This window comes from Pararobbsia alpina, assembly GCF_902859895.1.
In the GTDB taxonomy this organism is placed as follows: domain Bacteria; phylum Pseudomonadota; class Gammaproteobacteria; order Burkholderiales; family Burkholderiaceae; genus Pararobbsia; species Pararobbsia alpina.
In genome coordinates this window covers 57,672-115,342 of the sequence record NZ_CADIKM010000014.1, presented here as the reverse complement: position 1 = coordinate 115,342, position 57,671 = coordinate 57,672, and the positions used below count along the sequence as shown (strand labels likewise).

At 62.8% G+C, this 57,671-nt stretch carries 46 protein-coding genes and 1 pseudogene (1 of these 47 only partly in view); 22 read left to right on the top strand and 25 right to left on the bottom strand.

Going from position 1 to position 57,671, the window contains the following annotated elements:
• Window positions 1-227: 227 nt before the first annotated feature.
• The 4 genes from HV670_RS15930 to xylB form a co-directional block, all read right to left on the bottom strand.
• The gene (locus HV670_RS15930) at window positions 228-1,370 is read right to left on the bottom strand and encodes a sugar ABC transporter permease (protein ID WP_175105758.1); all 1,143 of its coding nucleotides are present in this window, start codon (window positions 1,368-1,370) and stop codon (window positions 228-230) included.
• A gap of 144 nt (window positions 1,371-1,514) precedes the next feature.
• Entirely contained in the window at window positions 1,515-3,044 is a 1,530-nt protein-coding gene (gene xylG, locus HV670_RS15925) for a D-xylose ABC transporter ATP-binding protein (RefSeq protein ID WP_175105757.1), read from the bottom strand.
• A gap of 121 nt (window positions 3,045-3,165) precedes the next feature.
• Complete coding sequence (gene xylF, locus HV670_RS15920) at window positions 3,166-4,182, bottom strand: D-xylose ABC transporter substrate-binding protein (RefSeq protein WP_175105756.1); 1,017 nt, start codon at window positions 4,180-4,182, stop codon at window positions 3,166-3,168.
• A gap of 270 nt (window positions 4,183-4,452) precedes the next feature.
• Window positions 4,453-5,925: a xylulokinase gene (xylB, locus tag HV670_RS15915; RefSeq protein WP_175105755.1), complete on the bottom strand. Its 1,473-nt coding sequence runs from the start codon at window positions 5,923-5,925 to the stop codon at window positions 4,453-4,455.
• 242 nt (window positions 5,926-6,167) lie between these two features.
• On the opposite strand from xylB, the pseudogene HV670_RS15910 reads away from it, so the two are divergent.
• Both HV670_RS15910 and HV670_RS15905 read left to right on the top strand, forming a co-directional pair.
• A pseudogene (locus HV670_RS15910) lies at window positions 6,168-7,334 on the top strand (XylR family transcriptional regulator); the annotation flags it as partial.
• A 222-nt stretch (window positions 7,335-7,556) separates the two neighbouring features.
• A complete protein-coding gene (locus HV670_RS15905; RefSeq protein ID WP_175105754.1) occupies window positions 7,557-8,612 on the top strand; it encodes an aldose epimerase family protein in 1,056 nt (351 codons plus the stop codon).
• Here the strand turns inward: HV670_RS15905 and HV670_RS15900 are convergent.
• The 7 genes from HV670_RS15900 to HV670_RS15870 form a co-directional block, all read right to left on the bottom strand.
• Window positions 8,545-9,864, bottom strand: a complete 1,320-nt coding sequence (locus tag HV670_RS15900) for an MFS transporter (protein WP_246257502.1) — start codon at window positions 9,862-9,864, stop codon at window positions 8,545-8,547. The two genes, HV670_RS15905 and HV670_RS15900, sit on opposite strands and share 68 nt — an antisense overlap.
• Window positions 9,861-11,453, bottom strand: a complete 1,593-nt coding sequence (locus HV670_RS15895) for a carbamoyltransferase C-terminal domain-containing protein (protein ID WP_175105753.1) — start codon at window positions 11,451-11,453, stop codon at window positions 9,861-9,863. The genes HV670_RS15900 and HV670_RS15895 overlap by 4 nt, the downstream gene beginning before the upstream one ends.
• Window position 11,454: 1 nt before the next feature.
• Window positions 11,455-12,549, bottom strand: coding sequence for a SagB family peptide dehydrogenase (locus HV670_RS15890; RefSeq protein ID WP_175105752.1), 1,095 nt, complete (start codon window positions 12,547-12,549; stop codon window positions 11,455-11,457).
• Window positions 12,550-13,054: 505 nt separating this feature from the next.
• The gene (locus HV670_RS15885) at window positions 13,055-16,540 is read right to left on the bottom strand and encodes an AAA family ATPase (protein ID WP_175105751.1); all 3,486 of its coding nucleotides are present in this window, start codon (window positions 16,538-16,540) and stop codon (window positions 13,055-13,057) included.
• The gene (sbcD, locus tag HV670_RS15880; protein ID WP_175105750.1) at window positions 16,537-17,757 is read right to left on the bottom strand and encodes an exonuclease subunit SbcD; all 1,221 of its coding nucleotides are present in this window, start codon (window positions 17,755-17,757) and stop codon (window positions 16,537-16,539) included. Before sbcD ends, HV670_RS15885 begins: the two co-directional genes overlap by 4 nt.
• 120 nt (window positions 17,758-17,877) lie before the next feature.
• A complete protein-coding gene (locus tag HV670_RS15875; protein ID WP_175105749.1) occupies window positions 17,878-18,099 on the bottom strand; it encodes a hypothetical protein in 222 nt (73 codons plus the stop codon).
• Window positions 18,100-18,194: 95 nt separating this feature from the next.
• Entirely contained in the window at window positions 18,195-19,304 is a 1,110-nt protein-coding gene (locus HV670_RS15870; protein WP_175105748.1) for a GGDEF domain-containing protein, read from the bottom strand.
• A 172-nt stretch (window positions 19,305-19,476) separates the two neighbouring features.
• On the opposite strand from HV670_RS15870, the gene HV670_RS15865 reads away from it, so the two are divergent.
• Window positions 19,477-20,466 carry a tyrosine-type recombinase/integrase gene (locus tag HV670_RS15865; RefSeq protein ID WP_175105747.1) on the top strand — a complete coding sequence of 330 codons (990 nt, stop codon included), beginning with the start codon at window positions 19,477-19,479 and terminating at the stop codon, window positions 20,464-20,466.
• Between the two features lie 17 nt (window positions 20,467-20,483).
• Window positions 20,484-21,167, top strand: coding sequence for a YceI family protein (locus HV670_RS15860; RefSeq protein ID WP_175105746.1), 684 nt, complete (start codon window positions 20,484-20,486; stop codon window positions 21,165-21,167).
• Window positions 21,168-21,184: 17 nt separating this feature from the next.
• On the opposite strand, the gene HV670_RS15855 is transcribed toward HV670_RS15860, so the two are convergent.
• Both HV670_RS15855 and HV670_RS15850 read right to left on the bottom strand, forming a co-directional pair.
• Window positions 21,185-21,442: a hypothetical protein gene (locus tag HV670_RS15855; RefSeq protein WP_175105745.1), complete on the bottom strand. Its 258-nt coding sequence runs from the start codon at window positions 21,440-21,442 to the stop codon at window positions 21,185-21,187.
• A gap of 177 nt (window positions 21,443-21,619) precedes the next feature.
• Entirely contained in the window at window positions 21,620-21,901 is a 282-nt protein-coding gene (locus HV670_RS15850; protein WP_175105744.1) for an H-NS family nucleoid-associated regulatory protein, read from the bottom strand.
• Between the two features lie 425 nt (window positions 21,902-22,326).
• On the opposite strand from HV670_RS15850, the gene HV670_RS15845 reads away from it, so the two are divergent.
• Window positions 22,327-22,884: a TIGR00645 family protein gene (locus tag HV670_RS15845; RefSeq protein WP_175105743.1), complete on the top strand. Its 558-nt coding sequence runs from the start codon at window positions 22,327-22,329 to the stop codon at window positions 22,882-22,884.
• Window positions 22,885-22,988: 104 nt separating this feature from the next.
• Here HV670_RS15845 and HV670_RS15840 read toward each other — a convergent pair whose 3' ends face one another.
• The 3 genes from HV670_RS15840 to HV670_RS15830 form a co-directional block, all read right to left on the bottom strand.
• Window positions 22,989-23,957 carry a DMT family transporter gene (locus tag HV670_RS15840; protein WP_175105742.1) on the bottom strand — a complete coding sequence of 323 codons (969 nt, stop codon included), beginning with the start codon at window positions 23,955-23,957 and terminating at the stop codon, window positions 22,989-22,991.
• Between the two features lie 57 nt (window positions 23,958-24,014).
• The gene (locus HV670_RS15835) at window positions 24,015-24,368 is read right to left on the bottom strand and encodes a hypothetical protein (RefSeq protein ID WP_175105741.1); all 354 of its coding nucleotides are present in this window, start codon (window positions 24,366-24,368) and stop codon (window positions 24,015-24,017) included.
• Between the two features lie 385 nt (window positions 24,369-24,753).
• Window positions 24,754-26,031, bottom strand: a complete 1,278-nt coding sequence (locus HV670_RS15830; protein ID WP_175105740.1) for an ROK family transcriptional regulator — start codon at window positions 26,029-26,031, stop codon at window positions 24,754-24,756.
• Between the two features lie 292 nt (window positions 26,032-26,323).
• Between HV670_RS15830 and HV670_RS15825 the strand changes: the two genes are divergently transcribed.
• The 3 genes from HV670_RS15825 (at window position 26,324) to HV670_RS15815 (ending at window position 28,583) form a co-directional block, all read left to right on the top strand.
• Window positions 26,324-27,205 (top strand): sugar phosphate isomerase/epimerase family protein, encoded by an 882-nt coding sequence (locus HV670_RS15825; RefSeq protein WP_175105739.1) that lies wholly within the window; start codon window positions 26,324-26,326, stop codon window positions 27,203-27,205.
• Window positions 27,206-27,210: 5 nt separating this feature from the next.
• Window positions 27,211-27,828 carry a nucleoside/nucleotide kinase family protein gene (locus HV670_RS15820; RefSeq protein WP_175105738.1) on the top strand — a complete coding sequence of 206 codons (618 nt, stop codon included), beginning with the start codon at window positions 27,211-27,213 and terminating at the stop codon, window positions 27,826-27,828.
• 332 nt (window positions 27,829-28,160) lie between these two features.
• A complete protein-coding gene (locus HV670_RS15815; protein WP_175105737.1) occupies window positions 28,161-28,583 on the top strand; it encodes an OsmC family protein in 423 nt (140 codons plus the stop codon).
• 57 nt (window positions 28,584-28,640) lie between these two features.
• Here the strand turns inward: HV670_RS15815 and pdxR are convergent, their stop codons facing one another.
• A complete protein-coding gene (gene pdxR / locus HV670_RS15810; protein ID WP_175105736.1) occupies window positions 28,641-30,137 on the bottom strand; it encodes a MocR-like pyridoxine biosynthesis transcription factor PdxR in 1,497 nt (498 codons plus the stop codon).
• Window positions 30,138-30,374: 237 nt separating this feature from the next.
• Between pdxR and HV670_RS15805 the strand changes: the two genes are divergently transcribed.
• From HV670_RS15805 to HV670_RS15795, 3 genes are all read left to right on the top strand, one after another.
• A complete protein-coding gene (locus tag HV670_RS15805) occupies window positions 30,375-31,658 on the top strand; it encodes a 4-aminobutyrate--2-oxoglutarate transaminase (RefSeq protein WP_175105735.1) in 1,284 nt (427 codons plus the stop codon).
• Between the two features lie 245 nt (window positions 31,659-31,903).
• The gene (locus HV670_RS15800; RefSeq protein WP_175105734.1) at window positions 31,904-32,242 is read left to right on the top strand and encodes a BON domain-containing protein; all 339 of its coding nucleotides are present in this window, start codon (window positions 31,904-31,906) and stop codon (window positions 32,240-32,242) included.
• 230 nt (window positions 32,243-32,472) lie between these two features.
• Entirely contained in the window at window positions 32,473-32,646 is a 174-nt protein-coding gene (locus tag HV670_RS15795; protein ID WP_175105733.1) for a hypothetical protein, read from the top strand.
• Window positions 32,647-32,784: 138 nt separating this feature from the next.
• On the opposite strand, the gene HV670_RS15790 is transcribed toward HV670_RS15795, so the two are convergent.
• Window positions 32,785-33,717: a dienelactone hydrolase family protein gene (locus HV670_RS15790; protein ID WP_217478436.1), complete on the bottom strand. Its 933-nt coding sequence runs from the start codon at window positions 33,715-33,717 to the stop codon at window positions 32,785-32,787.
• Window positions 33,718-33,792: 75 nt separating this feature from the next.
• Window positions 33,793-34,494: a FadR/GntR family transcriptional regulator gene (locus tag HV670_RS15785; RefSeq protein ID WP_175105732.1), complete on the bottom strand. Its 702-nt coding sequence runs from the start codon at window positions 34,492-34,494 to the stop codon at window positions 33,793-33,795.
• Window positions 34,495-34,827: 333 nt separating this feature from the next.
• Between HV670_RS15785 and HV670_RS15780 the strand changes: the two genes are divergently transcribed.
• The 5 genes from HV670_RS15780 (at window position 34,828) to HV670_RS15760 (ending at window position 40,853) form a co-directional block, all read left to right on the top strand.
• Window positions 34,828-36,387, top strand: coding sequence for a sugar ABC transporter ATP-binding protein (locus HV670_RS15780; protein ID WP_175105731.1), 1,560 nt, complete (start codon window positions 34,828-34,830; stop codon window positions 36,385-36,387).
• Complete coding sequence (locus HV670_RS15775; protein WP_175105730.1) at window positions 36,384-37,400, top strand: ABC transporter permease; 1,017 nt, start codon at window positions 36,384-36,386, stop codon at window positions 37,398-37,400. The genes HV670_RS15780 and HV670_RS15775 overlap by 4 nt, the downstream gene beginning before the upstream one ends.
• Before the next feature lie 85 nt (window positions 37,401-37,485).
• A complete protein-coding gene (locus tag HV670_RS15770; protein ID WP_175105729.1) occupies window positions 37,486-38,430 on the top strand; it encodes an ABC transporter substrate-binding protein in 945 nt (314 codons plus the stop codon).
• 228 nt (window positions 38,431-38,658) lie between these two features.
• Window positions 38,659-39,669, top strand: coding sequence for a zinc-binding alcohol dehydrogenase family protein (locus HV670_RS15765; protein WP_175105781.1), 1,011 nt, complete (start codon window positions 38,659-38,661; stop codon window positions 39,667-39,669).
• Between the two features lie 59 nt (window positions 39,670-39,728).
• The gene (locus HV670_RS15760) at window positions 39,729-40,853 is read left to right on the top strand and encodes a mannitol dehydrogenase family protein (RefSeq protein ID WP_175105780.1); all 1,125 of its coding nucleotides are present in this window, start codon (window positions 39,729-39,731) and stop codon (window positions 40,851-40,853) included.
• Here HV670_RS15760 and HV670_RS15755 read toward each other — a convergent pair.
• From HV670_RS15755 to alsB, 5 genes are all read right to left on the bottom strand, one after another.
• The gene (locus HV670_RS15755; RefSeq protein WP_175105728.1) at window positions 40,843-41,829 is read right to left on the bottom strand and encodes a hypothetical protein; all 987 of its coding nucleotides are present in this window, start codon (window positions 41,827-41,829) and stop codon (window positions 40,843-40,845) included. The two genes, HV670_RS15760 and HV670_RS15755, sit on opposite strands and share 11 nt — an antisense overlap.
• Before the next feature lie 44 nt (window positions 41,830-41,873).
• Window positions 41,874-42,914: a hydroxyacid dehydrogenase gene (locus tag HV670_RS15750; protein WP_175105727.1), complete on the bottom strand. Its 1,041-nt coding sequence runs from the start codon at window positions 42,912-42,914 to the stop codon at window positions 41,874-41,876.
• A gap of 116 nt (window positions 42,915-43,030) precedes the next feature.
• Entirely contained in the window at window positions 43,031-44,029 is a 999-nt protein-coding gene (alsC, locus tag HV670_RS15745; protein ID WP_175105726.1) for a D-allose ABC transporter permease, read from the bottom strand.
• A 22-nt stretch (window positions 44,030-44,051) separates the two neighbouring features.
• The gene (locus tag HV670_RS15740; RefSeq protein ID WP_175105725.1) at window positions 44,052-45,560 is read right to left on the bottom strand and encodes a sugar ABC transporter ATP-binding protein; all 1,509 of its coding nucleotides are present in this window, start codon (window positions 45,558-45,560) and stop codon (window positions 44,052-44,054) included.
• 102 nt (window positions 45,561-45,662) lie between these two features.
• Window positions 45,663-46,616, bottom strand: coding sequence for a D-allose transporter substrate-binding protein (gene alsB, locus HV670_RS15735; RefSeq protein ID WP_175105724.1), 954 nt, complete (start codon window positions 46,614-46,616; stop codon window positions 45,663-45,665).
• Between the two features lie 275 nt (window positions 46,617-46,891).
• On the opposite strand from alsB, the gene HV670_RS15730 reads away from it, so the two are divergent.
• Window positions 46,892-48,121 (top strand): ROK family transcriptional regulator, encoded by a 1,230-nt coding sequence (locus HV670_RS15730; protein ID WP_175105723.1) that lies wholly within the window; start codon window positions 46,892-46,894, stop codon window positions 48,119-48,121.
• A gap of 32 nt (window positions 48,122-48,153) precedes the next feature.
• Here the strand turns inward: HV670_RS15730 and HV670_RS15725 are convergent, their stop codons facing one another.
• Window positions 48,154-48,390: a hypothetical protein gene (locus tag HV670_RS15725; RefSeq protein WP_175105722.1), complete on the bottom strand. Its 237-nt coding sequence runs from the start codon at window positions 48,388-48,390 to the stop codon at window positions 48,154-48,156.
• A gap of 951 nt (window positions 48,391-49,341) precedes the next feature.
• Between HV670_RS15725 and parA the strand changes: the two genes are divergently transcribed.
• The 5 genes from parA to iaaH all read left to right on the top strand — a co-directional run.
• Window positions 49,342-50,001 carry a ParA family partition ATPase gene (parA, locus tag HV670_RS15720; protein ID WP_175105779.1) on the top strand — a complete coding sequence of 220 codons (660 nt, stop codon included), beginning with the start codon at window positions 49,342-49,344 and terminating at the stop codon, window positions 49,999-50,001.
• A gap of 9 nt (window positions 50,002-50,010) precedes the next feature.
• The gene (locus HV670_RS15715; RefSeq protein ID WP_175105721.1) at window positions 50,011-51,051 is read left to right on the top strand and encodes a ParB/RepB/Spo0J family partition protein; all 1,041 of its coding nucleotides are present in this window, start codon (window positions 50,011-50,013) and stop codon (window positions 51,049-51,051) included.
• 1,930 nt (window positions 51,052-52,981) lie between these two features.
• Window positions 52,982-54,331, top strand: a complete 1,350-nt coding sequence (locus HV670_RS15710) for a replication initiation protein (protein WP_175105720.1) — start codon at window positions 52,982-52,984, stop codon at window positions 54,329-54,331.
• Window positions 54,332-54,645: 314 nt separating this feature from the next.
• On the top strand, window positions 54,646-55,851 hold the full coding sequence (locus HV670_RS15705; RefSeq protein WP_175105719.1) for a DNA-binding protein: 1,206 nt from the start codon (window positions 54,646-54,648) through the stop codon (window positions 55,849-55,851).
• Between the two features lie 673 nt (window positions 55,852-56,524).
• Window positions 56,525-57,671, top strand: the 5' portion of a protein-coding gene (gene iaaH / locus HV670_RS15700) for an indoleacetamide hydrolase (RefSeq protein ID WP_175105718.1). It continues 470 nt past the right edge of the window; 1,147 of the gene's 1,617 nt are visible here — the first part of the coding sequence; it begins with the start codon at window positions 56,525-56,527; its stop codon lies beyond the right edge, outside the window.

Here is a 57,671-nt window from a genome sequence, read left to right as displayed (position 1 = left end):
CGCGCGCCATGGTGCGAGCGCTGCGGGCCGTGTCCAAACCCTGTTGCACGAAGTCTAACGCGAATGCGCGCAGGGAAACAGGCTGCGGGCCACTGCCCACCCACTCACCACCAGCGAACCGTCTGACGTGAACCCCTGCCGCCGATTCAGCCCGGATACGACATCGATCCAGACGGCAAGCACGAGAATCGTCCCCTTCACGTTCATCTACCGTCTGACGTGAACCCCTACCGCCGATTCGACCCGGATACCACATCGATCCAAACGGCGAGCACGAGAATCGTCCCCTTCACGATCATCTGCCAGTAGGCATCCACATCGAGCATCGACATGCCGTTATCGAGGCTCGCCATGACGAGCGCACCGATCAGCGCACCATAGACGGTGCCCGAACCGCCGCGCATCGACGTGCCGCCGATAAAGCAGGCGGCGATCGCATCGAGTTCGCCCATGCTGCCGGCCGACGGAGAGCCTGCCGCAAGCCGGGCGGTATTGACCATCCCCGCGAAGGCGGCCATCAGGCCCATCAGCGAGAAGATCGTCATCTTCACGAGGTTCACGTTGACGCCCGACAGCCGCGTCGCCTCCATATTCGAGCCGACCGCGTAAATGCGCCGGCCGAAGACGGTCTGGGTCGCCATATACGAAAACGCGCCGAGCAGCACGAGCAGCAGCAAGACCGGCACGGGAATGCCGCCGTAGTTGTCGAGCGTCGCGATGAAGGCCAGCAGGATCAGCCCCGCGGCGACGATCTTCGCGATGTCCTGCCAGAACGGCACGACTGACAACTGATACTTCTGGCGGCTGCGGCGCTGGCGGATCGTGAGGAAGGCGAGCAGCACGAACAGTACCAGGGCGAGGCCGTCGCCCACGAGACGCGGTAGATAGCCCTGGCCGATCACGACGAACGAGTCGGACACCGGCGCGATCGTGGATCCACCCGTGAGCCCGAGCAGCACGCCGCGGTAGGCAAGCATCCCGCCCAGCCCGACGATGAACGACGGGATGCGCTGGTAGGTCGACAGATAGCCGTTGAACGCGCCGAGCAACAGTCCGAGCACGAGCACCACGGCAATCGTCGGGCCGATGGACCAGCCGTGGGTCACGTTGAGAATGGCCCCGACGCCACCGAGCAAGCCGAGCAGCGAACCGACCGACAAGTCGATTTCACCCGAGATGATGATGAACACCATCCCGCAGGCGAGCATCCCCGTGATCGACATCTGCCGCAGCAGGTTCGACACATTGCGCGGCGTCAGGAAGGCGCCGTGGGTCAGCGAGGCGAAGAAGACCCAGATGATCGCGATCGCGATCAACAGCGCGAGGATCTTGTAGCGCGAGAAAAACTGTTGGAATCGTTGTGCTTGCATGGATCCGGTCCTTCGTTAGGGCTCCCGCGCCTGGCGCGGGGAGCCTACATGTCATCGGTTGCATCGAGCGCGGGGCTGCTCATCCTTCGGGCCAGAGCTTCGGGCTTGGGCTTGGGCTTCGGGCTTGCGCATCGAGCCCGAGCTTCAAGCCGCTTCGCTGCCGATCGCTGCCGCCAACACGCGCTCCTGCGTGAGCCCCTCGTTGATGAAGTCGCCGCGCAGCTTGCCTTCGCCGATCACGAGCACGCGATCGCTGATGCCGAGCACCTCGGGCAACTCGGACGACACCATCACGATGGCCATGCCGCGCTTCGCGAGATCGAACATGAGCTTGTAGATCTCGTACTTCGCGCCGACATCGACGCCGCGCGTGGGTTCGTCGAAGATCACGACCTTCGGGTGGGGCAGCAGCATCTTGGTCAGCACGGCCTTCTGCTGGTTGCCGCCCGAAAGGTCGGCAATCGACAGCATGGGGCTGGCCGCCTTGATCGACAGCCGCTTCATCTCGGTACGGATCGTGTCGAACTCGGCCGCCGAATCGATGCGCCCGATGCTCGAAAACCTGTCGAGCACGGCGAGTGTGATGTTGTGGCCGACCGAGAGCGCCGGCACGATGCCGTGGCGCTTGCGATCTTCAGGCACCATCGCGATGCCCGCAGCGAGCGCATGGAGCGGCGAGCGGATCTTCACCGGCTTGCCGTGCAGCAGCACCTCGGCTTCATAATTGCCTGGATAGGCGCCGAACACTGCCTGCATGAGCTCGGTGCGCCCCGCGCCGACCAGGCCGGCGACGCCGAGTATCTCGCCCGCGCGTACCTCGAACGACACGTCGTCGACGCGCTTACGCAAGGGGTTCGTCATGTCCTGGCAGGTCACATGCCGGACCTCCATGACGACGTCGCCGATCGTATGCGGCTCCTTCGGGAACAGATGCGTGATCTCGCGCCCGACCATCAGCGAGATGATCTTGCCGCGATCGAGCTCGGCCATCGGCGCAGTCGCCACATGCTTGCCATCGCGAATCACGCTGACGGTGTCGCAGACGGCCTCGACCTCGTCGAGCTTGTGCGAGATATAGACGCAGGCCACCCCTTTCTTCTTGAGGTCACGCACGATGCGCAACAGCGTCTCGGTCTCGGTCGAGGTCAGCGACGACGACGGCTCGTCGAGAATCAGGAGTTTGGTTTTCTTGTTGAGCGCCTTGGCGATTTCGATCAGTTGCTGATGACCGCCGCCATAGTTCATGACCGGCTGCGCAACGTTGATGCCGGCAAGGTTCAGCCCGGCAAGCAGCGCTTCGGCGCCCTGGTACATCGCCCCGTAGTTCATGCGGCCGCCCGGCAGCGTGATTTCGTTGCCAAGGTAGATGTTCTCGGCCACGCTGAGCTGCGGCACCAGCATCAATTCCTGATGGATGATCACGATGCCCGCGTGTTCGGTATCACGAACATTCGCGGCCTTGAGTTCCTGGCCTTCCCATAGGATCCGGCCTTCCCAGGTGCCGTACGGGTAGACCGCCGACAGCACCTTCATCAGCGTAGACTTGCCCGCGCCGTTTTCCCCGCACAGGCCGACACATTCGCCAGCCGAAACCTTGAGGTCGATCCCATCGAGCGCCTTCACGCCGCCGAACGACTTGGCGATCCCGTGCATTTCCAGCAGAGGCGTACTCACTTGATCCATCTCCTTCATCGCATGAGGTCGAACAAGAACGCGGCGTGCCGATTGCTCGGGCACGCCGCGCTCACGCGCTTGAACGTCCGGGCGTCAGATCCCGGACTTCAATCGTGCGACCTCAATTGCCCGACACCTGCGCCTGGGTATAGAAGCCGTCCTTGACGACCGTATCGGCGTTCGCCTTGGTCAACAGCGTCGGGGTCAGCAGGATCGTGTCGATCGGCTTCTTGCCATTGTCGATCTTGGTCGTGAAGGTCGGCGTTTCACCCTTCGCGAGCTGCACGGAGAGCTTCGCGGCTTCGCTGGCGATCAGCTTGAGCGGCTTGTAGACCGTCATCGTCTGGGTGCCGGCCATCACGCGCTTCACGGCCGCGAGGTCGGCATCCTGGCCCGAGACCGGCACCGTGCCAGCCAGTTTCTGCGCGGCGAGTGCCTGGATCGCACCGCCGGCCGTGCCGTCGTTCGAAGCGACGATCGCGTCGATCTTGTTGCTGTTTGCAGTCAGCGCATCTTCCGTGATACGCAGCGCCGTTGCAGCGCTCCATTCCGGCACCCATTGCTGACCGACGATCTTGATGTCGCCCTTGTCGATGGCCGGCTTGAGGATCTTCAACTGGCCTTCACGCAGGATCTTCGCGTTGTTGTCGGTCGGTGCGCCGCCGAGCAGAAAGTAGTTGCCCTTCGGTTGCGCATCGTAGACACCCTGGGCCTGCATCTCGCCGACCTTCTCGTTGTCGAACGAGATATACGCGTCGACGTCCGAATCGAGGATCAGGCGGTCGTAGGAGACGACCTTGATGCCGGCCTGGTGCGCCTCGTTGATGACATTGCCCAGCGCCTTCGAATTGAACGGCACGATCACGATCACGTCGACCTTGCGCGAGATCAGGTTCTCGATCTGCGAGATCTGACGTTCCTCGCTCGCATCGGCCGATTGCACCGACACCTTCGCACCGAGCTTTTCCGCAGCGGCAATGAAGTAGTCGCGATCGCGCGCCCAGCGTTCGACACGCAAATCGTCGATCGAGAAGCCGATCTCGGGCTTGTCCTTGCTCGCATGAGCGACGGGCGCCGCAAGCGTCAGACCGGCCAGGACAGCGCCACAAACGAGGCTATGCAATTTGTTCAGTTTCATTGTCTCCACTCCAGACGATAGGTGATGGTTGTACTTGTTGGTACGTACTGGCTGTGTGGCGGTGCCCGGCGCCCTTGCCGGCGCTCAATCACGTTGGCTCCTTGCGCCTGTCGGCGCCTATCAACGTCCCGCTCTTGTCGTGTTTGCTCTTGTTGCATGTTCCCTGCACTTGACTCCCTGCCTGCGGCTCTTGCCTGGCTTCTCCTCCATGCGGGTCCTGCCTGCTACTGCACTGCTACGCTCGATAAACTTGCTGCGGTCCCACGCCCCTCAAAAAATCGGCTCGAGTGCCTTGTACAGCGCCGCGAAGGTCGGACGGCGCTCATCGCGGTAGTACGCGTGGCGCTTGAGGTCCGGTTCGCGCACCGCCAGCACCGGCGGCTGCGGGCACACGGCCTCGAGCGACGCGGCAGGCTCGACCGCCAGATGCGCAAGCCGCGCCGCGCCGAGCGCGGGGCCCACTTCGCCACCCGTGCGTAATGTCAACGGCATGCCCGAAACGTCGGCGAGCATCTGCGTCCAGTACGCGCTGCGCGAACCGCCGCCGATCACGGCAATCTCAGTCGGCTTCAGCACTTCATGCAATACGTCGATACCGTCCTGCAGCGCGAAGCTCACGCCCTCGAGCGTGGCATTCGCGAGATCGGCGCGCTGGGTATCCGGCGTCAGGCCGAAGAACACACCCTTGGCGCGCGTGTTGTTGTGCGGCGTGCGCTCGCCGCTCAGGTACGGCAGGAACCACACCGGCGGAGCACCACTGCCCGCGGCATTCGCTTCAGCATCGGCAAACAGCGTGGCGACATCGGGATAGCCCGCCACGCGCGCCGTGAAATCCGCACAACCCGCCGCGTTGAGAACCACCGACATCAGGTGCCAGGTGTCGGGTAAGGCATGACAAAAGCTGTGGACTGCCTTGAGCGGGTTCGACACGAAACCGTCGGACACCGCGAAATAAACGCCCGACGTGCCAAGCGAAAGCATCGCCTGGCCCGCCTTGACAATACCGACACCGATCGCGCCCGCGGCGTTGTCGCCACCGCCCGCCGCCACCGGAATTTCATTGAGTCCGAAACGGCGCGCGATCTCGGGCGTCAGCACGCCGGCCACCTGATTGCCTTCGTACAACGCCGGCATATGGTCGACCGTGAGCCCGCAGGCGGCCAGCAGCCTGGGACTCCACTCGCGCTTCGCGACGTCGAGCCAGAGCGTGCCCGCCGAGTCGGACATATCGCTCGCGAACAGACCGGTCATCCGGTAGCGCAGATAATCCTTGGGCAACAGCACTTTGGCAATCCGGGCGAACACCTCTGGCTCATGCTTGCGAACCCATGCCAGTTTGGGGGCGGTAAAGCCCGGCAGGGCCAGATTGCCCGTCACCGCCCGCAAACTCGGCTCAGCCGCCTCGAGTTCGGTACACTCGATATCGCAGCGTCCATCGTTCCAGAGAATGGCCGGGCGCAGTACGTCGCCGCGCGCATCGAGCAGGGTTGCGCCGTGCATCTGCCCCGCGAGACCGATCGCTTCGATGGATTTCGGATCGATGCCCGCTTCGCGGCCCGCCGCGAGCGTACCGTCCAGCGCACTTGCGAAAGCATCCCACCATGCCTGCGGCGCCTGTTCCGACCAGCGCGGGTGTGCACGCTGTACAGTCAGGGATGCGGTCGCGCTGGCGCGCACCTGGCCGTCACGGTCGAGGAGTACTGCTTTTACACCTGAGGTGCCGAGATCGATACCGATAAACATGAGACGAAGTACCCCTTGATAATTGGCGACCTATGCTGACAGTCGATTCCCGATCCGGCAATTACGAAATCGGCCATCCCAGGTGGCGTTTCTTCATTTCGCAACGCGCCATCCTGTCTGTGCTTCTACAATAGGTTTCATTACAAAGCTGGCAGGGACGCCCTCGGGCAAACCCTGACAATCCTGGACGGAGACATCGATGAGCGCGTGCAGCTCAACGCAGCTTCTCGATAAATATACCGATGAAGAAAGCGCAAACGACACACCGTATAGCATTACTCTTCAACGCAAATAAGATATATGACCGTGAGATCATTACGGGCATCGGCAATTATCTTTTGTCGACGCGCGTCGCATGGGACTTGTTTCTCGAAGAGGATTTCCGGGCCCGCCTGAACGGTATCGAACATTGGGACGGCGATGGGATCATCGCCGATTTCGACGATCCGGCGGTCGCGGAGACGCTGTCGGACTGCGATTTGCCTGTCGTCGCGATCGGCTCGTCGTACGAGGATGCAACGTTCTATCCGGAGAAGGTGCCGTATATCGCAACCGACAATGCGAAGGTGGTCCAGCTCGCCTACGATCACCTGATCGGCGCGGGGCTGCCGCGCTTCGCGCTATACAGCCTGCCGGACGGCCCGACCAACCGCTGGGCGCAGGAGCGCGAACAGGCGTTTCGCAAGCTGCTCGCGGCCGACGGGCTCGAGGGTGAGGTCTATCGCGGTCTGCCGACCAGCGCGCTCAGCTGGCATGAAGCGATCGAACGGCTGCAAGCGTGGCTCGCGGGCCTGCCCAAGCCAGTCGGCGTGATCGCGGTGACCGACGCGCGCGCAAGGCAATTGCTCCAGGCGTGCATGCAGGCGAATATTCCGGTACCCGAACAGGTGGCGATCGTCGGTATCGACAACGACCCGCTCACGCGGACGCTGACGCGGATTCCGATCACCTCCGTGATCCAGGGGGCCGAGGAAATGGGTCGTACGGCCGCCCATCTGCTGCACCGGATGCTGCTCGGCGCGCGCTTCCCGGGCACGGTGATTCGGGTGCCGCCGGTCGGCATCAATGTGCTCGAGTCGACGGATCATCAACCGCTCGCGAGTCCCTATGTGATGCGTGCGCGCCACTTCATCCGGCAGTACGCATGCCAGGGCATCAAGACCGAGCAGGTCGCCGACTATGTCGGTGTGTCGCGGTCTTCGCTCGAAGAGCATTTCCGGCGCGAGCTCGGACGCACGGTGCATCAGGAGATCCTGCGCCACAAGCTCGAGCACGCGCGGGCGCTGCTCGCGAAGAACGAAGTATCGAATGCCGAGGTCGCGATCCGTTGCGGCTTCACGTCCGTGCAGTACATGTACGCAGTGTTTCGCCGCGAACTGGACTGCACACCCAAGGAGTACCAGGAACGACTGCGCGCGCAGGGCGATGGTGCCCTCGCGGCGGCGCCGACCATGCCGGCGACCTCGACCGGTTCCGGCGCGACAGTTGCGGCCGGCGCCGCCGTGCCGGCGGGCTTTGGAGGCGCGATGCCCGTCGCCTCGTCCGGCCACCGGTTGGCGTCACCTGCGACTACGCTGGCGACCCTGGTCAAAACCGCCCAATCCCGGGCCTGATTTATCCCCTATCCAAGCATGCGCACGAATACGACTGTTTCCGAACTTTGGGGTGCCCTGCCCTCGGGCGACAAAGTACAACGCTTCACCCTGCGCAATGCCCAGGGTATGAAGATCACGGTGTCCGACTTCGGCGGCACCCTGCTCGGCTGGCACGCGCCGGATCGCTCAGGCCGTCTGGACGACATCCTGCTGGGGCACGATACGCCCACGGACTACTGGAACAGCCGCGCCTTCATCGGTGCGCTCATCGGGCGCTGGGCCAACCGGATCGGCGGTGCGCGCTTTACGCTCGACGGCATCGAATACACGCTCGACCGCAATGAAGGCAACAACCTGCTGCACGGCGGCAGCAGTGGTTTCGACCGCGCGCTCTGGGAAGTCGAACCCGACAACGGCGGCCTGAGCCTGCGTTATGAGTCGCCTGAAGGCGATGCGGGCTTTCCTGGCGCAGTCCAGGTCGAAGTCCATTACACGCTCGACGACGACGGCACGCTGACGATCGACTATCGCGGCGTCAGCGATGCGCCGACCCCGTTGAACCTGACGAATCACGCGTATTTCAACCTGAACGGACGCGACCTCGACATTCGCGGCCATATGCTGTCGATCGGTGCCGATCATTTCCTCGAAGTCGACGACGAACTGATTCCGATCGGTCTCGCCGAAGTCGCCGGCAACGCATTCGACTTTCGTACGAGCGCGCCGATCGGTGCCCGTCTCGACTGGCCGCATGCCCAGCTCGCGCGCGCCGGCGGTTTCGATCATTGCTATGTGCTGTCCGGCGAAGTCGGCAGCCTGCGCCCTGTCGCGAATGTCTACGACCCCGCCAGCGGCCGCGAGATGGATGTGCTGACGACCGAACGCGGCATGCAGTTCTACACGGGCAATTTTCTTGCGGGCGAGCTCGGCAAGGACGGCACGGTCTACGGCAAGCACGCAGCGTTCTGTCTCGAAACGGGTGGGTTTCCCGACGAGGTCAACAGCGCGCATCCCGAGCCCGCGATCATCCGTCCGGGCCAGATCTATCGGCAGACCACCCAGTATCGCGTCGGCCTGCGCAACGAGCGATAGTCCGGCCGCGGCCGAGCAGGAGTGCCCCCCCGCAGGCGAGCGCAAGCAGCCCGCTCGCAGCGAACACGGCCTCCAGGCCGATCCATCGCGCGGCGCCCGAGCCCGCGAGCGGGCCCAGCACGAGCAGGGCGAGCTGTGCGCTGCGCGCCGTGGCGCTGACGGATCCGAGGGCGTCTCGCGGGCAGCGGGTCTGCATCACGACGACGAAACTCATCGCGGCCAGACCATAGAAGCAGCCGTTCGCGACCCAGAGTCCGAGCATCGTTGGCCATGCGAAGGCAAAGTCGGCCGACAAGGCGAAAGGCAGGCCGGGGATCGTCGCGAGACCCGGGATCAGCACGGTCAGGCCGAAGCCGGTCAGCGAGGCGAACGCGAGCCTGCGCGCGGCGAATCTGAAAAACAGGCGCCGGAACAGCATGGCGCCCAGGATCGCCCCGGCGGCGGTACAACTCACGAGCGTTCCGAACGTCGAGACCGGAAAGCCGAGTCCTTTGAGAAAGAGCGCGAGCAGGGGGTCGTAGAGTCCGAGGACCGCCGTCTGAATCAGTGAGGCGATGAACACCGCGCGAAAGTCCGCATCGTCGCGAAGCAGTCCCCGCAAGGCGGATCTTCGCTTCGCCGGTCGTTGTGCAGACCGTGTTCCAGTGCGCAATGGACAATAGCGCCGCAGGCGAATCAGCAAAGCCAGCCCGACGACCGACAGGACCGCGGACAGGCTGAATCCCGCAACGGGTGAATACAAGACCGCGGTCAGCGCACCGAGCAAGGGCGCGGCGATCTTGGTCAACTGGTCGAGGGTCGTCGTGACGCCCGCGTTGGCAACCAGCTGGTCGCGGCTCAGCATCGATCTCAGGACGACCTGCTCGGCCGGCATCGCGCCGAGATTGCCCAGTCCCTTGAGAAACACCAGCAGCACGAAGAGGTGGACATCCGGCGCGAAGACCAGCAGCAAGGAAGTCGAGCCCCGTGCCATATAGCTGAAGAGCAGCACTGACAAGGCCTCCTTGCGGTCCGCCAAGCGGCCGAACCACGGTCCGAGCAGCAGTCCCGGCAGACCATAGAGTGCGGAGGCGATGCCGACCGTCGCCGGGGTCGCGTGCCAGAAATACGTGAGTGAAGAAAAGATCAGCGTGAAGTCGACCCATACGATCAGCGAACTGACCGCGCGCGCCGCGAGCAGGTAGCGATAGCCAGGAAGCCCGCGAAGCATGCCGGTCACCGTGGTCGTCCCGGTCACATTGTCCTCGGTCATGCCCGCACCCCGAATCGTTCGATCCCGTTCACGAACAAGATGCCGTCGATGACAAACCCGTCGAGGCCCGAATCCGTTGCATAGCGAACGAGATCGGACGTGCGATTGATCAAACCCGCACCACTGAGATTGAGCGAGGTATTGCAAAGCACCCCGAAACCCGTGTGCGCCTTGAAAGCCGTCAACAAGCGATGAAGCGGCGCGTTCTCGCCGGCGCTCACGGTCTGGATTCTCGACGAGCCATCGACGTGCGTGACGGCCGCGAATCGGTCGGTCTTCGCCCGTGCGAAGAAAAGCATATGAGGGCTCGCCCGCTGGAGATCGAAGTGGAGGCCCGCATCCTCTTCGAGGCACATGGGGGCGATCGGGCGAAACGACTCGCGTCGCTTGAGCGCATTCAGGCGCGTCAGCATATGAGCGCTGAACGGCGCCGCAATGATCGAGCGGTTGCCGAGCGCTCGCGGGCCAATCTCGCTGCGCCCGGACACCCAGCCAAGAATTGCGCCCGCCTCGAGCAGCATGGCAATCTGGCCAAGACCGCCGACGTGCCTGCGGAACTTCCCCAGTTCGCTGCGGGACGCCGCACCATCGTCATCGTCGAAGGATGCGCCTGCATAGACATCCCACTTCAGTTTGGCATTCCCTGTGAGGAGGAATTGCGCATCGACACCGGTGCCGATGGCCGAACCCGAGTCGTTGGCACAAGGCGGCACGAAGACATCCGCGAACAGGCCCGAGTCGAGCCAGGCGCGGTTCCAGTCGCCGTTCAGGCCGCAACCTCCGCCGATCAGCAGTGGACGCCTGTCCCTGATGAGCGCGCGGATCCTGGCTTCGAAGAAGGAAAAAATGGCTTTCGAGACGAGACGCGCGAGTCGCTTCGCGAGTGCCGAATCGACCCCGCTGTCGCAGCAGGCGAAGCCGCGAAAGTCGTCCTTGCAAAGCCTGGGCGACATGAGCGGATCGCCGAGCAGCCGTGCAAGCAGGACCTCTTCCTCCGCGTGCGCCGGTCCTTCATCGCCGTAGGCTGCAAGTGCCATCAGCTTGCCCGCATCGCCGAGCCTGACCGAGCCCGCCGGCAGGTCGAATGCCGGGTCGCACAAGGCGTAGGCAAACGCATACCGGATGCCGGGCGAACACATGATGTCGGCCAGCTTCGTCACCTGGAGGGCCATGTCGATCTCATAGAACGCGCCGATATGGCCCTCCCAGACCAGCGCATAACAAGGCATGCCCTGTGGGAACGGTGAAAGCGCATAGGCGCAAAGAATATGCGAACGTTCGTGAGACGAGGAGATCAGCTTCGTCGACATGCCGAGGATTGAACATTCGCGTACCGTCGCGCGCTCGAGCCCGCCATACCCGGCACCAATCGCGCGCCCCCGGGGGCTTGAGCCCGTCGCCCAGCCACTCAGCGCAAAGGCATCGGGCAGCATGTCCACGGCCTCGAGTACGTCGAGCATCATCGGAACCTCCGCGGCCGCATACCTGCGGCCTGAGTCCTTTTCAGCTTCGATCGAAAATTCCAGCGCCCCGTCGACGAGGTGGGCAATGTGGCCATCGTGACCCGGTTTGAATGCGAGCACCCGCATCTCAGCCGCCTCGCGTCGAACCATGGATCGCGGTAAGCGCCTCGCGCGCGACGCTGCCCGAACCGATGCCCGCGCCGAGAAAGAACATCACCGAATGCCTCGCATCGTCGAGTTCAAGCAAGCGATTGATCTCATGGTCGACGAAGTAACCGGTCGGCCAGGACTGAATGCCCTGCGCGGCGCAGGTCAGCTGGAAAGTCTGGATCAGGCAGCCGATATCGAGCAGCGCCACACGGTAGGCGCGCGAGTGGGGGTATTTCCACCACATCTTGTCGAACCTCGACACCACGAAGACGCCGTAGGCAAGATCTTCCGCGAAGCTCTGCGCGCAGAGCATCGCACCGAGGCGTCCGGGCTCGAGCGCCGGTGCGACACGCGTCAACGCGTGCGTGCGCGAACGGTAGTGGTAGATGCCGGATTCGAGACCGTCGACGCGCAGCGCGACGAGATAGGGTTCGCTCGGATGCAGGGAGCCGCCCGATGGCGACGTCCGCCGGTAGCCGACCGGCATCAGCCCGCATTCGAGCAGATCCATGCGTTGGGCGCCATGCACGGCGCCGAATGTGACCCACAACGCGGTCGCGACGCGAGCGAGGCTAATGCCTTGCGCATGGAAATCACGGCAGGTGCGGCGCGCGACCAGCGCGTCCCATAGCGACATGCGCCCAAGCGCGTCGAGCTCGGGCGAGTCGACCTCGGGCAGCGCAATCGCTTCGCCCGGCAGCTCGATATGCATCTCGGGAATTTTGTCGACAATCGACGCACAGTAATCGACATAGCCCTGATACGAATCGGTGGCGTCAGTGTCATCGGTGCCGCGCGGCGTCGCGACATTCGAATGTCCGATCTGGCTGCCGACGTGGAATATGCGCGCGAGGCAATCCCATTCCCAGGCATCCGGTTCCGGCTCATCGAGGATCTGCGATGCACGGATCTCCGCATCGATCGCGGCAGCCGCCCCGGCATGCTCTTCGGTTGCGGACAGCTCGGCGAGACGCGCCACGTGCTGCAGACCGACCTCGTATTGTGCGTGCCGGCGATAGTCCCACAGGATCAATTTTCCATCCGTGATCCGCAGGAATATAGAGGGCGTCATGACCTACCTCCCGATCGTTGAACGTCAGCTGCGGCCACGCCCATTGCGGGCGTGGCCGCATCAGTGACTACCGGTCGTTCCGTTTGGGCGGCCGCATGACGCGATACAGCACGGCATAGGCATCGTTCGACTGGTACGACAGGGGCGGTTCCAGCCGGACTCTCTTCATTTCACGCTCTCCCAAGAAAAAGGCAGGCCTGAGGAACAGGTCTAAGAAGCAGCTCTAAGAAGCAGGTCTGAAAAGCGGACCTGAGCCGATCGAAGTCAAACGCGGCCCGCATCGGTTAATCGAACTGGCCGCATGGACAGAGTTTCATGGGAGGGCCAAATGGGTCAATTCGGCAACGGCGCCTTGGCGGGTAGCCACATTCCGAATGCATGCAATCCGAGCGATTGCACCCCATGCCCGCGCAATACGGCGGGACAATATCGGCTCTGGGGAGAACGAATCGTTGAAGGCGGCCCGATAAGTGAGGCCGCCCGCCATTTTGAGACAGCCTTGTGCCTACGCTCCCGTCACCTCGATATCCGAGTATCCGAGGCCCGCGCGCTTGCGGACCTTGATCTGGACCGGAATGCGTTCCTTCAGCGCCTCGACATGGCTGATCACGCCGATCATCTTGCCGCTCGCGTACAGCGCATCGAGCGCGTCGAGTGCGATCTCGAGCGTCTCGCCGTCGAGCGTGCCGAAGCCCTCGTCGAGAAAGAGCGAATCGATCGACGTCTTGTGGCTGACGAGATCGGAAAGGGCGAGCGCCAGTGCAAGGCTGACGAGAAAACTCTCGCCGCCGGACAAGGTGCGCGTATCACGTGCGGTATCGCCTTGCCAGGTATCGACGACTTCGAGTTCGAGTTCGCCGCTGCGCTTGCGATTGAGTTGATAGCGCCCATGCAGCCGGACCAGTTGGCGATTCGCAAGATGGATCAGGTGATCGAGCGTCAGGCCCTGCGCAAACTTCCGGTACTTCGCCCCGTCGGCCGAACCGATCAGGCTGCTAAGCCGCTGCCAGACGTCAGAGGCGTCGAGCTTCACGGCAATCTGCTCGAACAGTGCCTGCTTCGCCGAGCGTTGCCGGTCATCGTTCTGCAATTGGGCCCGCACTTCCCCCTGCCGTTGCGCAAGCGCACGCAGGGCGGCCTGCAGCTCGTTAAACCGGGCGCTCAGTGCGTCATGGGTCTGCTCGGTCTTCGCTTCTCCGGCACGTTCGGCAAGGCGCTGCGCCGCGGTCGCGAGCAATGTCTTCGCGCCGAGCAGTGCGTTATCGAGGCGGGTACGCATCTGCTGGAGACGGTCGCGTTCTCCTGGATCGAGCAAGGCCCCGCTGAACGTGGCCTCGTCGTCGAAGGGGCTCGCATCCAGCGCACGGGTCCAGTTCGCGACGGCCTGCAAGCGCTGCGCGGCGTCCTGCTCGAGACGGGCGGACAAACGTGCCTCCCCGCCTGCAAGTTCGCTTTCCTCGCGCTGGAAGCGTTCGAGCCGGATCTCGGCCTCGTTGAAGTCGGCCGCCGCGTTCGCCGAGGCGGGAACAGCCGGAAATTCGAGTGCATCAGCCGCATCGGCACTCGTCGACTCCGCGGCTTCACGCTGAAGCTTCCTGTGAACGTCGACCAGCGCATCCCACCGCTGTTGCCATCTGTCTTGCTCAAGTTTCGCCTGATCGACCTGCTGGCCCAGACTGTCGATCCGGCGCATGAGCCGCTGCCGCTGATCCGAAGTCTGTTGCCACTCCTGCCATTCGAGGACGCGCGCGGCAAGCCAAGCCTGCGCATCACTCCAATTCTCCGGTTCGGCATGGCCGGCAGCCTGCACCCCTGCGTTGAGCGCCTGCGTTCGGTCGACCAGCATGCCGCGCTGTTTCGCACGGAGTTCATTGGCTTCGTTTTGCTGGGTCAGGCATGCCGCCAGTTCACGTTCGGCGAGCTGCAATGCATGATTCGTATCGACGAGTGACTTCTCGGCCGCAAGGCAAGCCGCCGCCGCCCGTTCGGTTTCGGCCTTCGCTGCCTCGACCGCCTCGAGCGTGGTCTGCGCATGCGTGAGTTGGACGCTGTTCTCTTCGATCCGCGCGCTCAATGCGGCACGATCGGCCACCGCGATGCCGAGCGTCGCCTCCCCTTCGCACCACTTCTGCGCGAGGCCAGCGTCGTCCTTGTCGAGTTGCGCAAGCCGCTTCAGCAGTTCCTGAATCTCACCCGTGAGGGCGGCCAACTCCGTCTTGAGCTTGATGCCCTTGTCTTCGAGTTCGCCGAGCGCGACCCGCTTCTCGTTGAGCGCGCGCTGCGTATCCGAGACGTCGAGCGACTGATAGGCGGTGATCGCCGGATGCTCAGTCGATCCGCACAGCAGGCAGGGCAGACCTGGCTCGAGCTCGGCGCGGAATGCCGACAGTTCGAGGATGCGGCGTTCCTGGGCGAGCAGCTTCTCCTTGTCGGCGATCTGCTCTCGCGTCGCACGCCATTGCCGCTCGATCTGCGCGCGGGCTTCGGTCTTTTCGAGCTTGACCTGCTCCCGCTGCCGGTGTGTCGCCTGCGCCTGTTCACGCTGGATGGAGATCTGTTCGCGGTTTTTCGCAATCTGTAACAGACCTTGCAACACACCCCGTTGATTCTGAAGGACCTGCCACGAAGTGCGGATCGCAGCCTCGTCGCGGCCCTTCAAGAGGCCGACGAGTTTCGCGCGCTGCTCCGCTTCGGCGCGCCGGAGCGCCTCCGCAGTGGGAGTCGCATCGCGCAGCGCGCGTTGCAGTTTCTCAGCGCTGTCTCGATGGGTCGCGAGTCGCGTTGCGATCGCACTCAAGCGCGTATCGGTCGAAACCGATTCGGCCAGCAGATGCCCGCGCGCTTCGATTTGCGCGCGCCAGTCAACGAGCGCCTCGCCGAGCTTCGCGCGCATCGGGTGCAGGGCCAGTGCGGCCTCGAGCGTCTTCGCCTCGGTAGAGACGGACGCGAGTGAGCGCGCGTACTCGAGGGTCATCTGCCTGCGCAGACCGGTCGCCCTCCAGAGATTTTCCGCGACACCCCGAGCCGCCGCACGGCGCTCGAGCCGGGCACCGGCGAGCGCTTGCGCCGCCTGGGCATGGGCCTGAACGGCACCGGACATCGCGAGATGGATGGCCCTCAGCTTTTCGGCGGGCTCGCTTGCCGCGAGACGGTCGAGATCGGGCCTGGTCTGCTGGATCGCCAGTTGGGCCTGCTGTTCGACTGCCTGTGCGTCGCGGTGCTGAGCTTCGATCTTCGCGAGTTCTTCGCGCCACCGTAACAGGCTCTGCAATTCGGCTTGCTGGCCCATCAGCAGGGTTTCGTTCCGGCCAAGCTCGAGCGCTTCCCGATCGAGCGCCGAACGCTGGGTCGCGTCGAGCAGTTCGACGCCGTCTGCACGCGCGCGCAGCGCATCGAGCGCGATTTTCTCTTCGCGCGCACGTTCGAACACACGTTGCGAGATCTGGCCGTAGATGTCGGTACCGGTCAGTTCTTCGAGCAGTTCCGCGCGTTCGTTCGCACGCGCCTCGAGAAAGGCGGCGAAACCGCCTTGTGCAAGCATCATCGATTTGGTGAAACGGCCGAAGTCGAGCCCGGTAATGTCCTCGGTCAGGCGCAGCTTGTCACCGATCTTTTCGGTGACGATCGTACCGTCGAGGCGCGCGAGTTCGACCTTCGGAGCCTGTAGATTGCCGTCGGCCTTGTCGCGCGCGCGGCGCTGGCTCCAGAACGCGCGGTAGCCCTGCCCTTTGACCTCGAACTCGACTTCCGCGAGGCATTCGAAGGCATGGCGGGTCATCAACTCATTGCTGCCCGCCGACACACTGTCCATGCGCGGCGTGCGGTGATAGAGCGCAAGGCAGACCGCATCGAGCAGGGTCGTCTTTCCCGCGCCCGTCGAGCCGGTGATCGCGAACAGGCCGTTGTCCTTGAAAGGCGGCCGGGTGAAGTCGATCTTCCACTCGCCCTTGAGCGAGTTGAGGTTGCGCAGACGCAGGGTCAATATCTTCATGCCGCGTCCGCCCCGATGCCGGAGACGACTTCCCGGTACAGCAGGCTCAGCCGGCCGCGTAGCGCATCGTCGAGCACTTCGCTTTCGAGCCGGCGCGCGAAGACGTCGTCAGGGGTCAGTTCGTCGAGCGTCTCCCTCACTTCGCCGCTCAAGCTTGCCGATGCGACCGCGCGTTCGCGCCGGATCCGCAGCACTTCGACGGGCAGGCCTTCGACTAGCGCTTCGATGCGCGCCTGGAGATCGCTCAGGTAGTCGTCGGCCGACACGACCACTTCGAGCCAGACGGTCCCGCCGGCTGTCGCCTGCTGCGCCGCTGCGCGAATGGGCGCGGCGAGTTCCGCCAGGGATCCCCTGACCGACGCAAGCGTCTGGAAACATGGCACCTGAAGCGGCGTTACCGCTTCGAGTCCGCCTGGGCCGAGATCGACGAGCAGCATTTCCTTGTGCTGCCTTGCCTCGTCGAAGCTCAGCGGAATCGGCGAGCCGCTATAGCGGATGTGCTCGAGGCCACCGACCTTCTGTGGTCGGTGGATATGGCCGAGTGCAATATAGTCGGCCGGTGGGAAGTTCGCGGTCGGAAAGGCCTCGAGCGCACCCACATAGATCTCGCGCACCGATTCGCTCGCGCTCGCGCCAACGGTCGTCAGGTGTCCGGTCGCGACGATCGGCAAGTCGACGCCGAGTGCCGCGCGTCTTTCCGCAGCAAGCGCATAAAGCTTCTGATAGTGCGCATGGATCGCGTCTTGCAGCGAGCCCTGCTTATCCTGCGCGCTCTGCCCCGCGGTGCTCTGCATGACGTCACGCGCACGAATGAAGGGAATCGCGCACAAAATGGCGCCGGGCTTGCCCGCGCGGTCCTCCAGCACGCGGATCTGCGTGGACAGGTCGTCCTGCACGGCGGGAATCACGACGGTGCCGAAGTAGGCGAGCAGGCCGCGCGATTCCTGCATCGTGGCGACCGAATCGTGATTGCCCGCGAGCACCGTGAGCCCGACGCCCGCATCGTGGAGCGCGACGATCAGCCGGTTGTAGAGCTCACGCGCATAGCTTGGCGGCGCACCCGTATCGAAAATGTCGCCGGCGATCAGCACCGCGTCGATCTCGTGTTGCCGGGTCTGCCCGACGAGCCAGGCGATCAGCGCCTCATGCTCGGCCTGCCGGGACTTGCCCATGAAATACTGACCCAGGTGCCAGTCGGACGTGTGCAGGATGCGCATCGATTGGTCGATCTTCTTCGGAAAAGGGAGGGACGCACGGGCGTCAGGTGCGCCAGTGTCTCATTTCCGAAGCAGCGGTTGAAGCCGGGCATGACAGCCCGTGCCGCGTGGCGAGCCTCGCTACAGCTCGATCTCGCCGAGAATCCGGTGCGCGAGCGCCTTCGCTTCCTCGAGCGCCTCGAGCTCCGAGGCCGAGGTCCCGTCGACTTCGTAGACGGTGTCGTCCGGATCCTCGCCATCGTCCCGGCTCAGGTTGACCCACCCCTGGTACAAGCCCTTGTCGACCAGCCTCACATCGGCTTCCGCCTTGAACAGGCCCTTCGTATAGATAATCGATGACATGATCGCTCCTCCCGCAACGGGCAGCCTGCCCTTGCTCGCTTCGATTCGGGCTGTCGGAGTGAGTTCAGTCGTGCGGGAAAAATGGTGAGCGCGAACTAGGCGCGGAACATTTCGACGCGGTTTCGCCCGGCGGCCTTCGCATTGAGCAGGGCGACGTCCGCGTCGTCGAGCAGGCCCACGAGGCCGTTCGAGGCCTCGCGCATCTCGGTGACCCCCACGCTGATGGTCAATTGCCCCGCCGGCGAAGCGAGCCCGGCGACCGCGGCCCGCAAACGCTGAGCCACCTGCATGGCCGTATGGGCACGGCAGTTCGGCAGTACGACCGCAAACTCATCGCCACCGAGCCGTCCGAAGACGTCGATCGGCCGCAGGCGGTCTTGCAAGGTGGTGGCCACCAGCACGAGCGCCGCGTCGCCAATCGAATGGCCGAATTCGTCATTGATGCTCTTGAAGCGATCGACGTCGATGAACAGGGCGGAGACCGGCTCGGCGCGGTGCTGCGCACGCCGCACCGCGAGGTCGGCGAGTTCGTGGAAACGCTGGCGCACGAAGATGCCGGTCAGGTCGTCGGTATGCGCCTGTTCGCGCAATTGCCCCTCGAGTTTGAAATGCGCATGCATCAGCCGCGAGAAATAGATATGGATGACGGCCGAGCAGACCGTCGCCGCAAGAATATAGGTCAGCAACTCGTACTGGTCGAGGCGCGACGCATTCAGCAGCGAAAATGCGAGAAACGGCGCAAGCGCCGTGATGGCCGATGCCATCGCGAAATGCCGGTGCGACATCCAGACCGGGCTCATCGCGACGGGCAGAATGACGAACGCGGGCAGCATCCAGCCGACACCAAGCGTGTTGGCCGAGGCGAACACGCCGATCGCGATTTCGTAGCACGCGAGAAACGCAAAGCCGAAGGGAATCCAGCGCCGCTGTGAAACGTCGCGCTCGAGCGCGTACATCACGGCGCCGAGCACGAACAGCGCGACGACCACCCGCCAGAACAGCGCCGGAGTCAGCACACCGGCGGCGAGTGCGATCACGACCGCCGCCAGATAGGCGAGCAGCCCCGCGCGACTGATCCCCCGCACGAGCGGCAGCAGGTGACGCGCCTGATAATCGTCGAACGAACGGTCCGCTGCATTCACGCTTGCGGCCGACAGCCCACTCGACTGCGCGACACCCCGGTTGCCGTTGACGGTCGTGCTCATAAGAATCAACCCCGTGATTTCTTTGAACTAGGCGCTATTGTAGGGTGATTCGGTGCGTGAAAATGAGGGGCACCGCACCCTGGGCGCGCAGCTTGGAAAATATATATTGCGCGTAGCCAACATTTCCGCAACTTAGAATCACCGCAGCACTGACTTCCGCAATGGGTATGCGATGACACTTCCCTCCTCGGCGCACCCTGTGGGTCCGCCACCGGTCGATCTGTTCGACCAGCGTGTCGACGACTGGGAACGCGACCCGCGCCGCGCCTTCGATGCGTGGCTCGTCAAGCAGTCGTTTCGCCATTCGTCGGCGCAAGTCTATCAGGCGCAGTGGAACCACTTCGTCGACTGGCTCGACTTGCGCCGGCGGACGCTTCGAAGCGCGGATGCCGGGCTCGTCGGCCAGTTTCTCGACAGCCTCGCGACGCGCAAGCAGCAGCGCGCACGGTATCTGCGGCTGATCGAGCGCGTTTACGATCATTTGGCTAAACAACAACCTCGCTTGCCGAACCCGGCGCGCAGGGCGGCGCTCAACCCCGATCCCGCGGCGGACTGGCCGATGGCACCCGCCAACGAACCAACCGGCTTTCTCGCCCCTGCCGAGCGCGAAGCCCTTGTCGTCCACCTTGCGGCACCGCTGCCGCACACCCCCCGCACGCGCTGGCGCGAACTGCGTGATCGCGCGCTGCTGGCGGCGTTTCTCGGCGCGGGGCTCAAGACCGGCGAAGCGCAAGCACTGCCCGAGCGTTTCCTCGCGCGTTCGGACGGCTGGCTGCAGATTGAGAACGTCGATCCCCGCCTGACGCGGCGCACCCGCCCGTTTGCGTTCGCGCGCACGGCCTTCGATGCCTGGCTGCGAGAACGCGGCGCGGCGCCGGGCACCGGCAGCCTCGCCTTTCCGTCCGGCCCCGACGGCCGGCCGATGCACAAGGCCACGGTGCTGCGGGCGATCGACGCACAGGTCGAGGCGGCGGGGATTACCGATTCGCGAAGCCGGCGCGCGAGCCCGCAAACCATGCGAAACTCATTTGCGGCGCATTTGTTTGAAAATGGCGAATCCGCCGAACTTGTCGCGGAATGGCTTGGCTTCGAACAGCTGGAATCGGCCCTCCGTCTTCAGACCCAGTGGCGCGCGTGGCAACGCAGCGAGGCGAATGCATGATCAGGCAAGGATTCGGAATGAGGATGGCGTCGCCGCGGTTATGGCTGGCCGCTGTCGCGCTGTTAAGCGCTTGTACGGCGGCACGTGTGGTCACGCATTCGGTCGATTCGACGCTCTCGGCAGCGCCGGCGGGCGTCTATTCGCTCGATCCGAATCACTGGAGCATCACCTTCGATGTCGATCACCTGAAGTATTCGCGCGTCGTGATGCGCTTCAATCGCGCGAAAGCGACGCTGCAACTCGACGCAGCAGCGCCCGAGCAGAGTTCGGTCAAAGTCGAGATCGACGCCGCAAGCCTCGATACGAACGACAAGACGCTCGACAAGCTGGTGACGAGCAGCGCGCTGATCGATGCGGCCAACTATCCGACTATTCGCTTCGATTCGACTCGCTTTGAAACGACGGGCCCCTCCACCGCGAAGCTCACGGGCACGCTGACGATTCATGGCGCGAGCACGCCGGTTACGCTCGATGTCACGTTCAACGGGGCTGCGCCCAACCCCCTCACGCGCGAACCCACGGCCGGATTCTCGGCGACCGGTACGTTCAATCGTTCTTCGCTGGGTCTCGCGAAGTGGTATCCGGCCGTCGGCGACGACGTCCAGGTCCGGATCCAGGCGGAGTTCGTGCAGCACCGGCCTGGCACCGGCGACGCGCCGCCGCCGGCCGGGGACTCGGCGAGCGGTGCGAAGGGCGAATAGTCGTCTGCGACGAGCCGCTATTGCGCGGCTGGGGCACCCGGCCTGCAGGCGACGAGCAGGCCGCGGCCCTCGCTCGAATCGCGGCGGTCGATCGTGTCGTAGGCACCCGACGGGCAGAGCGACTTTGCGCGATCCGCGCAAAGATTCCAGTCGCTGCCCGAGCAGTCGATCATCGTGGTCTGGCGGCCATCCGAGGTGAAAAGCGGATACGTCGAGCCGCAGGCGGCGAGCGACAGGAGCGCCAGGACGGCTGCGAACCACACACTGACCTTCATGTTTCGTGATTCCAAAGTTGATCTGGCACGAATGGTAGCGTGGGAGACCGCTATGCCATAAATGAAATATTCAAGTCGGCGGGAGTGTGGCGCAACGTCAGTGACAGTCGCGGTGTCCGGCTAATGCAATGAAACGAGCTGAAATATGTCTTGAAACGAATTCTTCATTTGCCGCATTTAGCGCTTGAAAAAATCGACTGACTGGCCCGCATGAACCGCACGCTGCAGCCATTCGGGCATCGGTCCGGCGCCGTCCCATGAATTGCCTGCAGCATCGGCATACTGAATGTGGCCGGGAGTCGGCGCGGACGTCGGCTGCGCCGAGGCGGTCTTGGGTATCGCGGGGGTTTCGGCCTGCTGCTCGTCCGGCGGTGGCATCAGGTGCTCCGCGGTCACGCCATATTCCTTCATGCGACGCTTGATGTACAAAATAATGCGCTCTCGCACTAACTCGTCCATGGTCTTCCTTCTCTCATACTTTGCCTCGTTGGATACTCTCGGGATGCCGACAATTGTATCGAGTTAGCCGACTCGACACAGATAGGGTCAGCATAATAGTGCCGTGGTCGGACGCCCGTGAAACTTGAATAAATCGCTCAACGACGTGCACTTTGTCTGTGCATTGGACGCGCGCCGCAGGGCCATGTGGTAGATAGTGCAAGGAGACGTTCCGCCCTACGTGCCGGTCGGTTCGCAATGCCTGGATAGTATCCGAAAACAGCACTGCAAAACCCTGCTGGATCGCAGCGAGCCTTCTCTTTCATACGCTTTACAATACACCCGACCGCCGCCCTGAGGCCATATTTCGGAACAATCCGGAAAATGGCCAGTCTGCGCTCGCTCCGATCCCATTCCACTCGCTAATCGATCCGACTATTCATCCCATGTCAGCCACCGCACCGAACATGCCCGCCCAATCCCGCCGCGCGCTGCCCATGATCATTTTCATGTCACGGTGGCTGCAGGTTCCGCTCTATCTCGGCCTCATCGTGGCACAGGCACTTTACGTCTACCTGTTTCTCAAGGAAGTCTGGCATCTGGTCGCGACCATCGGCACGCTCAACGAAACGACCGTCATGCTTTCAGTGCTCGGCCTGATCGACGTCGTCATGATCTCGAACCTGCTGATCATGGTCATCATAGGCGGCTACGAAACTTTCGTGTCGCGGCTCGGCCTCGAAGGGCACCCCGATGAACCGGAGTGGCTCGACCATGTCAACGCAGGCGTGCTCAAGATCAAGCTGTCAATGGCGCTGATCAGCATCTCGTCGATCCATCTGCTCAAAACCTTTATCGACACGGACAACCGCACGAGCACGTCGATCATGTGGCAGGTCACGATTCATCTGTCGTTCCTCGTCTCCGCGATCGCGATGGCCTGGGTCGATCGGATCACGACGCACGTGTATCCGAAGACACCGGCACTGGACCAGGCGCACTGAGGCGAAATCCAGGTAAGCCTTCGTTTTCGCAGCGTACGGCGAACAAGGTCTGCCCATATCGAACGCTCGTGGTGGTCCGAGGCCGGCGGCCGCGCAACCCTTCGCTATGCGTCCAGCGTGCCGCGCACCGCGGCCACTTCAGTTGCGCCCGCGGCGGCGTTCGAACGCCGTCGCGTGTCATAGATGAAGTGGCCGATCACGGCGCCGATGATGATCGTGCCGCCGAGCGCCGCAGCGGCGCTCGGCGCCTCGCCGAATGCCGCCCAGATCCATAGTGGTCCCAGCGCGGTCTCGAGCAGCAGGAACAGGCCTGCTGAGGACGCCGCGACAAAGCGCGTGCTCAGCGAGATCAGGCCCATCGAAAGCGGAATCACCACCGCGCCCTCCACGAACAGCCAGATGCCGCTGTGCCAGAGGTCGAGCGTATGCAGGCCCGCGAGCGACGAAGGCGCGAGCAGCCAGATGCACAGCGATGCCACGATTCCGCCGAGCGACGGCAGCCCGACCGTCCCGCCCTCGACCCGTGCCGAGAAGACGAGCGCAAGCGCCATCGACAATGCCGTCGCCAGCGCGTAGTAGTCGGACACCCGCGATGTGCCCTGGGGCTCGCCGAGCACGACGATGATCACGCCGAGCATGCCGAACGCGGCGGCGATCAGCATCGAGGGATGGGCACGTTCGCCGAACAACAGCCATGCGAACAGGGCCGTCATGAACGGTGTCGATGAAATGATGACCAGCACCATCGCGACCGGCCCGTTGAGCAGCGCCTGTACGAAGGTTACCGCGGACACCGCGTAGCACACGATCGACCACATCGAGCCGCGTGTCGGCCAGGGCTTGCCGAGCATGCCCCGCATGCGCGGCACGCAGCAGTAGACTGCCAAGAGCCCAATCCACATCAACCCGCCGCGCAAGGCGGCAAGCATCCATGCGTTGTCGATCTGCATGAGACGGATCAGCAGTGCATCGAGACTGATGATCAGCCCGCCCGCGATACCCAGCAGACTGCCCTTCATATTGTTGCCGAGCATGCCTTCACGCATCGGACCGCCCACACCGCGCACGTTCATAGTGGTGTTCGCCGGTTTGTTCGGGCGCGCGTTCGCACGTTTGTCGGTGGGCGAGACTCATTGCTTCGGCGCCGCCGGCGTTGCATTGACCCCATAGTCTTCGTACTTGCCCCTGCATAACGCAAAGCCCGCATTCCATCCGGCCAGATAGTCGGCTCCGCTCAAGGTCGGACCATCATTGGTCCACGAGAAATCGAGGTTGCCGGCTGACTTGTAGCCCGTGCCACAGCCTTCGACATGGCCATCGATATAAGCCTGCGAATAGCCCTGCCCCTGGAGCTGCGCACGGTCCGCCTTGAGTTCAGGCGCCTCGAAGCGGGAAGCAGAGAAAGAGGGGATTTCGGGCAAGGTGCAGGCGGCGAGGCCGGCGAGCATGAGGAGGGCAAGGATGGAATGCAAACGGACCGGCATGATGTTGGGCTTTTTCAGGACAAGATGTCCGTGATTGTAAGCGTTCGCGCCCGGCGACGATCGTTGCGGCTTCCTTCGCGCCCTCCGGTGACGCGCGCGACGCGTCGAACACCGCGCCCTCTGCCGACACCCTCTCGGCCTCGACATCGGCGCCAGGCGATCAGCCTTCAGCGCCCGTTGCGATGTCGCCCGGCGTGATCGCGAGCATCGATCCCCCAGGTATCACCGTCCCAGCCGCATACCGCTCACATCTGCAACCGAGTCGGATGCAGATACCGAAGTGCAGGTTCAGCCTGTCGTCCACTACCCGCCGGACTCCTCCGACGGCTCGTGAGCGCCGGGCTGGATAGCAGCCCCCCCGAAGTCCCCCCGCGACCGCGCGCGCTCACACCCACTGCTCGATCGCCTCGTCGACCACCTGCGGCGCAAACAGCGCATCGCTCACGAGATGTGTCGCGCCGAGCAGGCCCGCATCGGCGCCAAGCCGGCTATTGACGATCTGCAGATGGCGCGTCGCAAGCGGCAGCGACCGGCGGTACACCGTTTCGCGGACCACGGCGAGCATATCGCTCTGGCGCGTGCCGAGTTCGCCGCCGAGGACCACGAGCGAAGGATTGAGCAGGCTCACGGCCATCGCGATCGTCTCGCCGAGCAAACGGCCCGCCTCCTGCATCTGCTCGACGGCTTCGCGTACCCCCTGCTGCGCAAGATCCGCCGCATCGCGCACGGTGTCGGCGCGGTGACCCGCTGCTCTCAGGCGCTGGCAGATCGCCCAGCCCGCCGCGTACGCCTCGAGGCAGCCGTAGTTGCCGCAGCGGCACAGCGAGGGCTCGCCCGCGACCAGATGGCCGACATAGAGGTGCCCGAGATCACCCGCGCCGCCATGCGCGCCGCGCTGGAGCACCTGATCCATGATCATGCCCGCGCCAATGCCCGTGCTGACCTTCACGAACAACATGTGCGCGGCATCCGGCCAGCCTGCACGGTGTTCGCCGAGCGCCATCAGATTGACGTCCTTGTCGACGAGCACGGGACACGCGTAGTCCTTCTCGAAGAAATCCGCGACGCGATACCCATCCCAGCCGGTCATGATCGGAGGCCGCACGACACGTCCCTGCGCGAATTCGACAGGGCCCGGCACGCCGATGCCGATGCCCTTCACATTCGCGCGCAACGCCCGCTGCGTGCGCTGCGCCCGGCTCGAGCGGCCATTGCGGCCCTGGGCGGCGGCCTGTGCGAGCAGCGCGTCGAAACGCGCAGCGACCGTACCGAGCACCCGTTCCGGCCCATCGGCCACGTCGATCGCTCCCTGATCGCGCGCGAGCACGGTGCCGTGCATATCGGTCACGGCAAGCTGCATCGAACCCGCACCGATCGCCGCCAGCAGCATCACGCCCGCGGCAGGGTCGATCTGAAACGAGCCGGGCGGCCGGCCACCCGTCGAGTTCTCGAGCGCCGCCGATGAAATATAGCCGGCCGCCAGCAAGGTATCGAGCCTCAAGGCGACGGTCGAGCGCGAGAGGCCCGTGGTCTGCATGATCTGCGTGCGCGTGGTCGCGCGGCCCGAGCGGATCAGCGCGAGGATCGCACCCGGGCCGTTGGGATTGGGCGCGGTGCGTTGTGCCTGCGCGGGCTTCGTGTCTGCATCGGTCGTGAACACCATCTCTCCTGGCACCGCCTCCTCGGTATCGGTATCGGTATCGGTATCGGTATCGGCCGGACAATGCCGCGATTGTAACGACCCGGCCTACCCATTTGCATGAATACATATTGACTTATGCCTGATGACTACGCAATACTAAATCGGCACAAAACCTGGATCGGTCTCGGGATTTAGCCGCTTGCCGCGTCATGAGTGGCCCATGGCCAGGCCATCCACGGCGGACCGGGCCACCGCGGTTCAACCGGAGCGCCAGAGCCCCGGGCCGCGCAGAACACAGACAGAGGAGACATCGATGAATCCGTTGGGCATTCATGCGCTGGTTTGGGCGGGCGATCTTTCGCCTGCGTCGGCGCACAAGGTGATTGAAAACAGCAAAGCCGCGGGCTTCGATCTCGTCGAACTGTCCCTGCATGATCCGAGCACGCTCGATGTCGCGCTGACGCGCCGGCTACTCGAAGAACAGCAATTGCAGGTCGGCTGCTCACGCGGCCTCGCATTCAACGCGGATGTCTCGAGCGAAGACCCAGCCTGCGTCGCGCGCGGCGTGGCCTTGCTCGAACAAGCCGTGTCGCTGACCCAGGCGCTCGGCGGCACGTATTTCGGCGGCGTGCCCTATAGTGCACTCGGCAAATACAACCATCCGCTCACGCCCGGTGGCCGCCGCAATGTGGTCGGCTCGCTGCGCCGCCTCGCCGCGTTTGCAGCCGAACGCGGCGTGACGATCGGCATCGAGGTCGTCAACCGCTACGAAAGCAATGTGATCAACACAGCGCGCCAGGCTCTCCAGTTGATCGACGACGTCGGTGCAAACAATATGGTCGTCCACCTCGACACCTATCACATGAATATCGAGGAAATCGACTTCGTCAAACCGGTGCTCGAATGCGGTGACCGGCTCGGCTATGTCCATATCGGCGAAAGCCATCGCGGCTATCTTGGTTCGGGCACGATCGATTTCACGAGCTTCTTCCACGCCCTTGCGCAGATCGACTATCGCGGGCCGATCACCTTCGAGAGCTTCTCGTCGGCCGTCGTCGCCCAGGGTTTGTCGAATGACCTCGCCGTGTGGCGCAATCTCTGGCAGGACGGCATGGATCTCGCAACCCATGCCCATGGCTTCATCAAGGCCCAGGCCAAGGGTGCCGGACTGGGCATCGCGGATCGCGGTTATTAGACGACATGATTCCCGACACCTACCTCGAACGCGTTGAAAACCTGCTGGCGAGCGGCGGCCGCCGGATCCTCGGACTCGTGGGCGCCCCCGGCGCCGGCAAGTCGACGCTGGCGGAAGCGCTCGCCAAGGCGCTGCCCGGCCGCGCCGTTGTCGTGCCGATGGACGGCTACCATCTCGCGAACGTCGAACTCGCGCGTCTCGGACGGGCCTCGCGCAAGGGCGCGGAGGACACCTTCGACAGCGCGGGCTTCGTCGCCCTGCTACGGCGCCTGCGCGGACAGCGACCCGACGAGACGATCTACGCGCCGGCGTTCCGGCGTGAAATCGAGGAACCCATCGCGGGTGCGATCCCGGTGCCACCCGATGCCCAGCTCGTGATCACCGAAGGCAACTATCTGCTGCTCGACACCGGGCACTGGGCCGACGTCCGGCCGCTGCTCGACGAGGCCTGGTATATCGATGTCGACTCCGCACTGCGGCAAAACCGGCTGATCGCGCGCCATATCGCATTCGGTCGTGACGAACAGGCTGCTCGCGAGTGGGTGGCCACCACCGACGAACCCAATGCAATACTGATCGATTCGACTCGCCGCCGCGCGAGCCTGACGTTCAAGTGGGCGTGAGATGGGGAGTGGCGCAGGGAAGTGGCTCACGGAGTGACTCAGGGGTGACTCGTGGAAGTGCCCCATGGAATGGCCCACGGAATGACACAGAACGTGCCGTACGCGCGAAACTGACAAGCGTGACACATGGGGACACGCGCGGGGATACACCCGGGCATGACACATGCGTAGCAACTCCGGGGTTTTGCATTCTTGGTCTGCAGGCGTCACACGCATCGCGTAGTCTTAGTCAATGCTGCGGGCCACGCGCCGCGAGCGCTTGCAAGCCGGTCCCGCATCACCCATCCCGTGCGCACACGTGCACGATGATCTCAACCCAACGGAGAGTTCGGATGAAAAAGACTGCATCGGTCGTATGGCATGGCGGCATCAAGGACGGCAAGGGCGCCATCTCGACCCAAACAGGTGTCTTGAAAGATGCGCCTTATGGTTTTGCTTCGCGTTTCGAAAGCGGCCCCGGCACCAATCCCGAGGAACTCCTCGGCGCTGCGCATGCGGGCTGTTTCACGATGGCGCTGTCGCTGATTCTCGGTGAAGCGGGCATGGTGGCGGAAACGATCCAGACGAAGGCCGAAGTCACGCTCGACAAGGTCGACGACGGCTTCGCCATCACGGCGGTCCATCTCGACGTGACCGCGAAAATACCGGGTGCGGATGCCGCCGCATTCGAAAAAGCCGCCGCTGCGGCAAAGGCGGGCTGCCCCGTGTCGAAGGTGCTGAACGCAAAGATCACGATGGATGCCCGGCTCGGCTAGCAGGCAGTGCGAGCGGAAGGGCGGTGGCTGGTCTGCGCCGCCCCGCGAGAAAGCGTACTAGCCGAGGTAACGCTCAATCACATTCGCGAGCGTGCCAAAGCTCGGCCCGATCTCCTGGTCGGGGACGCAGGCATAGCCGAGCAGCAGGCCTCGCGGCGCCTGGGCCGGATCGCTGAAATAAGTCGACAGCGCACGCGTGGCGATGCCAGCGGCAAGCGCCTCGCGCATGATGAGCTGATCGTTCGCGGTGTCGGGAAGACGTGCGACCAGATGGAGGCCCGCCTCGTCGCCAAGCACCGGCAGCGGCTCGCCGAGCCGGTTCGCGATCGCGTCCATCAATAGCTGGCGACGCATCCCGTAGGCATTGCGCATGCGGCGGATATGCGAGGTGAAGTGGCCTTGCTCGATAAAGTCGGCCAGCACCGCCTGCTGCACACCCTGGCCTTCCCGATAGAGTTCGGCAAGCGCGATCGCGAATTTGCCGGCCAGCGCTTCGGGCACCACGAGATAACCGATGCGCAGACCCGGATACAGGATCTTCCCGAAGCTGCCCACATAGATCACCTGCCCTGCCGTATCGAGCCCCTGCAGCGAGGCGAGCGGCCGGCTCGCATAACGAAACTCGCTGTCGTAGTCGTCTTCAATGATCCAGCTCTTCGTGCGGCGCGCGTATTCGAGCAGCATGCGGCGTCGCGCGAGGCTCATCACCATGCCAAGCGGATACTGGTGCGACGGCGTGACGAGAATCAGCTTCGGCGGCTCGGCGAGGTCGGCCGCGGAGGGGTTGAGCCCTTCCGCATCGACGGGGATCGGCCGCATCTGCAGACCGGAGGACTGGAGCACGCTGCGCATGCCCCAGTAGCAGGGATCTTCGGTCCAGACAACATCGCCGACATCGGCGAGCAAACGCACCGCAAGATCGACCGACTGATGAATGCCAGTCGTGATGATGATCTGCTCAGGCGCGCAGCGCACCGACCGGGCGGTGCGCAGGTAGTCGGCCAGCGTTTGCCGCAACGGCCCGTAGCCGCCGCCGGTCGAATAGGTCATCAGCTCCGCCTGCGGACGCCGCCAGTATCGGTTCTGCAGGCGGCTCCAGACGCGCGCCGGGAAGGTCGTCACGTCGGGCACGCCCGGCATGAACGCACCCCACTGCCGGTTCGATGCGCCGGCCGTCGAGATCAGGCGCTGTCCGCGTGCCGATAGCAGGCTGCCACGGTGCTCGGCCGCCGCGGAGGATGCAGTCGCCAGCCCGGCCCGCTCGTCGCGGCCGACGATCTCGTCGGCCGTGTTGTCCACCACGTAGGTCCCGCTGCCACGCAGGGTCCGGACATAGCCTTCGAGCGCCAGTTGCTCATAGACGTTGGTCACGGTATTGCGCGCGATGGCCAGTTCGTCGGCCAGCAGGCGGGAGGACGGCAGCTTGCTGCCCGGTGTGAGTGTATGCAGCAGGATGGCCTGCTGGAGTAGATGATGGAGCTGCCGGTAGATCGGCGAGGCGCCGTCGCGGGCGAGACGCTGGGCGAGCCAGTCAGACAGTACGCTTGACGTCAAAAGTGGCCCCTGGATATTTCCTGAACTGGCTCTGATCATAAGAGCCAATTCTGATTATATTTTTGGCTGACGGCTGCCGTCCATCGTTTCGTCGGACATGCCGCCATTCGGGCCGTCGCTGCGGCATGGTCCGCGAGGCCGGCTATCAAGGCACACTCAAGGCACACTCAACCCACAGTCGGCCCCCACCGCGATTGTTTTCCTAACCGTAGCCGATCCGAACTCTCAGGAGCGACCATGTCGAACGCCGAACTTCAAGCCCGCAAGAATGCCGCGACGCCGCGCGGAGTGGGCGTCCTGTGTGACTTCTACGCCGAGCGCGCCGAAAACGCGGAACTGTGGGATATCGAAGGGCGCCGCTTCATCGACTTTGCGAGCGGCATTGCCGTGCTCAACACGGGGCACCGGCATCCGAAGGTCGTGGCCGCGATCCGCGAGCAGCTCGACCACTTCACGCACACCGCTTACCAGATCGTGCCTTACGCGTCGTACGTGTCGCTGGCCGAAAAGATCAACCGGTGTACGCCGGGCAATCATCCGAAGAAGACTGCGTTCTTCACGACCGGTGCGGAAGCCGTCGAAAACGCGATCAAGATCGCGCGCGCCGCGAGCGGCCGTCCGGGCGTGATCGCATTCGGCGGCGGTTTCCACGGCCGCACGATGATGGGCATGGCGCTGACCGGCAAGGTCGCGCCGTACAAGATCGGCTTTGGGCCCTTCCCTGGCGAGATCTTCCATGCGCCGTTCCCCAACGCCCTGCACGGGGTGAGCACCGATGACGCACTCAAGGCGATCCAGCACCTGTTCAAGTCCGAGATCGACCCGCAGCGCGTGGCCGCCATCATCTTCGAACCGGTCCAGGGCGAAGGCGGCTTCTACGAGGCCCCGCTCGAATTCGTGCGCGGCCTGCGCAAGATCTGCGATCAGCACGGCATCCTGCTGATCGCAGATGAAATCCAGACCGGTTTTGCGCGCACCGGCAAGCTCTTCGCGATGGAGCACTACGGCGTCGTGCCCGACCTGATGACGATCGCCAAGAGCCTTGCGGGCGGCATGCCCCTGTCGGGTGTCGTCGGCCGCGCGGAAATCATGGACGCGGCACAACCGGGTGGCCTCGGCGGCACCTATGCGGGCAATCCCCTCGCCATCGCCGCCGCGCATGCGGTACTCGCCGTGATCGACGAGGAAAAGCTTGCCGAGCGCGCTGAAACCCTGGGCCAGAAACTCAAGACACGGCTCAACGGCCTCAAGGCTGTCGTGCCGCAGCTCGCCGAGGTCCGCGGACCGGGCAGCATGGTTGCGGCGGAATTCTTCGACGCGGCAACGGGGGAGCCTTCGCCGGAATTCACGAAGCAGGTTCAGGCGCGCGCGCTCGAACGCGGCCTGCTGCTGCTGAGCTGCGGCGTGCACGGCAATGTGATCCGGTTCTTGTTTCCTCTCACCATACCGCAGGCCGTCTTCGACGAAGCGCTCGATATTCTCGAGGAGGCCCTGATGGCGAAGACAGCGGCCAAGGCCTGAGGACGCCGGCAGGCGGTCGGCGGGTTGCAGGCACTTTTTGCAACCCGTGCGGAAACGCTGAAGCGTCGTTGCGGCATTCCGGCACCGTGCTGAAACAATCCTTCCAAGGGGGTCAATCCCTTGTCGCGCAAAGCGATAGGTCAGAAATCCGGCATTTTGGGCGGAGCCGGAACGCGGATTGCGTAGCTCATGGGTAGGCGTGCAAAGCACTACGCCATTGATCCACTACGAAGGAAAATTCAGCCATGAAGACGATCCAGCTCCTCAAGACCGCGGGCAGCATTGCCTGCGTTGCACTCGCCCTGAACGCCACCGCCCAGACCAGCGCTTCGGCGCCCCCTGCGAGTTCGGAAACCATCGGTCAGCATGTCGACGACAGCGCCATCACCACCAAGGTCAAGGCCGAGTTGCTCGGGGCAAAGAACGTCAAGTCGACTCATATCCACGTCAAGACGCACAAGGGCGTGGTCTCGCTGACGGGTACCGTGCCGAGTTCGGAAGACAAGACCGCCGCGGCCGATGTCGTGAAAAATGTAGAGGGTGTCGATTCGGTCAAGAACCATCTGAAGGTGGTGGCCGAGTAGTCGTGCAGCAGCCGGCGCGGGCTGCCCATTCGCCATCCTGGCGCGTACGGGATGAACCCGTCGCACCCCGCCGATACAGGCATGACTCGTGAGCAGGGACGGATTGTCTGTTCCGGCCCCGCTCACAATTCATGGAGCAGGCCTCTTTTGCTGGCGCCGTCCATCAGCCATGCACATCTGCCTATACTGGAATCCGTGACTCGCTTCCGTCCTGTCAGTGGAGACCCACGATGTCGACGACCCCGAAACAGCACCCACCCCGCACCCCGCCTCCGGCCTCCAAAGAGACGCCCGACGAAATGCTCGACGAAGCGCTCGAGGAAACTTTCCCGGCAAGCGATCCCATTGCAGTCCATCCTGACAAGGACGTCGGCGACGACGCAGCCAAGCAGCCCAAGCGATAGAAGCGCCCTCTTTTTTATGGGCACTATCCTGGACATCCTCCCCTCCCTGAAGGAAGGGGATTCCCACTTCAACGAATGCAACCTAACGCTCCGAGTGGTCAATCGCGTCTCGGCGGTCGATCAGGCGGAAAGAGCCGTTTACGAGGCGGGCACGCCGTATTGCTTGAACCAGTCGAGCATACGCTGCCAGCCGTCCTTCGCGGCAGCCTCGTTATAGCTCGGCCGATAGTCGGCGTTGAAGCCGTGTCCCGCGTCGGGGTAGACGATGATCTTCGACTTCGAGTGGGCTTGCTCGAGTGCTTCGCGCAGCCGTGCGACCTGCTCCTGCTTGATGTTCTGATCTTTCCCGCCATAGAGACCCAGCACCGGGGCCTTGAGCTCGCCCACGACGTCGACCGGATAGCGCGGCGACATGGAATTGACGGGGCCCGCCAGCGGTCCATACCACACCGTCGCAGCCTTGAGCTGGGGATTGTGCGCCGCGTAGAGCCAGGTGAGCCGGCCGCCCCAGCAAAAACCGACGATGCCAAGTCGTGAGGGGTTGCCGCCATTGTCGAACGCCCATTGCGCCGTCGCGTCGAGGTCGGACAAGACCTGCGCATCGGGCACCTTGCTGACGACTTTCTCGACGAGTTCGGGCACCGACGGATAGAGCCGCGGATCCCCTTGCCGGAAATACAGTTCAGGCGCGAGCGCGAAGTAGCCGAGTTTCGCGAGCCGCCGGCACACGTCCTGGATATGTTCATGCACGCCGAAGATCTCCTGCACGACCAGGATGACGGGCAAGGGCTTCACGGCGTGCATCGGCTTCGCGTAATAGGCGGGAAGCGCCTCGTTCCGATCGCCGGGAAGGCTGATGCTCGTCGGACCGCCGTCGAGGCCATCGCTGCTCGTATGGATCACATCGGCCATGACAGGCTGCACGGCGAGCGCGAAACCCGACGCCATCATCTTCGTGAGAAACGAACGGCGTGCATCACTGCTGGCTTTCGGCTGACCGGCCGGGGATTCGGCGCGAGCCGCGGATACGGGTTCAGTGTCCGGCGAGTCAGGGCGATCTTCGGTCTGCATAGGGCACTCCAGGTAGTGGACGTACCTGGCAGCATAGCAGCGCAGGATGAAAGAACGTAGACCTTCGCGCGCGCTTCAACTCCCCTCGATCCACCGCTCTTCCGACGCTTTCAGATGCATGCGGATCGCCGCCTGCGCGGCCAGCGGATCGCGCTCCTCGAGCGCGCGATAGATCGTCTCGTGCTCGCCGAGCGCAACCCCCCATGTCTGGATCGTTTCCGAATGGCCGCTGAGCCGCGACGAAATCGGACTGTGCCGTTCGTCGAACAACTCGGTCACCATGCGCACGAGCACGGAATTGCCACTCATCTCGGCCACGCACAGATGAAACGCACGATCGTATTCGAGCGGTGAGCGCCCCGCCTTGACCTGCGCGCGCATCGCATCGATCGTCGCACGCAATTGGGCGAGCGAGACCGGCGTCACACGGGCGCATGCGAGCACGATCACCGAGCCCTCGAGCGCCTCGCGTGCCTGCATCAGCTCTGACGGACTTTCGCCCATGGCCGCAAACGCATGGGCGGTCGGCCGCTCGGGCATCCGGCAGACGTATACCCCCGAACCCTTGCGGATTTCGACCGCACCCGCAATCTCGAGCGCGATCAGTGCCTCGCGCAACGACGGCCGCGACACGCCGAGTTGCTGCGCAAGGTCGCGCTCGGGGGGCAGCCGCCCGCCCGCGGGAAAGCCCCCGGACTGGATCAGTGAGCGGATCTGGTCGGCGATATGCTGGTAGAGGCGCTTGGTCTCGACCTGCTTGAGTTGCGTGCTTGTCAAATGCCCTCTCCAGGCGTTCGTGTGACGGTGACGGAAATGTCACCGGCCCGGACACAAAGCGCGAACCCGCCCTCGATCGTCTGAGTCTTGTCCGCTTGTGCGTGGCCGGCCGGCGAGGCGAGCACCGAACCCAAACCGAAGCTAACGGTTAGGTGGCCTGGCCAATTCTTACATTTCGCTCTTGTCCCAATTATAGTCGCGACGCTCCGCCTTGCCAGTTCGAATCCTTACATTTATTGCACAACCAAGGGAATACCCCGTTTTTGCCTTGCCTCGTGAACCACTAGAATCCGTTTGTTCGAAGTCCGGACTGGAAAGGTGGCTTGACCAATTATGGAGACAGACTTGGTGGAATCTTCAGGCCGGCTGCACGCACATCTGCCTGATGCGCGCGCCGAAGTGCTCAGGCTCAGCAATGTGACCAAGCGCTTTCCAGGTGTGCTCGCGCTGGACGGTGTGAGCTTCGAGTTGCGACGCGGCGAGGTTCATGCGGTCTGCGGCGAAAACGGCGCGGGCAAGTCGACCCTGATGAAAGTCATCAGCGGCCAGTACCTTCCTGACGAAGGCACGATCGTCTACAAAGGCAAGGAATGCCGGTTCGCCTCGTCGCTCGAAGCGCAGGCCGCCGGCATTGCCATCATTCACCAGGAACTGAACCTGGTCCCGCATCTGTCGGTTGCCGAAAACATCTTTCTCGCGCGCGAACCGCGCCGCGCGATCTTCGTCGATCGCGCACGCCTGCGCATCGATGCACAACGCTGCCTCGACCGGCTCGGGGTCGATATCAAGCCGGGAACGCTGGTGCGCACGCTGTCCGTCGCCCAGCAGCAGATGGTCGAGATCGCCAAGGCACTGTCGCTCGACGCGGAAGTGCTCATCATGGATGAACCGACTTCGTCCCTGACCGAGTCGGAAACGAGCCAGCTGTTCAAGATCATTCATGAGCTCAAGCGCGCCGACGTCGCGATCGTCTATATCTCGCACCGGCTCGACGAAATGGCCGAGATCGTCGATCGCGTGACGGTGATGCGCGACGGCCGCTACATCTCGACCGACCGGTTCAGCGAAACGAGCGTCGATGAGGTCGTCTCGCGCATGGTCGGCCGTTCGCTCGAAGACAAGTTTCCGCAGCGCACCTCGGTGCCGACGCAAGAGGTGCTGTTCTCGGCCGACGCGCTGGTGCGCACGAATGTGTTCGGCCCCGTGAGCTTTACGCTGCGGCGCGGCGAAATCCTCGGCTTCGCGGGGCTGATGGGCGCGGGCCGCACGGAAGTCGCGCGCGCCATCTTCGGTGCCGATTCGCTCGACAGCGGCACCGTCAAGCTCGGCGACGAGACGCTCGCGATCCGCTCGCCGATCGATGCGATCAGACATGGCATCGCCTACTTGTCCGAAGACCGCAAGGCCAACGGCCTCTCCGTAAAAATGCCGGTCGCGAGCAATGTGACGCTCGCGAATATGGATGCCGTATCGAGCCGCGGCGGCTTTATCCGCTTCGCCGAGGAAGCCGCCGTGGCCCAGCGCTATGTCGACATGCTCGGCATCCGCACGCCGAGCGTGAAACAGATCGCCCGTAATCTGTCGGGCGGCAACCAGCAGAAGGTCGTGATCAGCAAGTGGCTGTTCCGCGATTCGCGCGTGCTGTTCTTCGACGAGCCGACACGCGGCATCGATGTCGGCGCCAAATTCGCGATCTATGAGCTGCTCGACAAGCTCGCGGCGCAAGGCATCGGGATCGTCATGATCAGTTCGGAACTGCCGGAAATCCTCGGCATGACCGACCGCGTCGCCGTCTTCCACGAGGGCGAGCTCGTCACCCTTCTCGATACCCGCCAAACCAGTCAGGAAGAAATCATGCACTACGCATCCGGCCGCCAGGGAGCCTCGCAATGAATACCGTCGCGCGTGCCGCCCCCTCAGTCGCCAACGAACGGCGCAAGGACCTGATCCAGAAGTTCGCCGCGTTCGGCAGTCTCATCATTCTCGCGCTCGTCTTCTCGCTGACTAGCGACGCCTTCGCAACCGTCGACAACGGCATGACCGTCGCGCTGCAGGTCACCTCGATCGCCTATCTCGGTATCGGCGCGACCTGCGTGATCATCACCGGCGGGATCGACTTGTCGGTCGGTTCGGTGCTCGCGCTGTCGGGCGTCATCGCGGCGCTCTCGGTCAAGGCCGGCATGCCTGTCACCGTGGGCATGCTGCTCGGCATCGTGGTCGGCGCGTTGTGCGGGGCGGTCAACGGCCTGTGCGTGACACGCATGCGCCTGCCGCCGTTCATCGCGACGCTCGGCATGATGCTCGTCGCGCGCGGCCTCGCCCTGCAGATCACCGGCGCGCGTCCCGTTTCGGGGCTCGGCGAGGCGTTCGGCGTACTCGGCAACGGGGCCTTGTTCAGGATCGAGAAGATCGGCGCCGACGGCTTCCCGGACGTGACCTTTCCGGGAATTCCCTACCCTGTCGTGTTGATGGTGATCATTGCGATCGCCGTATCGATCATGCTGAGCCGCACCACGCTCGGGCGCCATATCTATGCGGTCGGCTCGAACGCGGAAGCCGCGCGGCTCTCGGGCGTCAACGTCACGCGCGTGACGATGTTCACTTATGTGCTCTCGGGTGCGCTCGCGGGTGTCGCGGGCTGCGTGCTGATGTCGCGCCTGCTGACCGCCCAGCCGAACGAAGGCGTGATGTATGAACTCGATGCGATCGCCAGTGCCGTGATCGGCGGCACCTCGCTGATGGGCGGCGTCGGCACGATCTCGGGTACGGCGATCGGCGCATTCGTGATCGGCATCCTGCGCAACGGGCTGAACATGAACGGGGTATCGAGCTTCATTCAGCAAATCATCATCGGCCTGGTCATCCTGGGCACTGTCTGGATCGACCAGATGCGCAACCGCCGGTGAAATCCATCGGTGCTTCGGGCTTTGCGGCCTGCGGCACCGAGAAGTCCATGCACGACCATAAATCCATCGAAGGAGCAGAGACACAATGCGTAAATTCCCCCTGAGCATCCTGGCCGCATCGCTGGTGCTGGCAGCGGGTGCCGCCCATGCGGCCGGCGGCGAGATCGCCGTGATCGTCAAGACCTCGAGCTCGAACTACTGGCAGAACGTGCAGAAAGGCGCGACCGCCGCCATGGCCGACGCCAAGGGCTATACGATGACCTTCCAGGGCCCGGCGACCGAATCGGCGATCGCCGACGAAGTCAACATGGTCGAGAACGCCGTGAACCGCAAGGTCGCCGGCATCGTGCTCGGCCCGTCGGACCCCGACGCGCTCGTGCCGGCCGTCAAGAAAGCCTGGGAAGCCCACATCCCCGTCGTGATCATTGACTCGGTGCTCGCCGATTCCGGCAAGCAGTACTACCAGTCCTTCCTGTCGACCGACAACAAGAAGGCCGGCGAGCTCTGCGCGCAGGCACTGATCGCCAAGGTCGGCACGACCGGCAAGATCGCGGTGATGTCGTATGTCGCGGGCGCGGGTTCGGAAATCGGCCGGGTCGGCGGTTTCAAGGACTACCTCGCCGCGCATTCGAAGCTGACGATCGTCGGCCCGTTCTACTCGAACTCGCAGATGGCCATCGCGCTGAACCAGACGACCGACGTGCTGACCTCGAACCCCGACCTCAAGGGTATCTTCGGCGCGAATGAGCCGACCGCCGTCGGCATGGGGCGTGCGCTTGCGCAGTCGGGCAAGGCCGGCAAGGTTGTCGCGGTCGGCTTCGATGGCAATGAGGATCTGCAAGGCTTCATCAAGGACGGCACGCTCGACGCGACCGCCGTGCAGGGTTCGTATCAGATGGGGGAACTCGGTGTGAAGACCGTCGTCAGCCTGATCGAGAAGAAGCCGGTGAAGAAGAACCTCGATACGGGTGTCGTGCTCGTGACGAAGGACAATATCGACAAGCCTGAAGCAAAGAACGTATTGTATTGATTGACGGGTTGACGGTCCGCGGCGCGTTTGGCGTTTTCTTCGCTGTCTTTGCGTTCTTTGCTTTCTTCGCATTGATGCGTGAGTAGCGAGCACGCGGCGGACTGGATGATCGACCCCGGGGGTGTTTTCGTGATCGGACTGCGGCCTATGCCGCTCGTCCGGTCAGGGGTACCCCCCATTGGGAATCTCAATGTGTCGCCCGCATGCGGCGACGAACCAAGGATCGTCATGCTGACGGTGATTTGTGAAACACCTGGAACCCTGAGCGCACTTGAACGGACCCGCCCCGTGCGCGGCGAGAACGAAGTACTGCTCCGCGTGAAGCGCGTCGGTGTGTGCGGGACGGACTTGCACATCTTCACCGGCAATCAGCCGTATCTCACCTACCCGCGCGTGATGGGCCATGAATTGTCCGGTCTGGTCGAGCAGGCGCCCACGGGCAGCGGTCTTGCCGCCGGCGATGCGGTCTATGTGATGCCCTACCTGTCATGTGGCCACTGCATCGCGTGCCGCCACGGCAAAACCAACTGCTGCGTGAACATCCAGGTCCTCGGCGTGCATCGCGACGGCGCGTTCACCGAATACCTGTCCATACCGGCCCAGTTCGTTCACAAGGCCGAAGGCATCTCCCTTGACCAGGCGGCGATGGTCGAATTCCTCGCGATCGGCGCGCATGCGGTCCGACGCGGCGAGGTGAAGGCCGGCGAGCGCGTGCTCGTGGTCGGCACCGGGCCGATCGGGATGGCCGTGTTGACCTTTTCAAAACTGCGCGGCGCAACCGTCACCGCGCTGGATACACGCGCCGACCGGCTGCGCTTCTGTACCGAGCAACTCGGTGCCGCGGCCGTCGTGCAGATCGGCGAGAACGACGTCGCGCAGCTGTCTGCCCTGACCGACGGCGAGTTCTTCGATGTCGTCTTCGATGCCACCGGCAATTCGAAGGCGATGGAGCGCGGTTTTCAATTCATCGCGCATGGCGGCAAGTATGTGCTGGTGTCGATCGTGCGTGACCCGATTACCTTCTCCGATCCGGAGTTCCACAAGCGCGAGGCGACCCTGCTGGCGAGCCGCAATGCAACGGTCGAGGACTTCGAGACGGTGGTCGAGGCCATGCGCGCGGGACAGATTCCCGATCAGGCATTGAACACACACCGGCTCGCGCTCGCCGACGTGCCGACGCGCTTTTCTAAGCTGCTCGATCCGGCCGCGGGCGTCGTCAAGGCGATTGTCGAATGCTGAACGCAAACGAATCGAAAGCGCTAGCTTCAGCTGCCGGTGTGCCGGCCCGGCAGACGCCGCTGACCCAGCCCATTCTTCAGTTCGGCACGAGCCGGTTCCTGCAGGCTCACGTCGATCTGTTCGTGTCGGAAGCGCTCGCTCGAGGCGACGCGCTCGGCGCAATCACCGTCGTGCAGACGACTGACAGCGCGGACAGTGCCGAGCGTATCGCGGCACTTGCCGGGGGCAACGGCTATCCGGTGCGGATACGTGGCAGGCAGGCCGATGTCGTCGTCGACGAGACGCTGACCGGGCGGGCGATCGTCCAGGCGGTGCAGGCACATAGCGATTGGGCGCGCGTGCGCGACGCCGTCGCGGGACCCGTGCGGATCATTCTTTCGAATACCGGCGACCGTGGCTATCAGCTCGATGCGCGCGACGATGCGCGTGTCGTCGTCAACATTGCGCGCGTACCGCATAGTTTCCCGGCAAAGCTGCTGGTGCTGCTTCATGCGCGTTGGCAAAGCCAGCCTGATGCGCCGCTCACCCTGTTTCCCTGCGAGCTGATCGAGAGGAATGGCGAAGTGCTACGCGGCATCGTCGCAGACCTTGCCGGCGGCTGGGGCCTGCCCGACGCATTCATACGCTATGTCGTCGAGCACTGCGTATGGGGCAATTCGCAGGTCGACCGTATCGTGTCGCAAGCGCTCAGGCCCGCCGGCGCGGTCGCCGAGCCCTATGCGCTGTGGGCGATCGAACGGCAGCCTCGCCTGCTCGTGCCCTGCACACATCCGTCGATCGTGCTGACCGACGACCTCGAGCATTACGCGCGTCTCAAGCTGTTCCTGCTGAATCTCGGGCATACCTTCCTCGCCGAACGCTGGCTGCGCGACGCGCGGGCGGCGGACATGACGGTCCATGCGGCGATGAGCGAGCCCGCGCTGCGCGCCGAACTCGAAGCGCTCTGGGATGAGGAGGTGTTGCCCGTGTTCGAAGCGCTGGGCAAGCTCGACGATGCACGGGCTTATCTTGTCGAAGTGCGCGACCGGTTTCTCAATCCGTTTCTCGAACACCGGATCGCCGATATCGCGCAGAACCATACGCAAAAAAAGCAGCGCCGGCTCGCACCCGTGCTGGCGCTCGCGCAGTCACTCGCGCTGCCGATCGGGCAGCCGCGCATCAAGGCGGCGCTCGCTAGCGATTGAGGGGTTCAACCCGTTCCGTGATTTCGTACTCGACGCGTTCGCCTGCTCTGAGCCGCGCAAGCGGCGCATGCGTCTCGATCTCGAAGTAAGGCAGGCTCGGCGCGTTGAATACTTCGATCGGCGTGCCGTGCGCGTACACCGCGCGAGTATCGACTGCCGAAGTCCGACGGTACCGATGCTCACCCGCCCTGCCCGGCATGATCACTCGGATCTCGCCGGTCGATTGCGCGACGCCGAACTTGTATTCGACGGCACGCTCGCATTCGACGCTCAACAGAGCGTCGCTGATTCGCACGATGTCCGTCTCGCGGATATCGTCGATCGGCCCCTTGCCCGCAATCTGGTGAACCACATCGAGCAAGCCCGTTGCACTGTCCTCGAGCGGGATCTCGATGCGTGCGGGGCGATTGAGCATCAACACTTCCCAGATCCCGCACTCGCGCGCGATCGATCCGCGGTTGGTCAGCGCATGAACGGTCGACCACGTCGATGAATCGGCATCGAGCGTGATGCGCCGATGAATCTGCAGACCGCTTTGTGAACAGACAGGACTCTCGAGTTCGATTCCCATCGAGCGCTCATCGCTCCACGTCCGCACGACCTTGTACGCGCCGCTGTCGAGCTCGCGCTGCGGCGCACCGCCGGGCCAGCGTGATTCGGGCGCGATCCATGTCTTGCCGCCGCCCCAAAGCGGAAACGACCACTCGCCGCACAGTGCCGCCCATGCAACGGGGTCATCGCTTGCGATCTTGCCTTTCAGCGCGGGATTCACAAAGGCCAGTTCGTCGCCGTGGTGGCGGATGCCCATCAGCCGGCCGCCGACCGCCGGCACCACGAAGAGCTCGAGCGGCCCCTGCCGCAGGCACAGGGCGGGCCAGTCGAAATAATGCGTCCATTCAAGCGTACGCTGCACATCGGTCCTGTTTTCGTTCGGTGAGGACGTCCAGTCCGCGAAGTGGGCGATATCTTCGAGCATGACCCCTCCTCTGAATCAATGGTGTGCTTCGACAGGGAACTCGTTCAGCTTTTCGACACGGGCTTGCTGCGAAACAGCGCGACCGTTTCCGGCTGCGCGACCTTGCACATCGCGGACGGCAAGCCGCGTGCGATCAGTTCGGCGTCGGCGACCACGCGCTTGCCAATCTCGCGCAAAGCCCCGTCCAGCGCACCTGCGGCGTGCGGAGACAGGACCATGTGGTCGATCGATCGCGCGCGATGCGTCGGTGATACGGGCTCTTCGGGGAACACATCGGTCGCGACACGAATTCGCCCCTTGGCCGCGAAATCGAGCATCGCATCGAAGTCGACTACCCCGGCGCGGCTCACCAATACGAGCGCGGCACCTTCGGGCATCATCGAGAACTCCTTGGCACCGAGAAAGCCCTGGTTTTCGGACGTCACGCCGGCCACCACGAAGACGACCTTGGACGTGCGCAGCACCGTTTCAAGCGATGCCGGTTCGCAGCCCGTCGATTCGATCCACATCGCGGGCAACCACGGATCGTAAGCCCGCACGTGAGCGCCGAACGGCCGCAGCAGCGGCAGGATCGCGCGGCCGAGATCACCCATGCCGATAAAGCCGATGTCCTGCCGATAGAGCGTGAAGGCCTCGCGATTGGCCTCGAGGCCGTAGCGTTCGGTGCCCGCCCGGAAGTAGCGGTCGGACCGGCTGATCCCGCGTGCGAGATCGATCGCCATGCCGAGCGCGGCCTCGGCAACCGGCTCAGCGAACACCGGGCTGATATTGAGCACACGTACGCCCTTGCGAAAGCATTCCGCATAGTCGACGTTCGCCAGGAAATTGCCTTCGACGTTGAAGACCGCGCGCAAGGACGACGCTTTCGCAAGCCGCTCGGCGGGCAGATCGAACTGGCCGATCATGATGTCAGCATGCGCGGCGTGTTTGTCGAACACCGTATCGGTGACCGGGCCGTCCTCGTGAATCGTCAGGGTGCCGAGGGCTTTGAGCCGTGCCAGATCGTCGGCATCGAAGATGTCGGCGACTGCGCGGGGTGCGGGTGCGAGGAAGATGTGTCGGGGCTTGGATTCGGGTGTTGCCATGGAGACTCCGGAATGGTGTCCTGCCTGTCGCCCTCGCATCGTCGCGGATGCCAGGGCTCGCGCAGCGCGGGCGCCGCGTGCAAATGAATTCGAATGATGGGTGCGGTTCGGATCGCTCAGCGCGTCTTGCGCGTAAAGAGCTTGTCGATCGTGACCGCGATGATGATCAGCGCACCCATCACGATCTGCTGGTAGTACGACTGCACATTCATGATGTTCAGGATATTGCTGATCACGCCGATGATGAGGCCACCGATCACGACACCCGTCACGCGCCCGCGGCCGCCGAAGAAACTCGTGCCGCCGATGATGGCCGAAGCGATCGCAAAGGTCTCGAAGCCGACACCCGCATTCGGCTCGGCCGCGGCGGTGCGTGCCGTCGTCACCACCCCCGCGATGCCCGCGCATGCGCCCGAAATCACAAACACGACGAGCGAGTGCAGCTTGACGCTGATCCCCGAATAGAACGCAGCCTGCGCGTTGCCGCCGAGCGCATAGATATTGCGGCCGAGCTTCGTGTATTTCGTGATGAAGAACAGAAACGCCGCGACGATGAACGCGATCATGATCGGCACCGGTATGCCGCCGACACGGCCCGCGATCGTATCGGTGAAGGCGCGATCAAAACCGAACACGGAACTCGCATCCGAGATGATCAGCGTGACGCCGCGGTAGATCGCGGCCGTACCAAGCGTGATGATGAAGGGATGCAGTTGCGTGAGGTTCACGAGCATGCCATTGATCGCGCCGAGCACAATGCCGCACAGCACACCGCCTAGCAGAATCGCAAGCCAGAACGGCATGCCGCTCATCATCATTTTGGCGGTGACCATGCCGGTCAGTGCAAGCATCGAGCCGACCGAAAGATCGATCCCCGCGATCAGGATCGTGAAGAATTCGCCACAGGCGAGCAGCACCATCACCGAGCTTTGCAGCAACACCTGGAGCAGGTTGTCGCGCGTGAGGAAGTACTGCGGCGAGACCGCGCTCGAGATCGCGAACAGCAACACCAGGATGCCGAACGTTCCATAGGTTTGCCAGATCGTGCTGAAATCGGGCCGCACGCGGGAGGCCTCCGGGGTCGGCACGGGGCTCTGCGAGTTCGTCTGGGTCATGGAGTCTTTCCTTTTGCGTCGCTCATGATGTGGCGACATGCATGATGTTTTCTTCGGTCGCGTCGCGATTGTCGAAGATCGAAGCGATCCGCCCTTCCTTGTAGACGACGATCCGGTCGCAGACGCCGAGCAGCTCAGGCAGTTCAGACGACACCATGAGGATGCCCTTGCCGGCCTTGGCGAGCTCACGCATGATCTGATAGATCTCCGACTTCGCACCGATGTCGATGCCGCGTGTCGGCTCGTCGAAGATCATCAGGTCGCAGCCCGCGGCAAGCCACTTCGAAATGATCGCCTTCTGCTGGTTGCCACCCGAGAGTTCGGTGATGTTCTGCGCGGTCGACGAACAACGGATCCGCAACCGCTCACGGTACTCGCGGCCGAAGCGTTTTTCCTTTGCACGGTCGAGCAGCCCGAGCGACAGCGCGCGCTTCGTATCGCGCAGGAAGGGCACGATCGAAATATTTTCCTCGATCGAAAAATTGTGGAAGAAGCCTGTATTGCGGCGATCTTCCGTGACGAACGCCAGGCCGCGCTTGACGGCCTGGTACGGCGAGGTGATGTGGATCGCCTGCCCGTTGAGGAAGAGTTCGCCCGCCGAACGTGCGCGCACGCCGAAGATGGTTTCCATCAACTCGCTGCGGCCCGAACCGATCAGCCCCGCAAAGCCGAGGATTTCGCCGCGATGGAGCTCGAACGAGACATCGCGCACACGACCGTCTTTCGACGACAGCTTGCTGACGGAGAAGACGACCTTCGCACGCTCGACGGCCGTACTGTCGGGGCGGGTGTGTTCGATGTCGCGCCCGACCATGGAGGAGACGAGCCGTTCGGTCGAAGTCGTCTTCGCGTCATAGGTGCCAACGTACTTGCCGTCCTTGAGGACCGACACGCGGTCGCCGACGATCGGGATTTCCTTGAGCTTGTGCGAGATATAGACGATGCCGACACCGGCACGCTTGAGCTCGCTGATCACCGTGAACAGGTGGCCGACTTCCTCGTCGGTCAGCGACGAGGTCGGCTCATCCATGATGATCAGCCGTGCATCGCTCGCCAAAGCCTTCGCAATCTCGACCTGTTGCTTCTCCGAGATGCTGAGATCACCAACGAGCGTGCGCGGGTCACGCCTCAGGCCCACGCGGGCGAGCACCTCGCGCGCCTTGGCGTTCATGAATTTGCGGTCGACGACCGGAACGCCCAGCAGCCGCACTGTCGGAATCTTGCCGACGAACAAGTTCTCCTCGACGCTCAGGTAGTCGATGACGCTGAGTTCCTGATAGATCACACGCACGCCGTGCTCGGCGGACAGCGTCGGGGTCAGCTTGTCGTACTCGGTGCCGCCGAGCGTGATGGTGCCCGAACTCGGCTCGTAGATCCCGCCAAGGATCTTCATGAGCGTCGACTTGCCCGCACCGTTCTCGCCGAGCAGCACATGGACCTCGCCCGCCTTCACGTCGAAGCTGACGTTATGCAGCGCGACCGTGCCCGGGAACCGTTTGACGATGTCCTTGACTGCGACCAGTGTTTCCATGTCTGTGTCCGAATACATTGCGCATCGATGCGTCGCAAACCCCATGCCGGGCCGGTTGAATTGGCTTCGATCGGCCCGGGTGCGGCATCCGGGCGTGATGCGTTATTGCGTGACCAGATTCGAATCGATCGCGATAAACGCCGGTGCGTTGTCCGGCTTGATAGCCGGCTTGTTCTTCAAGGCATCGAGCAGGATGTCGACCGACTTCGCACCGATCGAAGCAGAGTCCTGCGCGGCGGTCGCGGTCAGTTCGTGATGCTTGATCGAATCGATGGCTTCGGGCGCACCGTCCGTGCCAACCACCAGGATCTTGCCGAGCTTGTCCGCGTTCTTCACGGCTTGCACGGCGCCGAGCGCCATCGTGTCATTGGCCGCGTAGATCGCCTTCAGATCGGGATTGCGCTGGAGGATATTGGTCGTCACGTCGAGGGCCTTTGCACGGTCCCAGTCGGCGGGCTGGCTCGCGACCAGCGTCACATTGCTGGCGCCCTTGAATGCCTGGGTCGCACCGTCGCGGCGTGCATCGCCGCTCGCATTGCCCGCCTTGCCTTCGATGATCGCGACCTTGCCGCCGGATGCGCCGAGCTTGCTCACGATGTATCCACCCGCCTTCTTGCCGAGCGCGAGGTTGTCCGTCGCGATGAAGGCGACCACCGAGCCGCCGGCGGCCTTGAGCTGTGTCGTATCGATCTTCTCATCGATGTTGACGACGTAGATGCCCTTCTTGTTCGCGTTGACGATCGACTGAATCAGGCTGACCGGCGAAATCGGCGCGAGGCCGATGGCCTTGTAGTTCTTGTTCACGACGTCTTCGGTCAGGCGCTGCTGGCCCTGGATATCGTCTTCGCTATTGCCTGCGAGCACGTCGACCGTGACGCCGCGTTTTTTCGCTTCCGCGAGAATGCCGTTCTTCATCGAAACCCAGTAGGGATTCGACAGCGTCTTCAGGACGATTGCAATTTCCGCATTGTCGGCCGAGGCGGGCATGGCAGCGCCCATGCCCAGTGCGAGCGTGGCGGAGCCGATCATCACAGCGGTGAGTCTTTTGAGGTTCATTCTTGTGTCTCCTGATAGGCCCTTATCTGGGCAGGCTTGGCTGATTTTTTTTGTCATGGACCGGTGTAGCCCGGCTTTCGCACTGCTGGTTTGTGTGGCTGGATGAGTATAGGAGGCGGCCGGGAATCGGCCATTTTGTAATATTTAATTCGAATTACGACATAAATAGCGCCGCTATCAGCACAATCCGATGGGCGTTGTCGCCAGTTCCGTTGAAAAGGTATGCTATTCCCATTGCGCTCTCAAGCAGAGTCGCTGTCTTCCACGGATCATTCATGACCGATCGTCTGGCTCTTTCTCCGCCGTCCCGCCTTGGCCCGGCCGAAGCATCGTTTCGGCTCGATCCGTTCGAGACACATAGCAAGATTGCGCGTCTGATTGCGTCCTCGGCCGGCGTGAGCCGCGCCGATCTTGCCCGAATCACCGGCCTCGCGCGCTCGACGGTCTCACAACATGTGCAGCCCCTGCTCGATGCCGGTCTGCTCAAGGAGCAGGAGACGGGTGCCCGAGCGCGCGGACGGCCCGCGACAGGGCTCGCTCTGAATGCGCGAGCTGGAGTGGTCCTGATCGCGGATCTCGGGGCGACGCACGCGCGCCTGGTTGTCGCCGATCTCGCACAGCGGCGTCTCGCCGAACATGTATTCGGTCTCAATCTGGTGGATGGACCGGAAGCCGTGCTCAAGCTCATCATCGACGAATTTGCGAATCTGCTCGGGCAACATCGGTTGACGGACCGGAAGGTCCGTTCAGTGGTGGTCGGTTTGCCCGCGCCAGTCGATTTCGGACGGGGCGTGCCGATCAGGCCTCCCATCATGCCCGGGTGGGATGGGTTTGCCGTCGCGCGCTTCGTTCAGGAGCGCATCGATGCCGCGGTACTCGTGGATAACGACGTCAATCTGATGGCACTCGGCGAGGCGCGCAGCCGGCCGGCTTCGCAATCGCCGCTGTTATTCGTCAAGGTGTCGACGGGAATCGGCTGTGGAGTCGTCACGAGCGAAGGCATTTTGCATCGCGGCGCGGACGGGGCGGCGGGCGACATCGGCCATATCCGTGTCGCGGGCCGGGAGAACGTGATTTGCCGTTGCGGCAATATCGGCTGCGTCGAAGCGGTCGCATCCGCATCGGCATTGGTCCGCACGCTTCAGCAGGAAGGGCGTACCGACGCGCACAACGCCGATGATCTGGCTCGCCTGGTCCAGGCCGGCGACCCGGAAACCGTGCGGCTTGTCAGGACCGCTGCGGCGGAGATCGGCGATGTGATTGCAACCGCTGTCCACTTCTACAATCCCGCTTCGATCGTACTCGGTGGACGTATGGCCCGTATCAGCGATGACCTGCTGGCGGGTGTGCGAGCGGTTGTTTATAGCCGTGCGTTGCCACTCGCGACCCGGAGCCTGTCGATCGAGAATTCACAGCTCGGAGAACTGGCGGGTGCGATGGGCGGTGTCGTGTTGGGCATCGAGAGAGCACTCGCGCCGGATAGCATCGCGGAATTCTTGCAATAGGGTGGGGAAGGGCGGCCTTTGGAGACGACCTTTTAGTTGCCGTGATAATTCACTTCGATGTCACGATTTCCAACGACAGAATCAAATAGTTTAAATCGGATAAGACGACCTGCTCGCAGATCGACCGAAAGACGATCGATCGCTTCCTTTCCCTCGAGCGTATAGCTTTCGGTTTGCACCTTGATTTCACGGGCATCCGCGTCGATAAGTTGGCGCATTGTGGTCAGGTAGTGCAGTAGACCCGTTGCGGACGATAACAAATGCTGCATTGTGTTCAGATCCTCGTGCGCTGTTGTGACTCAGCGCGTCTGAGGAGTCATCCTCGATCTTGGGTTGATGAATCTTTCTGTGTGGGCTCGGTTCGGGTATACACCGAGAAGGGCAAGAAGATACGCGCGCGCGCGTGGGCAGTAAACATTTAAAGCGGTCTGTTTACTATACCTGTGGTAATCAATCTCCCGATTCGGCTAATTTTTCGGTTAATTACGCACGTGCCGGCCAACGCTTTGGTACGTGAGTTACTTTCAGCGCTGAAAGTGGATGCGGACGTCCGATGGCTGCGCTCGTGCCAGTCGACGGGACTTAGAGACTTAGAGACTTAGAGACTTAGAGACTTAGGGACGTGCAGAGTGGCTGAGGTGCGCGCCAATGACGCATTACTTTGCCGCTCTGCCGCGCATCAATCTTCGAATTGATTCCGCGGGAGCAGGACCTCGATCATGAGGTACCGAAACAAACGGGCGGCACTGCACGTTTAGCATTCCCTGTTTTTGATGTTTGACTCTTCGTGCCGACATACGATGGCGTCTTCCACGGGGTGCGTGCTCAGTCACCCTCGATCTGAGCAATTCAAGGACCCTCATCAGAAAGCACGTTGGGGGCATCCAGGGTTCGAACGACGTTCTATTCGCCGGAAGATTTTTCGAATCGCCGAAAAAAGCGAACTCCTAGAACGCTCGCTACGCCGCTCTCTGACACAAGCCAAGGGGTAAGCATGTCCGAAGGCATCCGAACGCGTGAAACCCCTTTTTCGCGCATTCCACACATGCGGCGTCTCCAAAGATGAGTTTCCCCGACCTTGTCATCGCTCCTCCGACACAAAATATCCAACTCACACAAGAATAAATATCTATAACTTTGACTTTTACATGGATGACCCATACAGTACTAGCCACGCTATAGACGTACTTTCAGCGCTGAAAGTAGCTCAAGGGGAACTCATGGTTGCAAAGGTAATTGCCGTGTTCAATCAAAAAGGCGGATGCGGAAAAACGACAGTCTCGATGCAATTGGCCGGAACACTGGGTCTGCGTGGAAGCCGCGTTCTCGTCATCGATATGGATGAACAGGGCACCGCGACCCGCTGGGCATCTCAGGCGACCGACGATACACCGTTCCCTGCAACGCTCTCGAACCTCGCGATGATGGGCGGCAAGATGCATCGCGAGGTCCGTAGTCAGATCGAAAACTACGATTTCATCGTGATCGACTGCCCGCCTGCGGTCCATTCGCCGTCGCCCTCGAGTGCGATGCTCGTAGCAGACCTTTCTCTCATTCCTGTCGTCCCCGCCCCTGCCGATATGTGGGCCGTCGTCGCAGCCAAGCAGCTTGCCGCGCAGGCCCAAGCAACCAACGAGGGTTTGAAGATTCGCCTTGTACCAAACATGGTGCAAAAAAACACAACACTTGCGCGCGATACCTTAGGCGTGCTCGCCGAAGACAACGAAATTCCTTTACTCAAAGCATGGCTCGGATCTCGCTCCGCGTATCGCGAATGCCAACTGATGGGAGCCACCGTGCACCACGTCTCCCGTGCGAAAGACGCTATTTCGGAGGTCGACGCGCTTGTCGACGAAGTCCTTGAACTCGTCAATCATTAGAGCCCCGATATGACAGTTAAATCACAAAACCGCCGTGACCTCCTTCGTGCGTCGATGCGCGCTGAAGCTGATTCCGTAGAAAAGCGTTTCGCCGCTGCGGAGGCCGCAATGGAGCGTGCGCCGTCCGGCCTCGCAGGCGCATTCGCAGGCGTTAGTCGTGGAGCGTCGACGACTTTCAGCGCTGAAAGTGAGGCTCCGTTTAGCCCGGAACCCGTGCCCACAAAGGCGGAAGGGCGCACCCTCATGAAGTTGTCTCTCGACCGCGTGATTGATAATCCCTTTAACGCCCGACAGATCTACAACCCTGACGTCATTAAAGAACGGGCCGCCTCGATCGCCACGCACGGTCAACGCGTACCAGCGCTTGCTTGTGAAGATTGGCACCGACCGGGCTATTTCATTCTCATCGACGGTCACTATCGAAAACGAGCAATTCAAGCGGCAGGAAAAAATGAAATCGAGTGCCTGATTGAGCCGATCAGCACCGATCTCGAGCTTTACCGGCTGAGCTTTCTTCTCAATGCCGAGCGCAATGCGCAATCGTCTCTCGATAACGCTCTGGCCTGGCAGCGTCTGTTGACCGAAAAGAAGGTGGATACGGAAGAAGCGCTGGTTGAGTTGACGGGTCTCTCGTGGGGCACCGTCAACAAGACTTTGGCGCTGCTCAAATTGCCGCCTGCCGCACTCGACAGATTGCGCGAGCACCCCGCGAAGTTCGGGGTTGCCGTCGGTTACGAGATGTTCCTCTTTGCCAAGTCCGCGACCGAGGACGAGGTGATGTCTCTGATGCAACGAGTCGTCGACGAAGACCTGAGCAGCCGCGAATTGGAAAGCCTGCGCAAGAAAAGGCAGTCGAAACCCGTGCGGAAGCCGAAAGAGGTGAGCCGGCAATACAAGATCCGGTCGGGTGACGCCCAGGTAGGTTTTATCAAGGAATGGGATTCAGGCAAGGTCGCCTTCGAGGTCCGGCTGCCCGATTCGAAAGAGCGCGACGCTCTCGTTGAAGAACTCAAACGACGCTTCACGCTGTCCGAAGTCGATCCTTCCTAGGACGTCTCTGAGCGCAAGCCGGGTAGGTGACGCTCATCTGCCCGCGCTATGCGCGACAAATGCATCGCCCGATACCGTGGCGAGATCCCTGCATAGTCTCACCTAGTCGGTCTCCCAGCCTATCCACCTGATCGGACGACGATCGCGGGTATCGCATCTTTCCCTTTCCTGGTTACACCGCAGGTCTCCGATGGAGACCACGAGTCTATCGGCACGCCAAAAAACCGGCTCCGAGGACCGGGCTCGACCTGCAAAGTTCGATTTCGTGTTGGCTGAAACTGATCATGCCCGAGGCCGGTTGGTATGCGGTGAGCCATTTGCGCCTTCGTGGGGGAGGGTAGCCGAACCACAAGGTAACCGAATGGCTTAGGGCTGACTGGGATGCCGGAACGCCGGAACGCCGGGAAGTGGGGAGTGGGGAGTGGGGAGTGGGGAGTGGGGAGTGGGGACTGGGGAGTGCGGAGTGCCGAGTGGGGGAGTGGGTAGCGGGGAAGCCGAGAGGCAGGGTGACCGAATGTTTGGATAGCTCGATAGCGGTGTGGCCGAGTGGCTATGGGCCCTGGACTATCAGCAACCAGCAATACACGATGACCGGCAACTCATTGCAGCCGGCGGTAACGATTCCGGCCGCCGCAATTTCGACCGTCGTCGAGGATCATTCGGCGCCCGCTTGCTCTGTTGCCTTCCCCAACTCTCCCGCTCAGGGCAGGGCAGAGCCTTCGAACAACATCCCCAGCTTCGGGTGCCGTGGGCAGACAGCCCAAAGGTGAGCTTCCTCGGGGATCTTTCCAGCGTCACGGGAGAAGTACCCTGATAGATCTCACCATATATGCCCAAACTAGCTTTCACCGACAGTAAGCGCCCACAAAAGAGGTAAAGGTGAGATTGAGCAGGGAGCCTGAATCGGGCTAAGGTGAGAGGAATCGGGGATGTTTTTCGCTCGCGCTCCGGACCCGTTCGAACCGTCATTTCCCTTCGAGCGAGACCGAAATCAAGATGGCCACCGCACGTAGACGGGCAAAAACGGATCCCGCTGCCGCTCGCCGGACGCTTGAATACATGGAGAAAAAAGCCGTTGGGTGAGCCGATGCAGGGACATAAAACCCTCTCTCCTGAATTCAGTGCCTCTCAGCCTGCTTAGGAGCTTCCCAGCGCCTTTGCTTCCGAATGACCTACGAAAAATGTCCAAACGGAGAGATCTGAAGGCACCAAAGCGACGAAATCGCCCTCCATGGTGAGCTCGGACAGGGATGCAAAGCGAGGCAATCGTCGTTCAACGTCCTGTTCCCTGCGCTGAGAAGCCCGAAACGGCCAGTCAAACGGCTAAAGGTGAGGCTTTCCAGGGAACGGACTCTTGGAAAACGTCTTTGTTTTCAACGGGTTGTTTGCGCTAGGGCTTGAGCTTGCCAGCGTTGGTGAGGCTTTTCAGGGAACTCGCTGGGTCGCTTGAGAGAATTAAAAGTAAACACTTGTAAACCTTAAAAACGTTAACGACCCCGCAAACCCAATACCAGCAAGGCTTTCCGGGCGCTATGGTGAGCCGCGACAGGTAAGGAAGTGAGGCTCAACAGGGTACTCGGTGAGCCGCGCCGGGTTAGTTTGCGGGTCGTGGTGAGTCGGCTCGGGGACTTCGGTGGGTGGACACAGGGACCTTTAGCCCCATATGTGAGGCTCAACAGGGACCCCTTTTCTGCCCTGCGCTGAACGTGGCCTCCCGCGTTCGGCCAAAAATTTTTGCAATGGTGAGAATTTTCAGGGTACTTTGGCTCACCTCGTCCGCAAACCCGCGTGGTTGCCTTCATTCTCAGGTGAGAGAGTTCAGGGAACTCTGCCTCGAAACAAGACTGACGTGAAATCAATGGCTTAAAGGTGATTGCAAGCCCTTCACCTTTGGTACATCATTGGTGAAACTCACGATTCACTTTGCGCAATGGTTAAGGCGAAACCGAAGCAGGCGACCGAGCTGACCACTGGCGGATCGGCCCTCGAATTCAGAAAGACCAATGAAGCCATCGGGCTCCGGGTCTCCGAAGGCCGTCTGTCGCTGCTTTCGCGCAAGACGTTCAACCTGATGGTCTATCACGCGCAGAAGCTCGGCGTGCCGGGCCAGAACGCGCCCCTCGACACCCCTGTTGCCCAGAAGTATTTCTGGATTCCGCTGACGGACCTCGCACGCGATGCGGCGTACGACAGCAAGGATACTGAACTCCTGAAAAAAAGCGTCCAGGAGTTGCAGGATATCCGCATCTACATGGAAGACGAGAAGCAGTGGACGAGCGAGCGGCTCGTCTCGAGCGTGAAGATCGTCAACTCGGCGGGCCTCAAGCGGCGTGGTGGCCGTGTGTGGTTCGGGTTTGCCTTTCCGCCCGAAGTGGCGAACCTGGTGATGAATCCAGGCGCGTACACCAAGCTGTCGATCTACTACCAGACGATGTTGCGCAGCGGGGCGAGCCTCGCGCTCTATGAAATCTGCCGTCGTTTTGCGACCAATCCGTCGCGGCTGAGCTCGCGCGAACGCTGGGAATGGTGGTACGGAGCGCTGTCGGGCAACCCGGTCACAGAAGGGCTGCCCCAATACAAGTATTTCAAGCGTGACGTGCTCAAGACCTCGATTGCCGAGATCAACGCGGTAACCGATATCGAAGTCGAGCTGCTCGAGCACAAGCTGGGTCGCAAGGTGGTCGACCTGCAGTTTCGCATCCGGCTCAACGAACAGCCTGCGCTGGACTTGCCGGCCCCCCCGCTGATCGACGCGGCGATGATCGAACGCCTGATGCAGCTCGGCATTGCGCAGGAAGAAGCGACCGCGATCTTCGTTTCGCATGACGACGCGACGCTGCGTGCCACCCTCGATCTGGTCGAGGAGCGCGTGCGCAGCACCAAGGCACCCCCGCTCGACTCCCCCGCGGCCTACTTCAAGTCCGCGTTGCGCAACCGCTACGCTTCGCCGCGCGATGTCGCGCGCAAGACGCTCGCGACGACGGCAGCCGCCGAAGATGTCATCCCGGCCGTCGAACGCGGCCCGACTCTGCGGGAACGCTATGCGGCCAAGCGCTCCCGCGAAGCGACCGATTATTTCAACGAAATCGATCCCCAGCAGCGCGACGCATTGCTGCTCGAGTATGAGCCGGAAGCGCCCCGCATGATCGCAGCGGCGCTGCGCCGCAATGGACTTCATTCGAAGGTCGCCCAAACGGGCTTCTTCGCATGGCTCGCGAGCCGGTTGTGGGGCGACGCAAGCGACAAGGACCTGCTTGCATTTGCAGAAAGCGAGCTGTGAGAAGGGGGCTGAGGCGGCAGTGTGAAGCGGACTAGGAAGAGGCTATGAAGCGAACAGCTGAGCCTCATGAAGGCAGCGAGACGCTTCACTCGTGAAACATTGGGAAAAGTTGAGGGAATCTCTGTAAGCAGCGACGAATAAGGCGCTCAGCGATTTCAGCGCAAATGTTTCACGGAAGAATGGGACGAGAATCAAGCGATCGTGTGCAATTCTCGAGAATCCTGTGAGAAAGCTTCATTCTTCGAGTGCTTGGCCAAAAACGTATCTTTTATTACGTAATAGGTTTCAGTTGAAATGAAACAAAGGGGCCGCGTATGAATGCGGACGCAAAGGAAGCCATTCGCCGCGAGATCGCTGAACTCAAGCGAGCAGGCGGTCGTCGGCGGGAGCTTTCGCTGCACGCATGCCAGCGCTTGTTTCTCGATCATGCCGTTCGGCCGTCCGTCGTGACTGTGCGCGAATTGACAGGTGTCGGGAGCGCTGGCGACATCCCCAAGGACATCGATGTTTTCTGGGAAAAGCTGCGCCAGACCGCAGTGGCCCGAGCAGGGGTGGGGGCCATTCCGGCCGAGCTCGAACAGGCCGCGGGCGCGCTGCTCGGCGAACTGTACCGAAGCGCGATCGACACCGCCCGCTCGCAACTCGATGCCGATCGCCGCGCGCTCAAGGAGGCCCGCGATGCACTAGAGGACGCCTTGCGGCGGGCCCTGGTCGAACGGGATCTCGCGGTCGAGGCCGCGCGTGAAGCCCGCGAGTCGCTGACGACGGCGATCGCAGAGAAGCGGGCGCTCGAACATCGGCTCGATTTCGAGCACGATGCCGCTGCCGCGACCCGCACCGATTCCCACTCGCTCCAGGCCTTGCTCGATCGCGACAATGATGCGCTGCGTGTCGAACTAACCCGACTGCGCTCCGAATACCAGACATCCCAGACCGAGTTGCTCGCGCTGCGTGCGACGCTTCAGGCGAACGCCGAGTCCTATGCCGCGCAGATCAAGGACGCGATGACCGACGCCGAACGACGCGTCAAACCCCTGTTGCTTGAACTCGACACCCTGCGCGGGATGGCCTCGACCTACGAATCGGGCGGCCGCGACCTGGCAAGACGCGAGTACGACTTCATCCAGCAACTGAGCGTCGCCAAGGGGCGTATCGATACGCTCGATGCGCTGTCCAGCCGACAGGCCGATGAAATTGCCGCGCTGCATCGCGAACTCGCCTTGGCCGATCGGCAGAATGGCTTGCCGGCCGCGATCGGTGCGATGCTCGCGTCGTTGGCGTCGAGCAATCGGCTGGAGCCTGATGAGCTGACTGCGCTGGGCACGCTGGTCGACGGCTTTGCGCTGCCGGTGCGTGTCTGCCCGGCCTGCGGCGAGGGAGAGCCCGAACTGTCGAACGATAACGGTGTGTTTGAACTGCGCTGCCCCGACTGCGATCATGCATCGGGACCCGCGGTGTCACGAGTCGCAGCGGCGGCTCAGTTTTCCCTGTCCACCAGACAGGTCGTGCGTCCGGTATAGCCGGGCCACAGCGCACAGCGTGTTCGTTCGGCATGGATGACGGTTCGCGCGCATACCACTGGACTCCGATGCGCTCGACACGATCGCCTCGCACGCGTTGGCAAGATTCCTCGATCCTCACCTGCCATCAAGGTGAGACGATTCGGGGATCTTGGCGCTTGCGCTCGAGTTTGCGTTTCATGGTGAGACCGAACAGGGAACTTGGAGGCCGATCGGGCAAGGTTTGCCTGGCAGGCCCGGCCAATCCACCATGAGCCCCGGCCAAAATGGTCACGAGCAAGGAACCTCTCGGGTGGGTGATACTCTCTACACGGTGTTTATGCGCATCCATAGCGCTTGTTGTCTGGAGAGTTCTTGACATCCCCCCTACCTGAGGGAAGGGGGATTCCCACTTCAACGAATGCAACCCAACATCATCTCGAAGAGACATGGGACTTACGCTTTCTCCATGGGCTGACACCGCCAGTCCAGCGGCCAAAAATCCAAACCTCCGGGCAAGAATCACTTCGTGCTCGGACATCGGGCTGGAACCGGAATCGGTCCGCACGCCTAGTGTCCATGGTTCACACCATGCCATGGACATTTTTGAGACTATCAACTGGTGCACGGAAACTACACCAAAGCCGTCTCCTTACCTGCCCGGCCTGAAGGCCGAGGTTTCTCGGAGACACTGATGAAATTGAAGCAGCCACGAGGCCGCCGCGAATTTATCGGCGCCGCGTTGAAGACGACCGGGGCACTGGCCGTCGTCTCGTCTACCTCGACTCTGCTAAGCGGCTGTGTGCCGCCGGAGTCGGCTACCGCGCCGAGTGTGGCCGGCACGACACACCGAACCGCGCGCTCAGGCCATCAAGCTGACCTGAGCGCGAGCGAAGCCCTCGCGCAGATGCAGCAGGGGCACTTGAGCACCGAAAGCTATATTGCCGCGCTGCTCGATCGCGCGCAGTCGCAACAATCGCTCAATGCCCTGATCACCCTCAACGATACGGGGGCGCTCGATCTGGCACGCCGTATCGATGCCGCGCGAAGCGCGAACAAGCCGCTCGGAGCGCTGGCCGGTCTGGCGCTCATCATCAACGACAACATCAATACCGCTGGCGTGCCGACCAGTTCGGGCACACCTGGCCTGCGCGATTTCACGCCGACGGTCAGCGCGCCGGTCCTGCAGACTCTGCTCGCAAAGGGCGCGATTCTGATCGGCAAGGCCAATATGCATGAACTCGGCCTCGGCGTGACGAGCAACAACGCGGCGTTCGGCGCAGTCCAGAATCCCTATGCCCTAAATAGGATTCCGGGCGGTGCATCCGGCGGGACCGCGGCCGCGCTCGCCGCGCGCATGGCGCCGGTCGGGCTCGGCACCGATGCGACGGGCTCGTTGCGCGTGCCGGCTGCGCTGTGCGGCGTCGCCGGGCTGCGCCCGAGCGTGGGCAACGGCGGCAAGGAGCGGCGCTATTCGACCGTGGGTGTCGCGCCCGTATCCCATACGCGCGATACGGTCGGGACGATGGCGCGCAGCGTGGCGGATATCGTGCTGATCGACTCGGCATTGAGCGGCGACGAGACCACCGTGCAGGGGTTGCCCGCCACGCAGATTCGCCTCGGCGTTCCCCGCGACTACTTCTGGAGCGGGGTCGATCACGAAGTGGCCACGCTTTGCCAGAATGCGCTCGACAAACTCAAGTCACGAGGCGTCACGCTCGTCGAGGCGGACCTTCCGGACATCGGCACGCTCACACGCAGCACCTCGACCTCGTTGACAATGTTCGAGCTCTACATGGATTTTCCGGGATATCTCTGGGAGACAGGTGCGCCACATTCAT

Coding starts and splice junctions, on each gene's coding strand:
- HV670_RS15930 (WP_175105758.1), bottom strand. CDS start 1,370: ATGCAAGCACAACGATTCCAACAGTTTTTCTCGCGCTACAAGATCCTC.
- xylF (WP_175105756.1), bottom strand. CDS start 4,182: ATGAAACTGAACAAATTGCATAGCCTCGTTTGTGGCGCTGTCCTGGCC.
- xylB (WP_175105755.1), bottom strand. CDS start 5,925: ATGTTTATCGGTATCGATCTCGGCACCTCAGGTGTAAAAGCAGTACTC.
- HV670_RS15905 (WP_175105754.1), top strand. CDS start 7,557: ATGCGCACGAATACGACTGTTTCCGAACTTTGGGGTGCCCTGCCCTCG.
- HV670_RS15900 (WP_246257502.1), bottom strand. CDS start 9,864: ATGACCGAGGACAATGTGACCGGGACGACCACGGTGACCGGCATGCTT.
- HV670_RS15895 (WP_175105753.1), bottom strand. CDS start 11,453: ATGCGGGTGCTCGCATTCAAACCGGGTCACGATGGCCACATTGCCCAC.
- HV670_RS15890 (WP_175105752.1), bottom strand. CDS start 12,549: ATGACGCCCTCTATATTCCTGCGGATCACGGATGGAAAATTGATCCTG.
- HV670_RS15885 (WP_175105751.1), bottom strand. CDS start 16,540: ATGAAGATATTGACCCTGCGTCTGCGCAACCTCAACTCGCTCAAGGGC.
- sbcD (WP_175105750.1), bottom strand. CDS start 17,757: ATGCGCATCCTGCACACGTCCGACTGGCACCTGGGTCAGTATTTCATG.
- HV670_RS15875 (WP_175105749.1), bottom strand. CDS start 18,099: ATGTCATCGATTATCTATACGAAGGGCCTGTTCAAGGCGGAAGCCGAT.
- HV670_RS15870 (WP_175105748.1), bottom strand. CDS start 19,304: ATGAGCACGACCGTCAACGGCAACCGGGGTGTCGCGCAGTCGAGTGGG.
- HV670_RS15865 (WP_175105747.1), top strand. CDS start 19,477: ATGACACTTCCCTCCTCGGCGCACCCTGTGGGTCCGCCACCGGTCGAT.
- HV670_RS15860 (WP_175105746.1), top strand. CDS start 20,484: ATGAGGATGGCGTCGCCGCGGTTATGGCTGGCCGCTGTCGCGCTGTTA.
- HV670_RS15855 (WP_175105745.1), bottom strand. CDS start 21,442: ATGAAGGTCAGTGTGTGGTTCGCAGCCGTCCTGGCGCTCCTGTCGCTC.
- HV670_RS15850 (WP_175105744.1), bottom strand. CDS start 21,901: ATGGACGAGTTAGTGCGAGAGCGCATTATTTTGTACATCAAGCGTCGC.
- HV670_RS15845 (WP_175105743.1), top strand. CDS start 22,327: ATGTCAGCCACCGCACCGAACATGCCCGCCCAATCCCGCCGCGCGCTG.
- HV670_RS15840 (WP_175105742.1), bottom strand. CDS start 23,957: ATGAACGTGCGCGGTGTGGGCGGTCCGATGCGTGAAGGCATGCTCGGC.
- HV670_RS15835 (WP_175105741.1), bottom strand. CDS start 24,368: ATGCCGGTCCGTTTGCATTCCATCCTTGCCCTCCTCATGCTCGCCGGC.
- HV670_RS15830 (WP_175105740.1), bottom strand. CDS start 26,031: ATGGTGTTCACGACCGATGCAGACACGAAGCCCGCGCAGGCACAACGC.
- HV670_RS15825 (WP_175105739.1), top strand. CDS start 26,324: ATGAATCCGTTGGGCATTCATGCGCTGGTTTGGGCGGGCGATCTTTCG.
- HV670_RS15820 (WP_175105738.1), top strand. CDS start 27,211: ATGATTCCCGACACCTACCTCGAACGCGTTGAAAACCTGCTGGCGAGC.
- HV670_RS15815 (WP_175105737.1), top strand. CDS start 28,161: ATGAAAAAGACTGCATCGGTCGTATGGCATGGCGGCATCAAGGACGGC.
- HV670_RS15805 (WP_175105735.1), top strand. CDS start 30,375: ATGTCGAACGCCGAACTTCAAGCCCGCAAGAATGCCGCGACGCCGCGC.
- HV670_RS15800 (WP_175105734.1), top strand. CDS start 31,904: ATGAAGACGATCCAGCTCCTCAAGACCGCGGGCAGCATTGCCTGCGTT.
- HV670_RS15795 (WP_175105733.1), top strand. CDS start 32,473: ATGTCGACGACCCCGAAACAGCACCCACCCCGCACCCCGCCTCCGGCC.
- HV670_RS15790 (WP_217478436.1), bottom strand. CDS start 33,717: ATGCAGACCGAAGATCGCCCTGACTCGCCGGACACTGAACCCGTATCC.
- HV670_RS15780 (WP_175105731.1), top strand. CDS start 34,828: ATGGAGACAGACTTGGTGGAATCTTCAGGCCGGCTGCACGCACATCTG.
- HV670_RS15775 (WP_175105730.1), top strand. CDS start 36,384: ATGAATACCGTCGCGCGTGCCGCCCCCTCAGTCGCCAACGAACGGCGC.
- HV670_RS15770 (WP_175105729.1), top strand. CDS start 37,486: ATGCGTAAATTCCCCCTGAGCATCCTGGCCGCATCGCTGGTGCTGGCA.
- HV670_RS15765 (WP_175105781.1), top strand. CDS start 38,659: ATGCTGACGGTGATTTGTGAAACACCTGGAACCCTGAGCGCACTTGAA.
- HV670_RS15755 (WP_175105728.1), bottom strand. CDS start 41,829: ATGCTCGAAGATATCGCCCACTTCGCGGACTGGACGTCCTCACCGAAC.
- HV670_RS15750 (WP_175105727.1), bottom strand. CDS start 42,914: ATGGCAACACCCGAATCCAAGCCCCGACACATCTTCCTCGCACCCGCA.
- alsC (WP_175105726.1), bottom strand. CDS start 44,029: ATGACCCAGACGAACTCGCAGAGCCCCGTGCCGACCCCGGAGGCCTCC.
- HV670_RS15740 (WP_175105725.1), bottom strand. CDS start 45,560: ATGGAAACACTGGTCGCAGTCAAGGACATCGTCAAACGGTTCCCGGGC.
- alsB (WP_175105724.1), bottom strand. CDS start 46,616: ATGAACCTCAAAAGACTCACCGCTGTGATGATCGGCTCCGCCACGCTC.
- HV670_RS15730 (WP_175105723.1), top strand. CDS start 46,892: ATGACCGATCGTCTGGCTCTTTCTCCGCCGTCCCGCCTTGGCCCGGCC.
- HV670_RS15725 (WP_175105722.1), bottom strand. CDS start 48,390: ATGCAGCATTTGTTATCGTCCGCAACGGGTCTACTGCACTACCTGACC.
- parA (WP_175105779.1), top strand. CDS start 49,342: ATGGTTGCAAAGGTAATTGCCGTGTTCAATCAAAAAGGCGGATGCGGA.
- HV670_RS15715 (WP_175105721.1), top strand. CDS start 50,011: ATGACAGTTAAATCACAAAACCGCCGTGACCTCCTTCGTGCGTCGATG.
- HV670_RS15710 (WP_175105720.1), top strand. CDS start 52,982: ATGGTTAAGGCGAAACCGAAGCAGGCGACCGAGCTGACCACTGGCGGA.
- HV670_RS15705 (WP_175105719.1), top strand. CDS start 54,646: ATGAATGCGGACGCAAAGGAAGCCATTCGCCGCGAGATCGCTGAACTC.